The sequence below is a fragment of the Streptomyces sp. NBC_01546 genome (assembly GCF_045208355.1).
In the GTDB taxonomy this organism is placed as follows: domain Bacteria; phylum Actinomycetota; class Actinomycetes; order Streptomycetales; family Streptomycetaceae; genus Streptomyces.
The window spans coordinates 1581117-1637203 of the sequence record NZ_CP109379.1; the positions used below are offsets into that span (position 1 = coordinate 1581117).

Sequence of the window (56087 nt, forward strand, 5' to 3'; positions counted from 1 at the left end):
CATGCCGCCTCCTGCAGAGGGTGTTCGCGGGGGCGGCCGAGGGCGGCGAGTGCGGCGTGCGCCGCGCTCAGTCCGCTCCGGACGGCGCTCTCCATGGTCGCGGGCCAACCGGTGGCAGTCCACGCACCGGCCAGATACAGCCCCGGCGTGTCGGTCCGCGCCCCGGGGCGCAGCCGGCCGACGCCGGGTGTGGGGGCGAAGGTGGCCGTCCGCTCCCGGGTGACGAAGAAGTCCCGTACCTTGGCGCCGCGCGCGGCGGGCAGCAACCGCTCCAGCTCGGGCAGGTACTTGGCGCGCAGGACGGACACGGGCTCGTCGATGTCGTCCTGGGCGACGGACTGGGACAGGGCCAGGTACTGGCCGCCGTCGGGGAGCCCGGAGGAGTCGGTGCGGTCGAAAACCCACTGCACCGGGGAGCCGAGCGCCGCGAAGAAGGGCCGCTTGAGCACCTGCCGGTCGTACACGACGTGGACGTTGAGGATCGGCGCGGTGCCGATGTCGAGCAGCTTGTCGGGGTCGGCGAGAGCTCCGGCCGGGAGCAGTCCGTGCGCCTCGCGCTGCGGGACGGCCAGGACGACGGTGGCGGCGTCCAGGGACTCGTTCTCGGTGTCGACCCGCCAGTTCCCTTCGGCGGTACGGGAGATGTCGGTGACCCGGGTGCGCAGTTCGGTCCGTACGCCGGCCGCGTCGAGCGCCTTGCGGGCGAGCGTGTCGTGCAGGTCACCGAGCGGTACGCGGGCCCAGCCGATGTCGGCGGCGCCGTTCTCGGAGAGCAGGCCGGTCTTGAAGACCATGGCGGCCAGGCCGAGGGAGGAGTGCTCGGCGGTGGCGTTGAGGGTCGCGATGCCGACGAGGTCCCACAGGGCCTCGATGGTCCGGGGGGACTGGCCGTAGCGGCCGAGCCAGGTGGCGAAGTCCAGGCCGTCCAGCGCCGGGTCGGCGGGGTCGAGGCGGCGCAGCGCGAGGGCAGCGCGGCCGACGCTCGCGCGTTCGGCGAGGGACAGGTGCGGGTAGCGGGCCAGCGATCCGGCCAGGTGCAGGGGCACGGGCAGGGCGCTGCGGCGCAGCCGGCCGAGGCGCGGTCCCTTGGGGTGGGCGACGTCGAGTACGGGTACGTCGAGCCGGTCCTGGAGGGGCGCGAGGGCGGCGCCGTCGACGCGGTCGAGGAACCACCGGTAGGCGGTGCAGCAGCGCAGGTAGACGTGCTGGCCGTTGTCCACGGTGAGCTCGCCGCGCTTGAACGAGAACGCGAGCCCGCCGAGCCGCGGGCGGCCTTCGAGGAGGGTGACCCGCAGTCCCGCGTCGGCGAGTTCGAGGGCGGTCGTGACGCCGGCGAGGCCGCCGCCGACGACGACGGCGTGCTGGTCGCTGCCGGTCATGAGCCCTCCCCGGTGTTGGCGTGCCCGGCCGGGCACGCGGCTGCCGAGCCCTCCGGGAGAGACGCGGCCGCCCACTCGGGGGTTGCCTGCCCCGGAGCCGCGGCGGTCGTCGTCATCGTCGTCGTCCTCGAGGGCATCAGGTACGCCTCCGGGTGCTCTGCCGGGAGATGGTCCGCGCGTCGAGGCCGGAGAGGCCGCGCACGGCGACGTACGCCTTCTCGTGCGGCGGCAGCGAGACGCGGCCGCGCAGGACCGCCTCCGGCTCCCGCTCGATGCGGTCGAGGAGGCGCCGGTAGATGCCGGCCATGGCGGCCACGCAGGCGCCGCTGCGCCGGTCGAGCATCGGCAGCAGCCGGTAGCCCTCGGCGAACAGCGCCCGGGCGCGCCGCACTTCGTGGTGCACGAGCCCGGCGAAGTCGGCGCCCTCGGGGGCCCGGTCGCCTTGGAAGCCCTCGGAGCAGCCGAACTTGGCGAGGTCCTCGGCGGGCAGGTAGGTGCGCCCGTTGGCGGCGTCCTCGCGAACGTCCCGGAGGATGTTGGTGAGTTGCAGGGCCAGACCGAGCGTGTCGGCGTACTCGGCGGCGCGCCCGGAGTCGGGGACTCCCGGTGCGGTGCCGAACACGCCGAGCGAGAGCCGCCCGATGGCCCCGGCCACGCAGCGGCAGTAGGCCTTGAGGTCGTCCCAGGTCTCGTACGTCTCGCCGCGCACGTCCATCAGGACGCCGTCGATGAGTTCGTCGAGGCCGCCGAGCGGGATCGGGAACCGGCGCGCTGCGTGCGCGAGGGCGACGGCGACCGGGTCGGTGTCGTCCTCGTCGATCTCCTCGGCGCGGATCCGCCCGAGCAGGGCGCGGGTCTCCTCCAGCCGGGCCAGCTTCGCCTCGGGCGCCAGCGTGCCGTCGCCGATGTCGTCGACCCGCCGGGAGAAGGCATACAGCGCGGACATCGCCTGCCGCTTGTCGGTGGGCAGCAGCCGGATGCCGTACGCGAAGTTGCGCGCCTGCGATCCGGTGACGGCCTCGCAGTAGCCGTACGCAGCCTGGACCGGCGCGGACACGTGTGTGGGGCCCTCCACGGTCGGGCTCACCCCTTTCTCGGCGCAGTGCGCAGGACGGCGGCCACCTCGCGGATCAAGCCGCTCTTGGTGGGCTTGGGCGGGCCGGGAAGTACGTCGAAGCCGGCGGCGGTGACGGCTCTCAGGGCGGCCCGCCCCCCTCCCACGAAGCCCGCGAGCAGCAGCCGGAGTCTGCCGTGCACGCTACCCACGAGGGGGGTGCCTTCATTCAGCAGCTCCCGCGTGCGTTCGGTTTCGTATGCGATCAGGGCGCGTACGGACGCGCCGGCGGACGGGGCCTTGAGGTCGGTCTCCGCCACGTGGAAGCGCCGCATGTCCTCGGCGGGCAGGTAGATCCGGTCCCGGCCGAGGTCCTCGGTGACGTCCTGGAGGTGTTCGGCGATCTGCAGGGCCGTGCAGACCGCGTCGGAGCGGCGGATCCGCTCGGGGGTGGCGGTGCCGGTGAGGGCGAGCACGAGGCGGCCCACGGGGTTGGCGGAGAGCTCGCAGTAGCCGAGGAGGTCCCCGTACGTCTCGTAGCGCGCGACCCGCTGGTCCTGGCGGTTGGCCTCGATGAGCCCGAGGAACGGCTCGGGGGTGAGCTGGTGGGCGCGCACGACGGGCTGGAGGGCCTGCATCAGCGGGTGGCGCGGCGGACCGTCGGTACCGCCGAAAACGCGCCACAGATCGGCCTCGAAGGCGTCGAGCATGGCGAGCGGGTCGTCCACCGCGGCGGGTTCGAGGCCGAGGAGCACGGCGTCGCGTCCGCCGGGGGCCAGGTCGCCGTCGCCGATGTCGTCGACGAGGCGGGCGTACCCGTAGACCGCCATCAGTCCGTCCCGCCAGGCGCGGGGCAGGAACGCGGGGGCGACGGGGAAGTTCTCCGTCGCGGCCTTGCCGAGGGTGGCGCGCGCGTGGACCGTGTCGGACAGGGGCCGGATGCCGTCCCCCGCGGTCACCGCCCGCCGCCTGGGGCGGGGACGGCCGTCAAGCCTGGGGGCCGGAGAATTCCCATAGCCATTGCCGTCACGTCTCCCGTTCTACACTGCTGACCTAATACATCCTATTTCGGACACGCCGCCCGGGTTTCCCCGGGGTGCGCCAGGCCGTTCACCTGCGGGGAATCGTCCCCTCTTGCCGCGATTCAGGACTGCTTCAGCTTACGCTGTACAACGCCTTGAAGACCTCTGGGGTATTCACCGCGCCACCGAATGTCGCCGCCGAATGTCACCACCCGATAGCGCCGGGAATTGCCGCGACACGCCGAGGCCCCCGCCGCGCTGAGCGGCGGGGGCCTCGCGGGGTCCGGCCGGGGGCGGCCGGCTCCCGTGGTCAGCCGTTGGACGCCTTCTCGTAGGCCGAGACGACTTCCTCCGTGGGCCCGTCCATCAGGAGCTCGCCCTTTTCCAGCCACAGCACCCGGTCACAGGTGTCGCGGATGGACTTGTTGTTGTGGCTCACCAGGAACACGGTGCCGGCCTTCTCCCGCAGTTCGCGGATGCGGTTCTCGGAACGCACCTGGAAACTGCGGTCACCGGTGGCCAGGGCCTCGTCGATCATCAGGACGTCGTGGTCCTTGGCCGCAGCGATGGAGAAGCGCAGGCGCGCCGCCATGCCGGAGGAGTAGGTGCGCATCGGCAGGGAGATGAAGTCGCCCTTCTCGTTGATTCCCGAGAAGTCGACGATGCCCTGGTAGCGCTCCTTGATCTGCTCGCGGCTCATGCCCATCGCGAGACCGCCGAGGACGATGTTGCGCTCGCCGGTCAGGTCGTTCATCAGCGCCGCGTTCACGCCGAGCAGCGAGGGCTGGCCGTCGGTGTAGACCTTGCCCTCCTCGCAGGGCAGGAGGCCGGCGATGGCGCGCAGCAGGGTCGACTTGCCGGAGCCGTTGGAGCCGATGAGGCCGATGGCCTCGCCCCGGTACGCGGTGAAGGAGACCCCGCGGACGGCGTGGACCCGGCGGACGCCCGGCGCGTCGCCCTTCTTCCGGCGGACCATCTTGCTGAGCGCGGCGGTGGCCGCTCCCTTGCCGGCGCTGCCGGTATTGACGCGGTAGACGATGTGGACGCCGTCCGCGATCACTGTGGGGACACGCCCCTGGGTACTGTCAGCCACGGCCGTAACGCTCCTCAGCCTTCCAGAAGTAAACGAATCCGCCGAGGCCGATCACTGCGGCCCAGCCCACGGCGAACAGCCAGACGTGCGGAGGCAGGTTGCTGCTGCCGTAGTCGTCGACCAGCGCGAACCGCATGAGGTCCATGTAGATCGCCACCGGGTTCCACAGCAGCAAGTCACTGATCCACTCCGGCTGGTCGTCGAGGTAGATCCCGATCGGGAACATGACACCGGAGGCGTACATCCAGGTGCGCATCACGAACGGCATCAGCTGCGCCAGGTCGGGGGTCTTGGAACCCATCCGCGCGAAGATCATGGCGAGGCCGGTGTTGAAGACGAACTGGAGCGCCAGCGTCGGGATCACGAGCAGCCAGGCGAGCCGCGGGTAGTTGCCGAAGCAGATGGCGATCACGAAGACGACGATCATCGAGTACAGCAGCTGCTGGAGCTGTTGCAGCGAGAAGGACACCGGCAGGGCGGCGCGCGGGAAGTGCAGCGCCCGCACCAGGCCGAGGTTTCCGGAGATCGCCCGGACACCCGCCATCACCGAGCTCTGGGTGAAGGTGAAGACGAAGATGCCGATCACCAGGAACGGGATGTAGACGTCCTTGGGCATCTCCCGGCCCGCGCCGAGGATCACGCCGAAGATCAGCCAGTAGACGGCCGCGTTGAGCAGGGGGGTCGCCACCTGCCAGACCTGGCCGAGCTTCGCCTGGCTGTACTGGGCGACCAGCTTGGCCCGGGAGAAGGCCATGACGAAGTGACGCCGGCCCCAGAGCTGCCGCACGTACTCGCCCAGGCCGGGCCGTGCGCCGCTCACGGAGAGGCCGTACTTCCTGGCGAGCTCCGCGGAACTCAGCCCCGCGTCTTCGGACGGCGGCCTGCTCGTGGCGAGGGCGCCGTCGTGGGTTGTGTCACTCACAAGTTGAAACTTTCGTCTTCAAGATGCGGCAGGGGGGCATCAGGCTGGTGGCGCGAAGCCCGTGATCGCGCCATGTTCCCAGACGCGGGCTCGTCAGATGACAGGAGGTCGGCCCAGTCGGGTCAACCGCCAGACCGTACGCCATCTCATGGGACGACGGGGACCGCAGGGAGTGGTCCACCCCTCCCTGAAACCGCCGAACCAGGCCTTCAGCGCGGGTACCGACGGCCTGCGCAGGAGCGTCAGCAGGAGCCAGACGCCCAGGTAGACCGGGACCAGCGGAGCGGGCAGGTTGCGGCGGGCGAGCCACACCCGGTTACGGGCCACCATACGGTGGTAGACCGCGTGCCGGGAGGGGGCAGTGGTCGGGTGCAGCAGCACCATGTCCGCTCGGTAGTCGATCAGCCACCCGGCGTCGAGCGCCCGCCAGGCCAGGTCGGTCTCCTCGTGCGCGTAGAAGAAGTCCCCCGGCAGCGGCCCGACCTGCTCGAACACCCGCGTGCGGACGGCGTTCGCGCCGCCCAGGAAGGTGGTCACGCGGGAGGAGCGCATCGGGTCGGAGGCGCGCAGCCGCGGCACGTGCCGGCGCTGGGTCTCACCGGTCTCCGGATCGGCGATCCGGAAGCTGACGATCCCGAGCCCCGGGTCCTCCGCGAAGGCCTGCCGGCACAGCTCGGCGGTGTCGGTGCGCTCCAGCAGGCCGTCGTCGTCCAGGAACAGCAGGGCGTCGACCTCGCTGCCACCGGGCCCGAAGGCCTCGATGCCGACGTTGCGCCCGCCGGGGATGCCCAGGTTCTCGGGCAGCTCGACGGTACGGACGCCTTCGGGGAGGCCGCTGAGCCGCACGCCCTGACCCACCACGACCACCTCGACGGGGTCGCCGTCCTGGCGGGCGACCGAGTCGAGGAGCGCCTTGAGCTCGTCGGGCCGGTTGCCCATGGTGATGATCACGGCGCCCAGCCGCATCGGGGCGGTAGCGCTGTCCGCCGTCATCGCAGCCTGCTGGAGGCGAGGACCGAGACCAGGTGCAGCACCGTCTGCAGCAGCGCGATGCCGGCGAGCACGGCGACACCCAGCCGCGAGAAGAACAGGTCGCCGTGGATCTGGTCCAGGACGGCCAGCACCAGGATGAGCAGCGAGGCCTCGATGCCGAGGACCAGGCGGTGGAACTTCAGCGCGGCGGCGGCCCGGCGGGCCAGCGCCATGCCGGACGAGCGCGGCTCGGCCGCCTCTTCCTTGACCGGCTCCTTGCCGACCTGGTGCCGGGCGACGCCGACCAGGTCGGTCTCCGCCTTGATCAGGATCGCGCCGAGCGCCGCGAGGGTGCCCAGGAAGGCCCACAGCCAGTCGATCTGCCCGCCGCCCCACAGGTCCGCGGCGCGCAGGCCGAAGCCGACCAGGACCGCCGCGTCGCACAGGTACGCGCCGACGCGGTCCAGGTAGACGCCGGAGAGCGAGAACTGCTTCTTCCAGCGGGCGACCTCGCCGTCGACGCAGTCGAGCAGCAGGTACAGCTGGACCGCCAGCACGCCGAGGACGGCGCCCCAGATGCCCGGCACCAGCAGCGCCGGGGCGGCCAGGACACCGGCGAGGGTCATCACGTAGGTCAGCTGGTTCGGCGTGACCCTGGTGGTGACCAGGTAGCGGGTGATGCGCAGGGAGATCTCGCGCATGTACAGGCGCCCGCCCCAGTGCTCGCCGCTGCGCCGGTCCTTCACGCCCGCCGGGTGAACGACGGGCCGGAGTTCAGCTACGGATGGTCTTGGCATAGTCGGCGTAAGCGTCCCTGATCTCGGCGGCGGACAGGTTGAGGTGCTCCAGGATCGTGAAGCGTCCCGGGCGGGTCTGCGGGGCGTACTCGACGGCCGTGACGAACTCGTCGATGCTGAAGCCGATCTCCTCCGGGGTCACCGGCAGGCCGTGCCGGCGCAGTACCTCGATGAAGAGGCCGGACTTCTCGTCGGCCCCGCGCAGGTGCATCGCGAAGGCGGCGCCGATGCCGACCTGCTCGCCGTGGAGCGCGGAGCGCCCCGGGTAGAGCAGGTCGAAGGCGTGGCTGATCTCGTGGCAGGCGCCGGACGACGGGCGGGAGTCCCCGCTGATCGACATGGCGATGCCGGAGAGGACCAGCGCCTCGGAGAGCACGGTGAGGAACTCGTCGTCACCGCATCCGCCGGGGTGGCGCAGCACGGACTCGCCGGCGGTACGGGCCATGGCGGCGGCCAGGCCGTCGACGGGCTCGCCGGTGACCTTGTGCGAGAGCTCCCAGTCGGCGATCGCCGAGATGTTGGAGATCGCGTCGCCGATGCCGGCGCGGATGAACCGCACCGGGGCTTCCTTGATCACATCGAGGTCGATCACCATGGCGATCGGCGTGGGCACGCCGTAGGAACCGCGGCCGTTGTCGTTGTCCAGGATGGACACCGGCGAGCAGATGCCGTCGTGCGAGAGGTTGGTGGCGACGGCCACCATGGGCAGCCCGACCCGCGCCGCGGCGTACTTCGCCACGTCGATGATCTTGCCACCGCCCAGACCCACGACGGCGTCGTAGCGGCGGCCCTTTATGTCGTCGGCCAGCTTGACCGCGGAGTCGATGGTGCCGTCGACGACGGCGTACCAGTCGGCGTGCGGCAGCACGGGCTCGAGCTTTGCGCGCAGCGCGACGCCGGAGCCCCCGCTGATCGCGATCGCCAGCTTTCCGGACGCGGAGATCCGCTGGTCGGCCAGCAGGCCGGCCAGGTCGTCCATCGCTCCGCTGGCGATGTCGACGACGACGGGCGAGGGGATGAGCCTCGTCAGTACTGGCATGCGATCGTCCGGCCCTTGGCGAGGTCGTCGTGGTTGTCGATCTCGACCCACTTGACGTCGCCGATGGGGGCCACGTCGATGGTGAAGCCGTCGTTGACGAGCTGCTGGTAGCCGTCCTCGTAGTAGAGGTCGGGGTCGCGCTCGAAAGTGGTCTTCAGCGCGTCGGCCAGCTGCTCGGCGGCCTCGGCCTCGATGAGGGTGACGCCGATGTACTCGCCCGTCGCGTCGGCCGGGTCCATCAGCTTGGTGATCTTCCGGACGCCCTGACCGTCGGCGGTGACGACCTTCATCTCCTCGTCGGCCAGGCTCTTGACCGTGTCGAGGGCGAGGATGATCTTCTGCCCGTTGCCGCGGGCGGCGAGCAGGGTCTTCTCGACGGAGACCGGGTGGACGGTGTCGCCGTTGGCGAGGATCACGCCCTGCTTGAGGACGTCACGCGCGCACCACAGGGAGTAGGCGTTGTTCCACTCCTCGGCCTTGTCGTTGTCGATCAGCGTGATCTTGACGCCGTACTTGGCCTCGAGGGCCTCGCGGCGCTCGTAGACGGCCTCCTTGCGGTAGCCGACGACGATGGCGACCTCGGTGAGGCCGACCTCGGCGAAGTTGCCCAGGGTCAGGTCGAGAACCGTGATGCTCTCCTCGTCGCCCGCGGGACCGACGGGCACGAGGGCCTTGGGCAGGGTGTCGGTGTAGGGACGCAGACGGCGTCCGGCACCGGCAGCGAGTACAAGGCCGATCATGCTGGTTCTCCTTCGTCATGTACGGCGGGTGCTCCGGAGGAGACCCAGAAGCGGATGCTCTCCACGAGCACCACGAGTGCCACGAACACGGCCATGGCCGTGAGCGCGACGGGGAAGTCCGTTGCGCGCGTCGCGAGGACGGCGGCCAGCACCGTGGTCAGCAGGACCCGGCCCTCGTGGCCGCCGATCGTCCGCACCAGCCAGTGCGGGGGCGCGCCGGTGCCGCCACGAATGCGGTACACCGTGTCGTAGTGATGGTAGGCGACCGCCGCGATCAGGCCGAATGCCGCCGGAAGGGCCCCGGGGACGTCCGCCTTGGCGGCGAGCACCAGGACCGTGACGTACTCGGCGGCCCGGAACAGCGGCGGGATCAGCCAGTCCAGGGCGCCCTTGAGGGGGCGCGAGACGGCCTCGCCTGCGGCCACGGCGTAGAGCACGGCGACGGCGATCAGCGCCGGGTCGCCGTACGGGCGGCTCAGGGCGAAGCCGATGAGGGCGACGGCGCCGAAGGCGGCGATCCACACGGAGCTCGCGGCCGGCCCCCGGGCCCCCAGCAGGCGGCGCGGGAACTCGGCGAGCGGGCCGGAGTCGGTGAGGTCGTACAGGGCCTGCGCGGCCCGGTCGGTGCGGGTCGCCTTGCGGGTCAGGGAGCGCAGGACCCGACCGGCCGTGGTGTAGAGCGCGCCGAAGGCGCAGCCGATGAGCAGGGCGTAGAAGACGATCCGGGGGGTGGTGAAGGCGGTCAGCACCGCGATCATCGCCCAGCGCTCACCGATCGGCAGGATGATCATGCGGCGGACCCAGACCGTCCAGCCGACGCTGTCGAGCCTGTCGGAAAGGGCGGCCGTGGGGCTCGTGTTTGCCGTCGCGTCGTGGTTGGCCTCGTTGAAGGAGAAGTCCACGACGTGCCGGCAGGTCATGAGGATCATCGCGCCGAGCGCGAGCGCCCACACGTCGTCGCCGTTGCGGGCGGCGCCGAGCGCGAGGCCCGCGTAGAAGGCGTACTCCTTGGCACGGTCGAAGGTCGCGTCGAGCCAGGCGCCCATCGTCGAGTACTGGAGCGAGTAGCGGGCCAGCTGCCCGTCGGTGCAGTCCAGGACGAAGGAGAAGAGGAGCAGCACCCCGGCCGCGACGTAGCCCCAGCGCTCGCCGGTGGCGGCGCAGCCGGCCGCGATCAGCGCGGTGATCAGCGAGGCGGTGGTGACCTGGTTCGGGGTCAGGCCGCGGCGCGCGCACCAGCGGGCGATGTAGCGCGAGTACGGGCTGATGCAGAAGGTGGTGAAGAAGCCGTCGCGGGACTTCACGGCGGTCCGCAGGCGTACCGCCTCGTCGTCGACGGCGGCGACCGCGGCGACGGCCGCGTCCCGGTCCGCCGAGGTGGCGGGGACGGCGGCGACGAGGGTGCCGAGCTCGGGGCGCTGGACGGCGGTCCCGGCGGCCTCGACCGCGGCTGCGAGCCGGTCGGCGTAGGGGTCCGGGCCGTCGCCCGGGGCGGCGGCGGCCTTGTCGAGCGCCTCGCGGGCGCCGGGCTGGACGGCGAGGGCTCCGGTGACCGCGCAGGCGTCGAAGCGCGGGTCGGTCAGCGCGAGGCGCAGCGCGTGCACGTGCCCGACGAAGGCGCTGTCCACGACGGCCACCCGCTGGTCGGCGGGTACGGCGGCCAGTGCGGCGGCGGCGTCCTGGGGACCGGCGGCGGGACGGACCTCGAAGCCGAGTGAGCGCAGCTCGTCAGCGAGCGGTGATCCGGGGACCGGCAGGCCGGTGAGGATGACGGTCGGCAGACGAACTCACTCCTTGTAACGAAGTCCGGACTGGCTCCGGACGGGCGCCTCATTGGGGCGGCGGCACGTCGGCAGAGGCTATCGGATGAATGGAAGCAGGGGTTCACCACCCGTTTACGCCCTGATAAGCCGAATATCCCCGGCCCCGGGCCGGGGCGTGATCATCATTGACGATCACGGTGCGGTACCACAAACGGCGCCGATGTTACGGTGGACACGCCCCTGATCGTGTCGAGTGGAAAGAGGTGGGTTGATGACCGTCGTAGTGGTCGCGGCCATGCGCAGCGAACTCCGGTGCATCCCCCATTTCTTCCGGGCATCCGGCCGGGCCTGATCATCCACTGACGGTCCCCGTCGGCCGGAGCCCCCGTTCAAGGGTTCACGTTGACCGACACCACTGACACCACCGGCACCACCGACACCGCCTTCATTGAGGCCTTCTTCACTCTGCACCGCGGCCTGCCCCGGCAGGCTCCCGGTTCCGACGCGAGCACCCGGCACCTGCTGTCCCTGTGCGGACCGCTGCCCGAGCGGCCGCGCGTCCTCGACCTGGGCTGCGGTCCGGGCCGCAGTGCCCTGCTGCTCGCCGCGGAGGCGGGCGGGCACGGCGCCGAGGTGACCGCCGTCGACCTCTACGCACCGTTCCTCGAGGAGCTCCGTACGACCGCCGGGGCCCGCGGGCTCGGCGACCGGGTCCGCACCGTCAGGGCGGACATGGGCGCACTGCCCGGCGGGGAGGGCGAGGAGTTCGCCGACGGCTCCTTCGATCTCGTCTGGGCGGAGGGTTCCGCCTATGTCATCGGCTTCGACACCGCGCTCGCGCGGTGGAGGCGGCTGCTCGCCCCCGGCGGCACCCTCGTGCTGACCGAGTGCCAGTGGACGGTCGCGGAGCCGTCCGCCGGCGCCCGCGCCTTCTGGGACAAGGAGTGCCCGCTGCGCTCCACCGCCGGCAACCTCGCGGCCGCCCAGGCCGCCGGGTACCGGGTGCTCGGCGTGCACCACCTGCCCGACTCGGACTGGGCCGAGTACTACGGCCCGCTCGCCGAGCGGGTCAGGACCCACCCCGGCGCCGGGGATCCGGCGACGGCGGCCGCGCTGGCCGCCACCCGCGAGGAGCTCCGCGTACGGGCCCGGCACGGACACGAGTACGGGTATACCGGCTACGTCCTGCGCCCGGTGACCGCCGGGGACGGCGGCGCCTGACCCTCCCGGCCGGAGACCCCGGCCGACGAGGCCGCCGTACGGGCCGTCAACCTGGCGGCGTCCGGGACCCCGCTGGATATCCGGCCCCGTTCGGGGTCTGACGCCGCGGGCGGAGTACGCGAAGTGATCTGCCCCTCGTCGCTTATCACGCGACGGGGGGCAGACATGCGCGGATCTCCGAAGTGCGGACAAGCCTCTTTTGTACGGCAGACTGAAGGCCGGAGTCCGAAGCGAAGGATGGGTATGCCGACCACACCAGCCACCGCCGCGAACAGCGCGACCAACGGCACCGGCGCTCAAGAGCCGATCATGCTCGAACTGGTCGACGAGTCCGGCAATACCATCGGCACGGCGGAGAAACTCTCCGCTCATCAGGCACCCGGGCAGTTGCACCGGGCGTTCTCCGTGTTCCTCTTCGACGAGCAGGGCCGTCTGCTGCTCCAGCAGCGGGCCCTCGGGAAGTACCACTCCCCCGGCGTCTGGTCGAACACCTGCTGCGGTCACCCCTACCCCGGGGAGTCGCCGTTCGCGGCCGCGGCCCGGCGGACCCACGAGGAGCTGGGGCTGTCCCCCTCACTGCTCGCGGAGGCGGGGACGGTCCGCTACAACCACCCGGACCCCGCGTCGGGTCTGGTGGAGCAGGAGTTCAACCACCTTTTCGTGGGACTCGCGCAGGCGACCGTGCGGCCGGATCCGGAGGAGGTCGGGGACACCGCCTTCGTCACCGCCGAGGAGCTGGCGAAGCGGCACGCCGCAGTGCCGTTCTCTGCCTGGTTCATGACCGTTCTGGACGCGGCGCGGCCCGCGATCCGCGAGCTGACCGGTGACGCCGCGGGCTGGTAGCCCTTCCCCGGCCAGCGCCGGGAGGGGTCCCCGCAATGGTCAGGCGACCGGAGCCGCGGGTGCGGTCGGCGCGGTGAGCGGCAGGGCCGCCCAGATGACCTTGCCGCCCGTCGAGGTGTGCTCGACGTCGCAGACCCCGCCGGCCTCCAGCGTGACCTCCCGCACCAGGAGCAGCCCCCGGCCGCCGGTCTGGCCGAAATCGGCCTCCAGTGCCTTGGGGCGGTACGGGTGGTTGTCCTCGACGGCCACCCGTACCCACTCGCGGCCGATCGCGACCTCGACGGCGACCTCCGGGGAGAGCAGGGCGGCGTGCCGGACCGAGTTCGTCACCAGTTCGGAGACGATCAGCAGCAGGGAGTACACGAGGTCCTGCTGGGCGGGCACCCCCTGGCGCCCGAGCAGGTCCCGGACGGCGCGGCGCGCCTGCGGAACGGATTCTTCTACGGCGGGAGCGGTGAACCTCCACACTCCCTCGTACGCGAGGGGGTCGGCGGGAGCCTCGGGCTCCGCCTCCCGGGCTGGCGGGACGTTCCCGCTGACATCCATCTTCCGTCCCCCGTCTTCGCGCTCGATCGTCTCCACACGCCTAGAGTGCGGAACAGCCTGGTCCGGGCCGCGCCGCTGACCATAAGTCAGCGTCATTCGGACACATTCTGACCAATGGCGTATGACAGAGTCAGTTGTTGGACTGTTCCTGATCTTCTGGGGTGGCCGCGCCGGTGTGGACCGGACCGGCCGGACCGGCCGGACCGGCCGGACCGACCGGTGACGCCCCGGGATAGCATCCGGCGCATGGACGCAGCCCGGGACGCAGCCCTCCTCCACACCGTCGCAGACGGGGTCGCCACCGTCGTCATCGCGCACCCCGCCAAGCGGAACGCCATGACGGCCGCGATGTGGCGGGCCCTGCCGGAGCTGCTGCCGGGGCTGGCCGCCGACCCGGCCGTGCGGGTGCTCGTCCTGACCGGGGCGGGCGCGACCTTCTGCGCGGGCGCGGACATCTCCTCGCTCACCGGGGACGAGGACCCGCAGGCACTCGCCGTGGCGGCCGAGGAGGCGCTGGCCGCCTTCCCCAAGCCGACGCTGGCGGCGATCCGCGGGTACTGCGTGGGCGGCGGGAGCCAGCTGGCGGCCGCCTGCGATCTGCGGTTCGCGGAGGAGGGGGCCTCGTTCGGGGTGACCCCGGCGAAGCTGGGCATCGTCTACCCGGCCTCCTCGACTCGGCGGCTGGCCCGGCTGGTCGGCCCGGCCGCCGCCAAGTACCTCCTGTTCTCCGCGGAGTTGATCGACGCGGACCGGGCACTGCGGACCGGCTTCCTGGACGAGCTGCTGCCGGCGGGCCAACTGGACAAGCGGGTGGGCGAGTTCGCGCGCGTGCTGGCCTCGCGGTCGCAGCTGACGCAGGCGGCGGCCAAGGAGTTCGCGGACGGGCGGACGGACCGGGACGGGCACTGGGCGGCGCAGGCGGCCGGAAGCGGCGACACCGCGGAGGGTGTCGCCGCGTTCCTGGAGCGCCGGGCGCCCGTCTTCCGCTGGCCTACAGCGGACTGACTGCCCGCAGTCGCGCGACGAGCTCGGCGGGGGCCTTGGCCGGGGAACCGGCGTCGTAGGGCGGCTGGGGGTCGTACTCGGTCATCAGCTGCACGGTCTGGGCGTACTCGTCACCGGCGATCCTGCCGAGCAGGGTGAGGCCCATGTCGATCCCGGCGGACACTCCGGCGGCGGTGACGTACTTCCCGTCGAACACCACCCGCTCCCCGGTCGGCTCGGCCCCGAAGCGCGGCAGCTGGTCCAGGAACAGCCAGTGACTGGTGGCCCGCCGTCCGTCGAGCAGCCCGGCGGCGGCGAGCAGCAGGGAGCCGGTGCAGACGGAGGTCGTCCAGGTGGTGGTGGCGTCGACGTCCCGCAGCCACTGAAGGACGACAGGGTTCTTCATCTCCAGCTCGGTGTGCGGTCCGCCGGGCACGATGACGATGTCCGGCCGGGTCACCTCGTGGAGCGCCTTGTCGGCGACGAGGGCGAGCGACCCGTTGTCGGTCCGCACGGGCCCGGGTCGCTCGGACACGAACACCGTCTCGGAGCCCTGGAGCCGGCCGAGCGTGTCGAAGGGCCCGATGGCGTCGAGGGCGGTGAAGCGGTCGTAGAGCAGTACGGCGATCTGCATGGCTCCTCCGGAGCGGTCGCGTGGTGCCGGTCCCCGGTCGGGGGCGGCAGGTCTGTACGGGGGTCTTTCGGCGGCGGTCAGGGTCCGAAGCGCCGGCGGTACTCGGCCGGGGGCTGGCCCAGGGTCCTGACGAAGGCACGGCGCAGGGCCTCCGGTGTGCCGTAGCCGCAGGCGCGGGATATCTGGGCGATGCCCTCCCGGCTGTCCTCCAGCAGCCGCCGCGCGTGCTCCACCCGCACGCGTTCGACGTACCGGCCGGGGGTGACCCCCGTCTCCGCCTGGAAGGCACGGGCGAAGTGGCGCGGCGAGAGGCGGGCCCGCGCGGCGAGGGCCTCGACGCTGAGGTCCCGGTCCGGGTGCTCCGAAATCCACTGCTGGACGTCCCGCAGCGGCTCCCGCCGCGCCGTCTGCGCCGCCAGCTGCGCGCTGAACTGCGCCTGGTTGCCGGGCCTGCGCAGGAACACCACCAGGTGCCGGGCGATCGTCAGCGCCACGTCCCGCCCGTGGTCCTCCTCCACCAGCGCGAGCGCGAGGTCGATCCCCGCCGTGACCCCGGCCGAGGTGGCGACCGGCCCGTCCCTTATGTAGATGGGGTCCGGCTCCACCGCCACGTCCGGGTAGTCCCTCGCCATCTGCTCGCACACGTACCAGTGCGTCGTCGCGCGCCGCCCGTCCAGCAGTCCCGCCTCGGCGAGCAGCAGCCCTCCCGTGCACACGGACACCAGCCGCTCCGCGCCTCCCCCGTGGGCGCGCAGCCAGTCGGTGAGCCGCGGCTCGAAGTCGGCCGTGTAGTGGCCGCCGGGCACGAGGAGCGTGGTCCCCCGCCCCGGCCGGGCGCCCTCCAGGTCCCCGTCCGGCATCAGCGTCAGTCCGCTGCTCGTACGGACCGGCGTACCGCCCGGGGACACGGTCCGGATCTCGTACGCCTTCCGCCCCGGGAACCGGGCCGCGGCGGCGAACACCTCCACCGGCCCGGTCACGTCAAGGCTCTGGACCCCGTCGTAGAGGACGACCAGCACGTTTCGCAACGACATGACCTCATGGTGTGATGCCGCACCCCATGGCCGCAATGACGCTCCTCCCACCTATCCGGCCATCGCCGGTGGCCCGCACCTGCCCGGATAGGATCGGCACATCATGACTGCAACCCTCGTCGCCAAGAAGCTCACCGCCGCCCACGGTGAGCGCACGCTGTTCGCCGATCTCGACCTCGTCGTCGCGCCCGGCGACGTCATCGGCCTCGTCGGCGTCAACGGCGCCGGGAAGTCCACCCTGCTGCGCCTGCTCGCCGGGCTGGACACCCCCGAGACCGGTGAGCTGCGGCTCTCCCCGCCCAGCGCCGCCGTCGGCCACCTCCCGCAGGAGCCGGAGCGCAGGCCCGCGGAGTCGGTACGGGAGTTCCTGGCCCGGCGTACGGGGGTGGCCACCGCGCAGGCGGAGCTGGACGAGGCGACGCAGGGCCTGGTGGACGGGACGCCGGGCGCGGACGACGCGTACGCGACCGCGCTGGACCAGTGGCTGAACCTCGGCGGCGCGGATCTCGACGAGCGGGCCGAGGAGGTCGCCGCCGAGCTCGGTCTCACGGTGGGTCTGGACCTGCCCATGACGGCGCTCTCCGGCGGCCAGGCGGCCCGCGCGGGCCTCGCCTCGCTGCTCCTCTCCCGTTACGACGTCTTCCTGCTGGACGAGCCCACCAACGACCTCGACCTGGACGGTCTGGAGCGGCTGGAACAGTTCGTCAAGGGGCTGCGCGCGGGCACGGTCGTGATCAGCCACGACCGCGAGTTCCTGACGCGGACCGTCACCAAGGTCCTCGAACTCGACCTGGCACAGCAGCAGATCAACCTCTACGGCGGCGGCTACGACGCCTACCTGGAGGAGCGCGAACGCGCCCGCGACCACGCCCGCGAGGAGTTCGAGGAGTACGCGGGCAAGAAGTCGGCCCTCGAGGGCCGGGCCCAGATGCAGCGCAACTGGATGGACAAGGGCGTACGCAACGCGCGCCGCAAGGCGAGCGACAACGACAAGATCGGCAAGAACCTGCGCGGCGAGTCCAGCGAGAAGCAGGCCGCCAAGGCCCGCCAGACGCAGCGGGCGATCGAGCGGCTGGACGTCGTCGACGAGCCCCGCAAGGAGTGGGAGCTGCGCATGGAGATCGCGGCGGCCCCGCGCTCCGGCTCGGTGGTGGCCACCCTGCGCGAAGCGGCCGTCAAGCGGGGCGACTTCACCTTCGGCCCGGCCAGCCTGCAGATCGACTGGGCGGACCGGGTGGCGATCACCGGGGCCAACGGCGCGGGCAAGTCCACGCTCTTGGCCGTCCTGCTCGGCCGGCTGGCGCCCGACTCCGGTTCCGCCACCCTCGGTTCCGGCGTCCTGATCGGCGAGGTGGACCAGGCCCGCGGCCTGTTCCTCGGCGACGAACCGCTGCTGGAGGCCTTCTGCGCGGCCGTCCCGGACACCGAGCCGGCCGAAGTCCGCACCCTGCTGGCCAAGTTCGGCCTCAAGGCGGCCCACGTCCTGCGCCCGGCGGCCACCCTCTCCCCGGGCGAGCGCACCCGCGCCGCCCTGGCCCTGCTCCAGGGCCGCGGGGTGAACCTGCTGGTCCTGGACGAGCCCACCAACCACCTCGATCTCCCGGCGATCGAGCAACTGGAGTCCGCGCTGGAGGCGTACGAGGGCACCCTCCTGCTGGTCACCCACGACCGCCGCATGCTGGACGCGGTCGCGGTGACCCGCCGCCTCCGGGTCGATGACGGCAAGGTCACCGAGCTCTAGGCCCTGTCGCCTTGACGACTCAAGGTCCTTGACGACTCAAGGTGCCGAGCGGCTCGTGCGCGAGTAGCCTTTATTGCTGAGAGCCGCAACCGCGGAGCACGCCCCCATGGCTGGAGTGCCGCGTCGGCGGGGGTTGAACCTCTGACGCGTGCTTGCTTTTGGGACACATGTGACCCATGTGGCGCCTGAGCCTTTTGTGGCCGGAACCGTGCTTCCGCATATCCCGCGGCCCTGTATCCGATCCGTGCTGCGCATTGTTCTTCTGCAGCCGCGGTTCCACCCCTTCACCCCTCGATGAGGTGCGAGGAGGTGGGAGGAAAGGGAAATTTCTCATGTTTGCACAGAGAGCGAAGCGCCTCTTCGTGGTCTCCGCTGCCGGTCTTCTGATGGCCGGCGGGGCCGCGCTCGGTACGGCGGGCACCGCCTCGGCGGCAGCCCCGGCCCAACACGTCAGCTACGTCGCCGGTGGCTGGGACGACGATGACGACTACGGCCACCACGGTGGTTGGGGCCACCACGGTGGTTGGGACGACGACGATGACGACTACGGCTACGGCGGTTACGGCCACGGCGACGACTGCTGATTCGCCCCCTTCGCAACAGGCCCTGCGCGGACCCGTCACCGGTCCGCGCATCGGGCTGCCGCGACAGCGTCAGCGCTCGTCCGGCCGGTCCGCCGGAGCGCGCCGGGTGCGGGCCATCCTGCGGGCCACGAAGGTGCGCGGGAGGTGGCGGGCGGCCAGGGCGTACGCCTGGTAGCGGCGGCCCGTGATGCTGAGCGGGCGGCGCAGGGCGAGGTCGCGCAGGGCCTGGTCGACCACGGCCCGCGGCTCGAGCCAGACCGCTTCGCGCAGGGCGCTGACGTCCATCCCGGCACGTTCCTGGAACTCGGTGCGGGTGAAGCCCGGGACCACCGCCAGGACCCGCACTCCGTAGGGCGCCATGTCCACCCGGAGGGACTCGCTGAACGCGGTGATCCAGGCCTTTGCCGCCCCGTAGGTGCCGGTCGGCAGCAGTCCGGCCACCGAGGAGACGTTGACCACCGCGCCCCGGCGGCGCTCGCGCAGGCCCGGCAGTACGGCGTGGGTGAGCCGCAGCGGGACCTTGACCAGCAGGTCGAGCATCCGCTCCTCGTCCTCGGCCGAGTTGTACGGGAACGGCGCGGGCAGCCCGAAGCCCGCGTTGTTGACCAGGATGTCCACGGGCCGGGTCCGGTCGGAGAGCCGCTCGGCGACCGCCGCGCAGTCCCCCGGGTCCAGCAGGTCGGCGGGCAGCACCTCGGCCACCGTGCCGAACTCCCGGCCGAGTTCCCGCGCGACCGTCTCCAGCCGGTCCTTGTCGCGGGCCACGAGGACCAGGTCGGCGCCCTTGGCCGCGAAGCCCCGGGCGAAGGCCGCGCCCAGTCCGGCGCTGGCCCCGGTGATCAGTACGGTGGTCAAGACGGCTTCACTTCCCGGGTGTACGCGTGGGCGACGTCGACGAGGAACCGGGCCTCTTCGGCCAGGTCCCCGCCCTCGGCCGAGGTCTGGATGGCGGCGGGCAGCTCCAGCCCGGCCGCCTCGCCCGGCCGCCCCGGCACTCCGGCGAGCTTCGCCTGCCGCGCCTCCTTCAGTACGGAGGCCAGCGCGGCCGCGGTGCGGCGCTGCTCGGGGACCCCGCTCCCGGCGACCCGGCCGCGGGCGTCCTCCAGGGCGCCCGGGGCGACGTACTCCCCCAGGATCAGGATCGCGTCGCGGGTCTCGATCACCTTGCGGTACACGAGCAGGTTGCGCGGGACCGGCGGCCACAGCAGCTCCACCATCCGCCCGGCCCGCGGTTTGTTCAGGGCCACGTGCGGGACGGCCTGGACCAGGTCGCGCCACAGCGGCCAGAGCCGCCAGGCGGTGGAGATGTCGGCGGCGGTCCGGCGGAAGGTGAACAGGGTCGGCACGAGGATGGCCGCCGCCCGCAGCAGGCCGTGCACGTTCATCAGCAGCGGCAGGGCGGGCATCGCCCACGTGCTGCCGAACAGGGCCTTGAGCAGGTACGCGAACCAGAACAGGCCGGCGAACGCGGTACCGAGGCCGAAGAGCCGCAGCCCGGCGGCCAGCCCCCGGCTCTCGGTGCGGCGGCTGTAGCGCCAGCACAGCGCCACGCAGACGGTGTTGGCTGCCACGTGTGCGGAGATCAGCACCAGCCAGTACGCGAGGGAGGGCACCGGGTCGCCGACCGGCGGCATGGTGTGCGTGCCGTGCCCGGGCGCCGCGACGTCCAGCGCGACGAGTGCGGTGAGCCACCCGATCGTGGCGGTCCAGGAGACGAACCGGAGCCGGCGGCCGCCCGCGGCGGCGGCCACGAAGTAGAGGACGGCGCCGGCGGAGAAGACGCCGATCAGATTGCGGACGAGGCCGATGGTGTGCGCGTAGCCGGCGCCGCGGCTCATCGCGTACGTGACGACGTCGGGGAGGTTCAGGGTCATCGCGCCGGCGGCGGTGGCCACGGCCAGCCACAGGCCGCGCTGCTGCGGGGAGCGCAGGGCCCCCGGGGCGCGGAGCAGGATCGCGATCCACAGGCACACCACGCTGGGAACGGCGAGCCAGTTCCCGAAGGCGGTCAGGTCAGCTGCCATCGTTCCCCCGCTCGTAACCCATGGCGGACTCGAGCCGGGCCAGGGTGCCACGGGCGCGGGCCGCCGACGGCGGTCCGGCGTTCGCCGTGCGGATGCGGATCATGCTGGCGAGCATCTCCGCCTCCTGCTCCTGCCGGGTGGTGTAGTTGGTGCGCCCGAGCACGACCGGGGCGCCGCCGTCGGCCTCCTCGCCCTCCAGCGAGTGGTGGCCGAAGAGGATGTGGCCGAGCTCGTGGAGCACGATGTGTTCCCGGTGGAGCGGGGTGGTCTGCGCCTCGTAGAAGACGTAGTCGACGCTGGCCGTGCCCACCCACAGTCCGCAAACGCCCGACTCCGCCGCCTCCTTGGGCAGCGGATGGAGTTTGATGGGGCGGCCCCGCTGCTCGGCTATGTGTCTGCACAGCGCGTCGAGGGAGAACGGATGGGTCAGATCCAGATGGCCGAGAATGTTCTCGCACCGTTTACGCAGGCTGAGTTGCCGGTGGGACATGTGATCCCTCTTCGGACCCTTTCTCGGGCAGCGTCGGTAGGCGTGTGCGGGCATGGGCATGGTGTCCTGTGCCTTCGAGGGCGGCCTCGGGGAATGCGGTCCTGAGGGGAAAAGCGGAAGCCCGTCCGCCAAGGTGACGAACGGGCGTTCCACCATGCCTACAGATCTTGTACGGGAGTTGGCAAGGCAGGTCCCCCGGAGGGGAACCTATTCGGCCATCGCGCACAAGACCTTCACGCGCCGGGTGGCTGCAAGCCTTCGGTCACCGCTTGCGGCGCGCCTCGGGTCCGGTGAGGCCGGCGCGGCGCAGGGCGTCGGCCATGGCGCTGTTGGCGGGCGCGGCGGCGGACGCGGACCCGCCGCCGCCCTGCCGCTGACCCTGACCGCCCTGCCGCCGGCCCTGGCCGCCCTGGCCCTGACCGCTCTGGCCCTGACCGCTCTGGCCTTGACCGCTCTGACCCTGACCGCTCTGACCCTGGCCCTGGCCGCCCCCGCCGCGCTGCTGCGGCGGACGGCCGCCGCCCCGCCGCTCCTGGCCGGCGGCGCCCGTGCCGCGCTCCGCCCCGGCCTCGTCCTCCAGCCGCAGCGTCAGCGAGATCCGCTTGCGCGGGATGTCCACGTCCATGACCTTCACGCGGACGATGTCGCCCGGCTTGACCACGTCCCGGGGGTCCTTGACGAAGGTCTTCGACAGCGCCGAGACGTGCGCCAGCCCGTCCTGGTGCACGCCGATGTCGATGAAGGCGCCGAAGGCGGCCACATTGGTGACCACGCCCTCCAGGATCATCCCGGGGGCCAGGTCGCCGATCTTCTCCACGCCCTCCTTGAAGGTCGCGGTCTTGAAGGCGGGGCGCGGGTCGCGGCCCGGCTTCTCCAGCTCGCGCAGGATGTCGGTGACCGTGGGCAGGCCGAAGGCCTCGGTGACGAACTGCTCCGGACGCAGGGAGCGCAGTACGCCGGTGTTGCCGATCAGGGCCGCCACCTCGCCGCCGGCCGTCTTGCCCATCGCCCGGACCACCGGATACGCCTCGGGGTGCACCGCGGAGGCGTCCAGCGGGTCGTCCCCGCCGCGGATCCGCAGGAAGCCCGCGCACTGCTCGTACGCCTTCGGGCCGAGGCGGGCCACGTCCTTGAGCCCCTTGCGGCTGCGGAAGGGGCCGTTGGCGTCACGGTGCGAGACGATGTTCTCGGCGAGTCCGCCGCTGATGCCCGACACCCGCGAGAGCAGCGGCGCGGAGGCGGTGTTGACGTCCACGCCGACGCCGTTCACACAGTCCTCGACCACCGCGTCGAGCGAGCGGGAGAGCTTCATCTCGGACAGGTCGTGCTGGTACTGGCCGACGCCGATCGACTTCGGGTCGATCTTGACCAGCTCGGCGAGCGGGTCCTGGAGGCGGCGGGCGATGGAGACCGCGCCGCGCAACGACACGTCCATGCCGGGGAGTTCCTGCGAGGCGAAGGCCGAGGCCGAGTACACGGAGGCGCCCGCCTCCGAGACCATCACCTTGGTGAGCTTCAGCTCGGGGTGGCGGGTGATGAGGTCCCCGGCGAGCTTGTCGGTCTCGCGGGAGGCCGTGCCGTTGCCGATGGCGACCAGGTCGACCGCGTGCTCCTTCGCCAGGCGGGCGAGCTTGGCGAGGGACTCGTCCCACTTGTTGGCGGGCACGTGCGGGTAGATGACGTCGGTGGCCACCACCTTGCCGGTGGCGTCCACGACGGCGACCTTCACGCCGGTACGGAAACCGGGGTCCAGGCCGAGCGTCGCCCGCGTGCCCGCCGGGGCGGCGAGCAGCAGGTCGCGCAGGTTCGCGGCGAAGACCCGTACGGCCTCGTCCTCGGCGGCGGCGCGCAGCCGGGTCCGCAGGTCGATGCCGAGGTGCACCTGGATCTTCGTACGCCAGGCCCAGCGGACGGTGTCGGCCAGCCACTTGTCGCCGGGACGGCCGCGGTCGTTGATGCCGAAGCGGCGGGCGACCATGCCCTCGTACGTGGACGGGCCGGGCGTCGCTGCGTCTTCGCGGTCCTCCGGCTCCAGGGTGAGGTCGAGGACGTCCTCCTTCTCGCCGCGCAGCATGGCGAGGACGCGGTGCGAGGGCAGCGCGGTGAAGGGCTCGGCGAAGTCGAAGTAGTCGGCGAACTTGGCGCCCGCCTCCTCCTTGCCCTCGCGGACCTTCGCGGCGAGCCGGCCGCGGCCCCACATCCGCTCGCGCAGTTCGCCGATCAGGTCGGCGTCCTCGGCGAACCGCTCGGTGAGGATGGCGCGGGCGCCCTCCAGGGCCGCGGCCGGGTCGGCGACGCCCTTGTCGGCGTCGACGAACGCGGCGGCCGCGGCGGCCGGTTCCACGGAGGGGTCGGCGAGCAGCCCCTCGGCGAGCGGCTCCAGACCGGCCTCGCGGGCGATCTGCGCCTTGGTGCGCCGCTTGGGCTTGAAGGGCAGGTAGATGTCCTCCAGCCGGGCCTTGGTGTCGGCCGCGTTGATCCGCGCCTCCAGCTCGGCGTCGAGCTTGCCCTGCTCCCGCACGGAGTCCAGGATCGCGGCGCGCCGGTCCTCCAGCTCGCGCAGATACCGCAGCCGCTCCTCGAGGGTGCGCAGCTGCGCGTCGTCGAGCATCTCGGTCGCTTCCTTGCGGTAGCGCGCGATGAACGGCACGGTGGAGCCGCCGTCGAGCAGCTCGACGGCGGCCTTGACCTGCCGCTCCCGTACGCCGAGCTCCTCGGCGATCCTGCCTTCGATGGACGTCGTCACGATCGGGTCCCGCCTGCCTTCGTTTGCACTGGAAGGCTGCCAATTGTGGCAGGTGGCCGTGACAAGGCGCGGTAAGGGCGCCCGCGGGCCCGGGGGCGGGGTCCGTCAGGCCTTGCCGCGCAGGTCCGCCGGGAAGGCTCCGGCGGCGAACGCCTTCATCACGAGGCCGCCGCCGAGTTCCGCCAGGCGGGCCAGGCCGGCCGCCCCGAGGTGCTCGTACGGGGCCGCGTCCAGCCGGTCGGTGTCGGCCTCGAGGCTTTCGCGTACGGCCTTGCCCTGCTCGGTGAGCTCGCCGTCCGCGTCGAGGATCCCGCGCGCGCGGAGCCGGTCGGCCGCGGCGTCCAGGTCGGACTGCTCCCAGCCGCGGATGGCCTTGAGCCACTTCGGGGTCATGCCCTTGCCGGTGGCGGTGTGGCTGACCAGGGCCTCGAGCGGGTCCAGGCCCGCGATGAGCAGGGCGGCGAGGTGGCCGTCGCCGCGGTGTTCGCGCAGCAGGGTGGTCGCGTGCCACAGGCGCAGGTGCGGTTCCCCGGGCACGGGGAGGTCGGCGTGGGCCGCGTAGAGGGTACGGGCGTGCCGGGTGCAGCCCTCGGTGGCGCGCATCGCCAGGTCGGCGGCCTCGGCGACCTCGGGGGACTTTATGGTCTCGTCGCCGAGGAGCCTGCGCAGCGTGGCGTCGGCGGAGCGCAGCCGGGCGGCGAGCACCTGCTCGGGCGTGGCGGTGTCCCAGACGGCCGGGAGGTGCCGGGCGATGAGGTCGTGGCGGTAGTTGTAGAAGGTGGCGGTCACCGTGCCCGCTCCGACGGCGCCCATGGCGGCGGAGCGGTGGGCGAGGTTGACGGCGACGGGGTCGGTGATCCCGAGGCCCGCGAACTCCTTGGTGGTGTCCGGCGAGAAGTAGACCGTGGAGTGCAGCGGGTTGATCGCGGCGTGCCAAGCGTGCCGGGCGGCGAGCGGAGGAAGGGTCATGAACGGCAGGTTACCGACTGTTCGGTATGCCGGGAAGGCCGAGGTCTCTTACCGGACACCTCCTGGCCTGCGCATGCGGTCCAGGCCCGGGACAGGCGGTCCACCAGGTCCGCCAGCCCGGACTCCGGCAGCGTGAACGGGAGCCGGACGCGGTCGTCGTGGGCGCCCGAGGGGTCGGTCATGGCGCCGGGGACCAGCTCGACCCCGTACCGCAGCGCGACCTGCGCGAACACGGCCGCGTCCGCTCCCATCGGGAGCCTTGTCCACAAGGCCGCGCCCCCGTCCGGGCGTTGCCAGGTCCAGCCGGGCAACTGCCGTGCCAGGTGCTCCTCCAGGCCGGCCAGTCCGGCCCGCAGCGTCACCGCCCGGGCCGCGCGCATGTCCTCCACGCGTGGCAGCAGGCGGACGGCGAGGGCCTGGTCCAGCAGCGGACTGCCCAGATCGGCCCGGGCCTTGAGGCGGGCCAGGCGCTCCACGACCGGTGCGGGCCCGCGCAGCCAGCCGATGCGCAGGCCGCCCCACACGGCCTTGGCGAGGGAGCCGATGCTCAGCACCTCCGCGTCCGGCGGGGCGTGGGCGGCCACCGGCCCCGGCTCCGGGGCGTCCCACAGCCGGGTGTCGTAGGCGAGGTCCTCCACGACCGGGACCCGCGCCCGCGCCGCCAGCACTGCGATCCGCTCCCGCCGGGCGGCGGACATCAGCACCCCGGTGGGGTTGTGGAAGGTGGGCGTGACGTGCGCCAGCACGGCCCCGGGCAGGGCCGCCCGGAAGCCGGGCAGCGCGATGCCCTCGGCGTCCAGCGGCACCCGCCGCGGCCGGGCCCCGGCGGCCAGCAGGGCGTCCAGGCACCCCGGCCAGCTCGGCGTCTCCACGACCACCGCCGAGCCGCGCCGCAGGTACAGCTGCGCGACCAGGGCCAGCGCCTGGGTGGCGCCGGTGGTGACGAGGATCTGCTCGGGCGCCGTCCGAAGCCCGGCGGCGGTGTAGCGGTCGGCCACCGCGGCCCGCAGCGCCGGGAGGCCGCCCGGGTGGTAGCCGCTCTCCGCCAGCAGCGGATCGAGCCCGTCCGCCAGGAGGGCGCCGAGCGCCTCGCGTACCTCGGGGGCCGCGCCACGCGCGGCGACCGACAGGGAGATCACCTCGGCCGGGCCGTCGTCCACCAGCCGCTGGACCAGGGCCGTAGCGGTGCCGCCGGGGACCCGCCCGTCGGCCGGCCGGAGCGAGGAGCCCGGCAGCCGGGCGATCCGGGTGCCGCTCCCCGCCGGCTGTCCACCGCGCCGGCGCCGCGCAGTTCGTCGTAGGCGCAGACCACGGTGGCCCGGCTCAGGCCCAGGGCCGCGGCCAGGGTCCGCTCGGCGGGCAGCCGGTCGCCGGGCGCGAGCTCGCCCGTGCGGACGGCGTGGTGCAGGGCGGCGGCGAGGCGCCGGTACAGCGGACCCGGACCGGCGGTCCAGCCGCCCAGTACGCAATCCAGTTCGGCCGGCGACCATGCGCGCGGCGCGGAACGGTCCACTTGTCCCTCCCTTGGCCCGGGTGACCCAAGCCCCGCGCCACCAGGCTAAACCCATGACCACCAGCACCTTTGCAGCCTTCCTCGCCGCCTCCGCCGCGCTCGTCCTCGTCCCCGGACCGAACCTGATCCTGATCGTCACCCGCGCCGCCGCGCAGGGGCTGCGGACCGGTCTGGCCACCGCGGCCGGGGTGGAGAGCGCCGCCGTGGTGCACCTCGCGGTCGCCTCCTCCGGGGTGGCGGAGCTGGTGGCCCGCTCCCCCGCCGCCTTCCTGGTCCTCAAGTACGCGGGCGCGGCGTACCTCCTCTTCCTGGGTGTACGGGCGCTGCGGGCCGGGCCGTTCCTCCTCGCCACGGGGGACGGACGGACCGTCGGGCCGGGCCGCGCCTACCTCGACGGCGTCCTCACCAACCTCCTCAACCCCAAGGTGACCCTGTTCTTTCTGGCCTTTCTTCCGCAGTTCATCAGGCCGGACGCGGGCGATCCGAGCACGCAGATCCGGCTCCTCGGAGCGGTCTTCCTCGTCCTCGGCGCCCTCCTCGACCTCGGTTACGCGTGCGCCGGCGGGGCGGTGAGCCGCTGGCTGCGCCGCAGTCCGCGGGCTCTGGCCCGCCAACACCTGGCGGTGGCCGGGGTGTACCTGGTACTCGGCGCGGTCGCCGCCCTGCCGCCAGGGCTGTGACGGCCGAATGGCGATCGTGTGACAGTGGGGGCCATGGACATGACGTGGGGCGTCAGGGGTGAATACGGTCGAGCGACATGAGCTCGAACCGATCCGTCTCCTCTACCACTTGGAGCCCTTCGTGCACCGCAAAGTCATCGCCCCGAGCGTGCTCGCCGCTTCCCTGCTGCTGGTGATCCCGGCATCGGCGGCGAGTTCCGGTCCGGGCGCTCCGGGTATCGGCGATCCCTACTACCCGGCCAGCGGCAACGGCGGATACGACGTGTCGCACTACGACCTGCGCCTGAAGTACCAGCCGCAGACGGACCTGCTCGAAGGCACCGCCACCCTCCTCGCCACCGCCAAGCAGGACCTGTCCCGCTTCAACCTGGACTTCGGTCTCCAGGTCAGCGAGGTGCGGGTCAACGGGGCCAAGGCGAAGTTCGCCACCTCCGGCACCCAGGAGCTGGAGGTCACCCCGGCGAAGCCGCTGGCGCGCAACACCCCGCTGACCGTCGTCGTCAAGTACGCCGGGAAGCCCTCGGAGCTGAAGGTGGACGGCTGGACGGCCTGGCAGCGCACGCCCGACGGCGGTGTGGCGGCGCAGGAGCCCGACTCGGCGGTCTGGTGGTTCCCGAGCAACGACCACCCGCTCGACAAGGCCACCTTCGACGTCTCGGTCAGCGTCCCGGACGGCACCCAGGCCATCAGCAACGGCGTGCTCCAGTCGCAGACCTCGCGGCTGGGCTGGACCCGGTACAACTGGCGTTCCAACAAGCCGCAGGCCACCTACCTGGCCACCCTCGCGGTCGGCAAGTTCGACATCACCACCGACAAGACGGCGAGCGGGCTGCCGATCGTCAACGCCTACAGCAAGGACCTCGGCGACAACGCGGGTGCGGCGCGCGCGAGCGTGGAGCGGACCGGCGAGGTCACCGAGTGGCTGGAGGGGGTCTTCGGGCCGTACCCCTTCAACGCGCTGGGCGGCTACGTGCCGAACGTGAACGCCGGCTACGCCCTGGAGACCCAGACGCGGCCGTTCTACGGTCCGCGCCAGTTCCAGAACGGCGCCAACGTCTCGGTGGTCGTGCACGAGCTGGCCCACCAGTGGTACGGCGACAGCGTGTCCGTCGAGGGCTGGAAGGACATCTGGATCAACGAGGGCTTCGCCCGCTACAGTCAGTGGCTGTGGTCGGAGAAGGAGGGCGAGGGCACCGCGCAGGAGCTCGCCGACTGGGCCTACTCCACTCGCCCGGCAGAGGACCCGTTCTGGCAGGTCAAGCCGGGTGACCCGGGTCCGGAGAACCAGTTCCACGGGGCCGTCTACGACCGTGGCGCCATCGCCCTGCAGGCGCTGCGCAACGAGATCGGCGACGAGAAGTTCTTCGAGATCCTGAAGGGCTGGCCGACCGAGCGGGCCTACGGCAACGCCAAGGTCGGCGACTTCGTCCGCTACGCGGAGAAGGTGTCGGGCAAGCCGCTGGCCCAGCTGTTCGAGACCTGGCTGTACACCCCGGGCAAGCCGGAAGCCTCGGCCCTGGGCCCCGTGGCCGCCGGCGCCGCGGCCCGGTCCTTCTCCACCGCGGTGGAGAAGGGCGAGCCGAAGTCCTGGAAGAAGATCGCGGAGACGAACACGATCCACCGGCACGACGAGCACGACAAGCACTGACGTCCGTCAGCGGGCGGCGGCGTGCCATCGGGCGCGCGCCGCCCGCGCGATGGGCAGGTACCGCAGCCGTTCCGGCAGCAGCGGTACGAGGAGCCGCACGGCCGTGCTGAACCGCCGGAGCCTGCGCTCCTGGGCCGGGCTCCACTCCAGCCCGATGGCCGCGCGCGCCTCGGGCGGCATGTACCCCACGGTGGCGAAGGCCCGGAACCGCAGGAATGCCACCCTCAGCGCCGGCCAGGTGAGCCGCAGCAGCAGCCGGACCACGGGCCCGCCGACCTCGGGGCGGGGCAGCGGGACATCGGTGGCGACCAGCTCGCGGGCGACCTCGGTGGGCTCGATCTCCTCGGCCAGCATCCTGGCCCAGTACGCCCAGTACTCCTCGATGGTCTGCGGCATGTCCCGGTCGTGGAGGCCGAGGATCCGGCCGACCTGGAGCCACTCGCGGTAGAGCTGCCGCTCCTGGGCGGGGGTGAAGCGGCGCAGCAGGTAGCGCCCGGCATACAGGTAGACGGGGAATCCGGTCGCGTGCACCCAGGCGTAGCAGGCCGGGTCCAGGGAGTGGTAGCGCCGGCCGCGGGTGTCGACGCCCTGGATCTCCTTGTGCAGGCGGCGCACCCGGCGGCCCTCCTCGGCGGCGCCCTCCCCGCCGTACACCCAGAGCTGGACCGAGCGCAGCGAGCGCTCGCCGCGGCCCCAGGGGTCGGTGCGGAAGACGGAGTACTGGTCGACTCCGGCCGCGATGGCGGGGTGTGCGACCTGCATCGTGAAGGCGGCGGGCAGCATCAGCAGGGCCCGGACGTCGCCGGCGATGGTCCACAGCACCCCGCCGGGCGGAGGCGGCCCGGGGTCGCCGCGGCGCCCGGTCAGGGGCTTCGAGGCGGGCTCGGCCGGCTGCTCCTTCGTGCTCATTCATCCAGTATGACGGCCTCCGGTCAGCGGTCTCCCCCGCGATGTCCCGGGCCGGACAGAAAGTCTTGTCACGGGTGTTACCCAGAGGTAACCGCGGCTGCTTGGATGGCGAAGCCGATCCGATCTTCCCCCGCAGGACGATGGAGTTCCCCCATGCCGCACACCTCGCACCGCCGTCACCGGGCCGCTGCCACTGCCGTCGCGGCGGTCGCCGCGGGCGCACTGGCCGCCACCACCGCGCCGGCCGCCACGGCGGCCCCCTCCGCCGGGAGTGCCGTCGCCGCCGCCCCGCGGCTCAGCGTCCTCTCGTACAACGTGTTCCTGATGAGCAAGAACCTGTACCCGAACTGGGGCCAGGACCACCGGGCCGCGGAGATCCCCAAGGCCTCCTTCTACCAGGGCCACGACGTGGTCGTGCTCCAGGAAGCCTTCGACAACGGCGCCTCCGACGCGCTGAAGGCCAACTCGGCCGCCCAGTACCCGTACCAGACCCCGGTCGTCGGCCGCAGCAAGACCGGCTGGGACGCCACCGGCGGCGCGTACTCCTCCACCACCCCGGAGGACGGCGGGGTCACGATCCTGAGCAAGTGGCCCATCGTCCGCAAGGAGCAGGTCGTCTTCAAGGACGCCTGCGGCGCCGACTGGTGGTCCAACAAGGGCTTCGCCTATGCCGTGCTGAACGTGAACGGCGCCAAGGTGCACGTGGTCGGCACCCACGCGCAGTCCACCGACCCGGGCTGCGGTGCGGGCGAGGCGGCGGACATGCGCGCCCGTCAGTTCCGGGCGATCGACGCCTTCCTGGACGGGAAGAACATCCCGGCGGGCGAGCAGGTGATCGTGGCGGGCGACCTGAACGTCGACTCGCGCACGCCGGAGTACGCGGCGCTGCTCGCCAACGCCGACCTGGCGGGCTCCGACACCCGCACGGGCCACCCGTACTCCTTCGACACCGCGCTGAACTCGATAGCGAACTACCGCTACCCGACCGACCCGCGCGAGGACCTGGACTACGTCCTGTACCGCAAGGGCAACGCCCGTCCGGCGGGCTGGGAGAACAACGTGGTGAAGGAGCAGTCGGCGCCCTGGACGGTCTCCAGCTGGGGCACCTCCTACACGTACACCAACCTCTCCGACCACTACCCGCTGATCGGGCGCTAGGCCGCCTAGACCACAGCCCCGGTCCGGTGGGCGGCGCGCCGCCCACCGGACCGGGCTCGTTCGCCTCAGGGCGCCTCGTAGAGGCCGTCGATCAGCGCGCCGTACTTCTCCCGGACCACCCGCCGACGGAGCTTCAGCGAGGGTGTGAGCTCTCCCGATTCGGGTCCCCACTCCTCGGTGAGCACCCGGTACCTCTTGATCTGCTCGGTCCGGTTGAGCCGCGCGTTGGCCGCCTCGACGGCCCGGGCGATCTCCGCCGTGACGGCGGGGTCCTCGGCGAGCGCGCCGAGGGAGGCGGCCTCGATGCCCCGGGCCGCGGCCCAGGCCGGGGCCAGCTCCGGGTCCAGGACCAGCAGGGCGACGAGGTAGGACCGGCCGTCGCCGTGGACCAGGGCCTGGCCGATCAGCGGGTGCTCCTTGACGGTGTTCTCCACCAGCGCCGGAGAGACGTTCTTGCCCGTGGAGGTGATGATCAGCTCCTTCTTGCGGTCGGTCAGCCAGAGGAAGCCGTCCTCGTCGAGCCGGCCGATGTCACCGGTCGGGAACCAGCCCTCGCCGTCCGCCGCGCTCTCCACCGAGCCGTCCGGCCGCAGGTAGCCGCCGAAGACGGTCGCGCCGCGGGTCAGGATCTCCCCGTCCTCGGCGAGCCGCAGCTCCAGCCCCTCGATCGGGCGGCCCACCGAGCCGAGCCGGAAGCCGTCCGGGCTGTTGACCGTGCACACACCCGAGGTCTCGGTGAGGCCCCAGGCGTCCATGATGGTGATCCCCCAGCCGGCCCAGAAGCGGACCACGTCGATCGGCATCGGGGCGGTGGCGCTGGCCGTCCAGACGAGGCGGTCCAGGCCGGCCAGGCCCAGCAGCGGATCGAGCACCCGCTCCTTCGCCGTGGCGTACGAGGCTTCGAGCGCGGCCGGTATCACCTCCCCGCGCTCCCGGTGGCCTGCCCGGGCACGGGCGAGGTCGTTGGCCGCCTCGATCGCACCGCGCTGCTCCTCGGGCAGCTGCGCGAGGACGGCCCGTACGGAGGCGGCGAGCTTCTCCCACACCCGGGGCACGCCGAAGAACTGCACCGGACGCAGCTCGCGGACGGCGGCCGATACGGCGGTCGGGTCGGCGCACAGCCGTACGTGCGCGGCGCGCAGCAGCGGCAGGTAGATGCCCAGGACCCGCTCCGCGATGTGCGCGAAGGGCAGGTAGCAGATGTGCTCGGCGTGCTCGGGCAGCTCCACGTGCCGGTCGAGGCGGACCGCCTGGAGCATGAGGTTGCGGTGGGTGAGGCGGACGCCCTTGGGGTCGCCGGTGGTGCCGGAGGTGTAGACGACGGTCAGCGGGTCCTCGGGGCGGGCCTCCTGCCAGGCCTTCTCGAAGGCGTCGGCCCGGTGCAGCCGGGCGCCGCTCGCGTACAGGGAGCCGTAGGTGCGGTGCGTGCCGGCCTGGGCGGCCTCGGCCACGACCAGCCGTTCCAGGGGTACCCCGGGGTCGGCCAGCAGCGGCTCCCACCGGACGAGCTCGCGGGCGCCCTCGACGACGGCGACCCTGGCCCGGCTGTGGCGGGCGATGTGGGCGATCTGCTCGGGCGCGGAGGTCCCGTACACGGTGACGGGGACGGCGCCGAGGTGGACGAGCGCGAGGTCGCTGAGCCAGTGCTCGGGGCGGTTGCCCATCATCAGCAGCACGTGGTCGCCGCGCTCGACGCCGAGCGCGGCGTAACCGGAGGCGAGGACGGCGACCTGGCGGCGCACCTCGCTCCAGGTGAGGGTCGTCCACGGGGCCGCTTCGGGCCCCGCGCGCCACGACAGGGCGGGCAGCTCGCCGTATTCGGCGGCGTTGCGGGCCAGCAGGGCGGGGAGGGTGAGCTCCTCGGGTCGTCCGGGCAGTCGCAGGTTCGTGGTCATGGGCAGCTCCTGGCCGTTTCACATCGTTGGTGCGACAGCAATACTGTTGAACCCAAGCTGTGGAGCAGAGAGCGAGGCGCAGACGATGGCCGACCAGGCACCCGAGCCGATGCTCACCGTGGACGAGCTGGCGGCCAGGGCGGGCGTCACCGTCCGTACCGTACGGTTCTACAGCACGCGCGGGATTTTGCCCCCTCCCGTGATCGGCCCCCGTCGTGTGGGGCACTACGGCCCGGAGCACCTCTCGCGGCTGGCCCTGATCGAGGAGTTGCAGCACCAGGGCATGACGCTGTCCGCGATCGAGCGCTATCTGGACGCGCTGCCCGACGACCTGAGCGCGCACGATCTGGCGATCCACCGGGCTCTGGTGGCCAGTTGGGCCCCGGATTCGGCCCAGGAGGTCTCGCGGGCGGAGCTGGAGAAGCGGGCGGGGCGCAGCCTGTCGGACAGCGATGTCCGGCGGCTGACGGCGATGAACGTGTGCGCAGTTTCGGGGGACGGTTTCCGGGTGGACGTGGGGCTGTTGCGGCTGGGGGTCGCGCTGCTCGACGTACCGATCGCGCACGAGACGATCCTGGCGGCGCGCCGGGTCCTGATGGAGCACACCAGGTCGGCGGCGCACGAGTTGACGGCGCTGTTCCGGGACGAGGTGTGGGGGCCGTTCACGGAGGGCGAGAGCGACCCGGAGCGGGTGGAGTCGATGAAGGCGCTGTCGGCACACATGCAGCCGATGGTGGTTCAGGCACTGGTGACGGCCTTCCAGCGGTCGCTACGGGAGGAACTGCGGGCGGCGTTCGTGTCCGGCGAGGCGCCCGGCGGGCCGTAGCCGCAGACCGAAGCCCTGCTTTGGCGGGGCGGGCCCGTTCTCAGTACGCTGGAAAGGAGTCTTTGCGCCCGCCGGCCCCTGCTCTGAGCGGGTCGGCCCCAGCGGCCCCAGCGGATTCTGCCGCTCAAGGTGGCGGCCACCCCTGCACGTAACGGGCAGGTGTTTTCATGGACCTCAACACCATCAGCGAAGTCGTCCGGCGACCGTCCGACCGGCCGGGCGCCGACTGGCGCGAGGGCGATGCCTGGCTCGCCGGCGGGACGTGGCTGTTCTCCGCCGAACAGCCGGGCCTGCGCCGCCTGCTCGACCTGACGACCCTGGGCTGGGATCCTCTCGTGCCGAGCGGCGCGGGCCTGGAGATCGGCGCCACGTGCACCATCCGGGACCTGTACGCCTTCACTCCTCCGGCCGACTGGACCGCGGGCCCCCTCTTCGCGCAGAGCTGCGAAGCGTTCCTGTCCTCGTTCAAGGTCTGGAACTCGGCGACCGTCGGCGGAAACATCTGCATGTCCCTGCCGGCCGGCCCCATGATCACGCTCACGGTCGCACTCGAGGCCGAGTACGAGCTGTGGGCTCCCGACGGGTCCGTGCGCACCGTCGACGCCCTCGACTTCGTGACCGGGAACAACCGGAACATCCTCTCCCCCGGGGAGATCCTGCGGCGCATCCGCGTTCCGGCGCGCGCCCTGCGGGGGCGCACCGCCCACCGACTGTTCACACTGACCCACTTGGGCCGTTCGACGGTCTTCCTCGTCGGTACGCAGACGCCGGGAACGAGCGACCTGCTGCTCACCGTCACCGCCGGCACCACACGCCCGGTGCGCATCGCCTTCGACACCGTGCCCGATGCGCGCACCCTGCAGCAGAGCATCAACGCCATCCCCGCAAAGGTCTGGTTCGCCGACCCCAACGGAACCCCGGACCACCGCCACCACCTCACCCTGCACTTCGCCGAAGAGATCCGCCACGAACTCACGGCTGGGGGCCCGGCATGACGTACTCCGTGAACGGCAGGAGCTTCTCCGAGGAACCGGACCCCGGCCAGTGTCTGCGTACGTTCCTGCGGGCGCTCGGCCACTTCGGCGTCAAGAAGGGCTGCGACGCCGGCGACTGCGGCGCGTGCACCGTGTGGCTGGACGGCACTCCGGTCCACAGCTGCATCACCCCCGCCTTCCGCGCGGAAGGCCACGAGGTGACCACGATCGAGGGTCTCGGGTCACCCGGCGGCCTGCATCCCGCGCAGCGCCGCTTCCGGGACGCCCCGGGATTCCAGTGCGGGTTCTGCACCGCAGGGATGATCATGACCTCGGCGACGTTCACCGAGGACCAGAAGGCGGACCTGCCCCGGGCGTTGAAGGGAAATCTCTGCCGTTGCACTGGCTACCGGGCGATCGAGGACGCGGTGAAGGGTGTCGTCGGCGTGCAGAGCGCCGCGCCGGGACGGGCCGTCGGAACGAGCGTCGGTGCGCCGGCCGCCGACGACGTGGTGACCGGTCGCGCCGAATTCACGATGGACACCCACATGGAAGGGATGCTGCACCTCAAAGTGCTGCGCTCGCCCCACGCGCACGCCCGCATCGTCTCGATCGACAAGACCGCCGCACTGGCGGTCCCCGGTGTGCATCGCGTCTACACCTGGGAGGATGTGCCGCGCAGGCGCTTCACCACGGCGATCCACACCGACCACCTCGTCGATCCGGACGACACCTACATCCTCGACCACACGGTCCGCTTCGTCGGTCAGCGCGTCGTCGCCGTGCTCGCCGACACGGTCGGGGCGGCCGAGGAGGGCTGCCGGAAGGTGGCCGTGGAGTACGAGGTGCTGTCGGCGGTCTTCGACCCCGAGCAGGCCATGGCCGACGGGGCACCGCAACTGCACGGCTCGGAGGACCCGTTCGCCCGCGACTACGTCCACAACCTCCTACTGGAGATCCACTCGCACATCGGCGACGTCGACACGGGCTTCGCAGCGGCCGACGTGATCCACGAAGGCACGTACTTCTCACCACGCGTACAGCACGCGCATCTGGAGACCCACGGTTCGATCGCCTGGATGGAGGACGGGCGGCTGAACGTCCGCACCAGTTCGCAGTCTCCGTCGATCGCGAAGGTCAAACTGGCCTACCTGTTCGCGCTGCGCCCGGACCAGCTCCGCGTGTTCTGCAAGCGCGTCGGCGGCGGTTTCGGCGGCAAGCAGGAGGTCATTTCGGAGGACCTGGCCGCGCTCGCAGCCCTGGACACCGGGCGGCCCGTCTGTTTCGAGTACACGCGCGAGGAGGAGTTCACCACGGCTTCGCCCCGGCATCCTATGAAGCTGACGGTCAAGCTCGGCGCGAAGGCCGACGGCACGCTCACCGCCTTCCAGGTCCGCAACGTGTCCAACACGGGCGCCTACGGCAACCACGGCGGCGAGACCCTGTACGCGGGCGGCTCCGCCGTCATGATCTACCGCTGCCCCAACAAGAAGTACGACGCCTTCTCCGTCTACACGAACACCGTCCCGAGCGGCGCCCTGCGCGGTTACGGAATGACCCAGCCGGCCTTCGCCGTGGAATCGGCGATGGACGAACTGGCCCTGGCCCTGCACATGGATCCGCTCGAACTGCGACGCCGCAACATCGTGCGCCCGGGCGAGCCGCTCGTCGCCCTGCACGACGGACCCGACGACGTGGTGTTCCACGAGGACGGCCTCGGCAACTGCATCGACCTCGTGGCCGGCGAGCTGGCCCGTACGGCCGACCAGCCCTCCCCCGGCCCCGGATGGCTCGTCGGGGTCGGCGTCGCCAGTTCCATGCACGAGACCGCGCCCCCGACCGAGCACGTCTCCGAGGCCTGGCTCACGCTCGGCGACGACCTCGTGTACGAACTGGCCGTCGGCACCGTCGAATTCGGCGAGGGCACGTCGACCGCGCACGTCCAGATCGCGGCCAGCCAGCTCGGTACGACACCGTCGCGGATCCGCCTGGTGCAGTCCGACACCGACCGCACGGGATTCGACACCGGCGCCTTCGCGAGTGCCGGACTCTTCGTGGCGGGCAACGCGGTCCTCCGGGCGGCGGGCGCCGTGCGCGACCGCATCCTGGACTTCGCCGCCACGCACACGGACGTCCACGTCGTGATGTGCTCGATGGACGACACCGACGTCGTCTGCGGGGACGAGCGCGTCTCGCTGGCCACGCTCGTCGCCGAAGCCCGGGCGCGCGGCATCCGGTTCACGGCCGCCCGCAAGGCGTACGGCTCGCCCCGCAGCGTCACCTCCAATACGCAGGGCTTCCGCATCGCCGTCCACCCGGTGACGGGTGAGATCCGTGTCCTGTACAGCGTCCAGGCGACCGACGCCGGTGTGCTCATCAACCCGCAACAGGTGCGGGGACAGGTGGAGGGCGGTGTCGCCCAGGGCATCGGATTCGCGCTGACCGAGAACTTCCAGATCGACGCGGACGGCGTCATGGCCAACCCGAACCTCCGCAACTACCGCATCCCCACCTACGCCGACGTGCCGCGCACCGACGTGCTCCTGGTGGGCTCGTCGGACTCCGTCGGGGCCATGCGGTCGAAGGGGATGGCGGAGTGCTGCATCAACCCGGTGGCCCCCGCGCTGGCAAACGCGCTCCGCGACGCCACGGGCGTCCGCTACCGCGAGCTGCCCCTCACTCCGGAACGGATCTACGGCCGGCTCGTCGAGAGCCAGTCGGCGCGAACGGGCACGCGACGATGACGCCCGAACGGCAGCCGGACGCCGCGGCGACGGTCATCCTCGGCCGGCGGGTCCGCCCCGGCATGGACCGGGAGTACGAGAAGTGGCAGGACGAAGTCAACGCCGCTGCCGCCCGGTACGCCGGACACCTCGGCGTCCAGGTGTCCCCGCCGACCGCCGTGCAACCCGACTGGGTGATCGTCTACCGGTTCGACTCGGTGGCCCACCTGCAGGCCTGGATGAACGGCGCTACCCGGCAACGACTCCTCGACGCCGGCGAGCCGTACTTCGACGGTCCCGCGACCCAGCAGGTGATCAGCGGTGGCACGCAGCCGACGGACCCGCTCGTGACCGTGGTGGTGACCCACCGCGTCCACCCTGACCACGTAGGCGACTTCCTCGCATGGCAGCGCCACATGAGCCAGGAGGAGAGCAAGTTCGAAGGGTTTCGCGGCACCGAGATCTTCCGCCCCATCGAAGGCATTCAGGACGAGTGGACCACCCTGTACCGCTATGACAACGCCGAACACCTCGACGCGTGGCTGACGTCGGCGAAGCGGCGGGAGATGCTCGCCGAGGGGGAGAAGTTCAACGACTTCAAACTGCGCACGATCGACAACTCGTTCGGCAGTTGGTTCGCCTTTGAGGAGAACGGCAAGGAAGCGCCGCCGCCCTCGGACACGAAGACCGCCATCGCCGTCTGGGTCGGGCTCTACCCGACCGTCGTGATACTGAGCCTGGCCCTGCATCCGCTGGGCATGCCGCTCTGGTTCGGGCTGCTCGTGGGCAACCTGCTGTCGAGCTTCATCATGAGCTTCTTCACGATGCCCCACTACGTGAACCGGCTGCTCAGGCGGTGGCTGTGGCCCCCACCGGACGAACCCCCCGCCAGGACCAATCTCGTCGGCGGCGCCGTCGTCACCGCGCTGCTCGTGTTCTGGGTCATCGTCTTCTACCTCGTGACGGAGGTGTTCTGGACGCTGCCCTGACGCGCGGCCGTGGCGGGGGAAGGCGGGCCGGGAGCAACCCGGCCCGCCTTCCCGGTCACCGCACTAGTCGCTGTACGTCTCGCCCCGCTCGGCCTTCTCCACGAGGGAGGCGGGCGGGGTGAAGCGCTCGCCGTACGTGGTGGCGAGCTCGCGCGCGCGGGCCACGAAGCCCGGCAGGCCGCCCTCGTAGCCGTTGATGTACTGGATCACTCCACCGGTCCAGGCCGGGAAGCCGATGCCCATGATGGAACCGATGTTGGCGTCGGCGATGGAGGTGAGCACGCCCTCGTCGAGGCAGCGGACGGTGTCCAGGGCCTCGGAGAAGAGCATCCGCTCCTTCATGTCCTCGAACGGGATCTCGTACCCCGGCTTGGTGAAGTGCTCGCGCAGCCCGGGCCAGATGCCGGCGCGCTTGCCCGCCTCGTCGTACGCGTAGAAGCCGGCCCCGCCACTGCGGCCAGGGCGGCCGAACTCGTCGACCATCCGGTCGATGACCCCGTCGGCGGGGTGCTCGGCCCATGTGCGGCCCTCGGCCTCGAAGGCCTTGCGGGTCTCGTTGCGGATCTTGCGCGGGAGGGTGAGGGTGAGCTCGTCCATCAGCGAGAGCACCTTGGCCGGGTAGCCGGCCTGGGCCGCGGCCTGCTCGATCGAGGCGGGCTCGACGCCCTCGCCGACCATGGCCACGCCCTCGTTGATGAACTGGCCGATGACGCGCGAGGTGAAGAACCCGCGCGAGTCGTTGACCACGATCGGGGTCTTGTTGATCTGGCGGACCAGGTCGAAGGCGCGGGCGATGGCCTCGTCACCGGTCCGCTCCCCCTTGATGATCTCGACCAGCGGCATCTTGTCGACGGGCGAGAAGAAGTGCAGGCCGATGAAGTCGGCGGGGCGCTTGACGCCTTCCGCGAGCCCGGAGATCGGCAGCGTGGAGGTGTTGGAGCAGAGCAGCGCGTCCGGCTCGATGACGTCCTGGATCTCCTGGAACACCTTGTGCTTGAGGCCGGTGTCCTCGAAGACCGCCTCGATGACGGCGTCACAGCCCGCCAGGTCGGCCGCGTCGGCGGTCGGGGTGATCCGGGCGAGCAGCTCGGCGCGCTGGGCCTCGGTCGTACGGCCGCGGGAGAGCGCCTTGTCGAGCAGCTTCTCGGAGTACGCCTTGCCCTTGGCGGCGGCCTCGGCGCTGACGTCCTTGAGCACCACCTCGATGCCCGCGCGGGCGCAGGAGTACGCGATGCCCGCGCCCATCATGCCCGCGCCGAGGACCGCGACCTTGCGGACCGTGCGCGGCTGGACGCCCTGGGGGCGGCTGCGGCCCGCGTTGACGGCCTGGAGGTCGAAGAAGAACGCCTGGATCATGTTCTTGGCGGTCTGCCCGGTGACCAGCTCGGTGAAGTAGCGGGCCTCGATGGTCAGCGCGGTCTCGAAGTCCACCTGGGTGCCCTCGACGGCGCAGGCCAGGATGTTGCGCGGGGCCGGGTACGGGGCCCCGTTCAGCTGCTTCTTCAGGTTGGCCGGGAAGGCCGGGAGGTTCGCGGCGAACCGCGGGTTGGACGGGGTGCCGCCCGGGATCTTGTAACCGGGTACGTCCCAGGGCTGCTTCGACTCGGGGTTCGCGTCGATGAAGGCGCGGGCCTTGGCGAGCATCTCCTCGGGGGTGGCGGCCAGTTCGTGGACCAGGCCGTTCTCGAGCGCGCGCTGCGGGTTGTACTGGGTCCCCTGGAGCAGCACCTTGAGCAGCGCGTCGGCGATGCCCATCAGGCGCACGGTACGGGTGACGCCGCCGCCGGCCGGGAGCAGGCCGAGGGTGACCTCGGGCAGGCCGATCTTGGAGCCGGGGGCGTCGAGCGCGACGCGGTGGTGGGAGGCGAGGCAGATCTCGTAACCGCCGCCCAGCGCGGCACCGTTGATGGCGGCGACCACCGGCTTGCCGAGGGTCTCGATGCGGCGCAGCGAGCGCTTGATCTCGGTGCCGGTATCGAAGGCCAGCTGCGCGTGCTCGGGGCGCAGTCGGATCATGTCCTTGAGGTCGCCGCCCGCGAAGAAGGTCTTCTTGGCGGAGGTGAAGATGATGCCCCGGATGGAGTCCTTCTCGGCCTCGGCGCGGTCGGCGACGGCCGCGATGGAGTCCTTGAAGGCCTGGTTCATCGTGTTGGCGGACTGGTCGGGGTCGTCGAGGACCAGGGTGACGACGCCGGTCTCGTCCTGTTCCCAGCGGATCGTGGTGGACTCGCTCATGTTCGCTACTTCCGTGTCAGAGGTGGGATCAGGGATCAGGACGGATCAGATGCGTTCGACGATGGTGGCGACGCCCATGCCGCCGCCGACGCAGAGGGTGACGAGCCCGTAGCGCTTGTCCTGGCGCTCCAGTTCGTCGATGACGGTGCCGAGCAGCATCGCGCCGGTGGCGCCGAGCGGGTGGCCGAGCGCGATGGCGCCGCCGTTCACGTTGACCTTGTCGAGGGAGACGCCCATGTCCTTGACGAACCGGAGCACGACGCCGGCGAAGGCCTCGTTCATCTCGATGAGGTCGATGTCGTCGATGGTCAGACCGGCCTTGGCCAGCGCCTTGCGGGTGGCCGGGGCGGGGCCCGTGAGCATGATGGTGGGCTCGGAGCCGGAGACGGCGGCCGAGACGATCCGGGCGCGCGGGCGCAGGCCGTTCCGCGCCCCCGCCTCGCGGGTGCCGATGGCGACGAGCGAGGCACCGTCGACGATGCCGGAGGAGTTGCCCGCGTGGTGCACGTGGTCGATCTTCTCGACCCAGTGGTACTTCTGCAGCGCGACGGCGTCGAAGCCGCCGAGCTCGCCGATGTCGGCGAAGGAGGGCTTGAGCTTGGCGAGGGTGTCGGCCGTGGTCCCCGGGCGGACGAACTCCTCCTGGTCCAGGACGACCAGGCCGTTGCGGTCGGTGACCGGGACCACGGACCCCGCGAAACGGCCGTCCTTGATGGCCTCGGCGGCGCGCTCCTGCGAGAGCGCGGCATACTCGTCCACCTCGCGCCGGGAGAATCCCTCGATGGTGGCGATGAGGTCGGCGCCGATGCCCTGCGGGACGAACCCGGTGTCCCAGTTCGTCATCGGGTCGGCGAACCAGGCACCGCCGTCGGAGGCCATCGGGACGCGGGACATGGACTCCACGCCGCCCGCCAGGACCAGGTCCTCCCAGCCGGAGCGGACCTTGGCGGCGGCCATGTTGACGGCTTCCAGGCCGGAGGCACAGAAGCGGTTCTCCTGTACGCCTGCCACGGTGTCCGGGAGTCCGGCGGCGATGGCCGCGATCCGGGCGATGTCGGAGCCCTGGTCGCCGACCGGGCCGACGACGCCGAGCACGATGTCGTCGATGGTGGCGGGGTCCAGGCCCGGGTTGCGCTCGCGCAGGGCGTGGATGAGGCCGACGACCAGGTCGATCGGCTTGGTGCCGTGCAGGGCGCCGTTGGCCTTGCCGCGGCCGCGCGGGGTGCGGATCGCGTCGTATACGTAAGCTTCGGTGCTCACTGGTCAAGCCTTTCGGGAGGTCTGGGTCTTAGCCGAGGAGGGAGCGGCCGATGATCTCTTTCATGATCTCGGTCGTGCCGCCGTAGATGGTCTGGATGCGGCCGTCGGTGAAGGCCCGCGCGACCCGGTATTCGGTCATGTATCCGTATCCGCCGTGCAGTTGCAGACAGCGGTCGGCGACGCGCTTCTGCAGTTCGGTGGCCCACCACTTGGCCATCGAGGCGTGCACGTGGTCCAGTTCGCCGTTCGTGTGGTCGGTGATGCAGCGGTCGAGGAAGGTACGGGTGACCGCGCACTCGGTGGCCATCTCCGCGATCTCGAAGCGGATGTGCTGGAGCTTCGACAGCGGCCGGCCGAAGGCCTCGCGCTCCTTGACGTACTGGGTGGTGATCTCCAGCAGGTACTCGGCGGCCGCGATGCCGGCCATCGCGATGCCCATCCGCTCCTGCGCGAGGTTGGTCATCAGGTGGACGAAGGCGCCGTTGAGCTCGCCGAGCAGGTTCTCCTTGGGGACGCGCACGTCGTGGAAGAACAGCTCTGCGGTGTCCTGGGCCTTCTGGCCGATCTTGTCGAGGTTGCGGCCGCGCTCGAAGCCCTCCGCGCCGCGCTCGACGACCAGCAGCGACAGACCGTGCGCCCCGCCCTCGGGCGTGGTCTTCGCGACCACTATCACCAGGTCGGCCAGGATGCCGTTGGAGATGAAGGTCTTGGAGCCGTTCAGCACCCAGTGGTCGCCCCGGTCCTCGGCGGTGGTCCGGATCCCCTGGAGGTCGGAGCCCGCGCCCGGCTCGGTCATGGCGATGGCGGTGATGGTCTCCCCGGAGCAGAACCCCGGCAGCCAGCGGCGCTTCTGCTCCTCGGTGGCCAGCGAGGTCAGGTAGGGCCCGATGATGTCGTTGTGCAGGCCGATGGCCAGTCCGGGGGCGCCCGCCCGGGTGAACTCCTCGGCGATCACGGCCGCGTAGCGGAAGTCGGTGTTCCCGCCGCCCCCGTACTCCTCCGGGACGGCGAGGCCCAGCAGCCCCTGGCGGCCCGCGGCCCGCCAGGCCTCGCGGCTGACGATGCCGTCCTTCTCCCACTGCTCGTAGTGCGGCAGCACCTCCTTCGTGAGGAAGGTGCGGACGGTCTCGCGGAACGCCTCGTGGTCGGCGTCGAAGATCCGGCGTTGCATCGGGGGCTCCTTAAAGCCAGTTCTTGACGGTTTCGATCAGCCGGGCCGGCTCGGGGCCGACCGGTGTGACGTTGAGCATCGTGACGCCCGCCTCGCGGAAGGCCTCGACACGCTCGCGTACGTAGCCAGCCGGCCCGCACAGCGTCATCAGCTCGCAGAACTCGTCCGGGACGGCGGCCGCCGCGTCGCGCTTGCGGCCGGAGAGGTAGAGCTCCTGGATCTTCCGGGCCTCCTCCTCGTAGCCGTAGGCCACGGCGAGGTCGTTGTAGAAGTTCTTGCCGACCGCGCCCATGCCGCCGACGTACAGGGCGATCTGCGGGCGCGCCAGGTCCCGTACGGCGGCCGCGTCCTCGCCGATGGCGAGCAGGCCGCCCGCCACGGTCTGGAGCGGGCCGAGCTCCGGCGACCTCTTGGCCGCGCCCTCCGCGAGCGGGGCTCCCCACACCGCGCGGGCCTTCTCGGGGATGAAGAGCGTGGGCAGCCAGCCGTCGGCGATCTCGGCCGTCAGCCGTACGTTGGCCGGGCCGAGCGAGGCGATGTACACGGGGATGGCGTCACGGACCGGCCGGGTGAGGATCTTCAGCGGCTTGCCGTGCCGGCCGCCCTTCTCGGGCGGCAGCGGCATGTCGGTGATGCCATGGTGGTCGATGGTCTCGCGGCGCCAGATGCGGCGGCACAGCTCGACCGTCTCGCGGGTCCGGCCGAGCGGCTTGTCGTACGGCTTCCCGTGCCAGCCCTCCACCACCTGCGGGCCCGAGGCGCCGAGGCCGAGCAGCGCCCGGCCGCCGGAGACCGCGTCCAGGCCGGCGGCCGTCTGGGCGATGAGGCCGGGAGTGCGCGAGTAGACGTTGAGGATGGCCGAGCCGATCTTCAGCCGCTCGGTGCGGGCGGCGAGGTAGCCCATGATCGTCGGGGAGTCGAAGCCCCACGCCTCGGCGACCCATACGGCGTCGAGCCCGGCCGACTCCAGCGCCGCCGCCTCGTCCGCCGCCCGGCGAGGATCCCCCGCGTAGTCGAGCATCATCGACAGTTCCATCAGGCGCCCTTCCCGGTCAGGCCCGGTACGTCCCAGTCACGGGCCACGGATTCGGTGTCCGCGCCCGGCTGCGCGGGGCCGCTCGTGACCGCGGCAGGCGTCGCCGAGAAGCGCGGCGCCGGGGCGGGCTGGGTGATCCCGCCGAAGTCGGTGAAGGTCCCTCGGGCCACGAGGTGCGGGTGGTGCGGGGCCTCCCGCAGCGACAGGACCGGCGCCACGCAGGCGTCGGTGCCTTCGAAGACCGCCGTCCACTCCTCGCGGGTACGGGACTTGAAGCGGGCGGCGACGGCGCCCCGCAGCTCGCCCCAGCGGGCGAGGTCCTTGCGCGCCGGGGCCTGCTCCGCGATGCCGAGCAGCTCCACGAAGGTGTCGTAGAACTGCTGCTCCAGGGCGCCGACCGCCATGTACTGGCCGTCGGAGGTCTCGTAGGTCCCGTAGAAGGGGCAGCCGCCGTCGAGCAGGTTGGCCCCGCGCCGGTCCTGCCAGCCGCCCGCCGCCACCATCCCGTGGATCATGGCGGTGAGGTGCGCGGTCCCGTCGACGATGGCCGCGTCCACGACCTGGCCCGCGCCGCCGGGGGTCCGGGCGTGCTGGAGCGCGGCGAGGACGCCGATGACGAGGTAGAGCGAGCCGCCCGCGTAGTCGCCCACCAGGTTGGCGGGGACGGCCGGCGGCTCGTCCGGGTTGCCGATCATGCCCAGGGCGCCGGTGACCGCGATGTACGCGATGTCGTGCCCGGCGGTGTGGGCGAGGGGGCCTTCCTGGCCCCAGCCCGTCATCCGGCCGTAGACCAGCTTCGGGTTGCGGGCGTGGCAGTCGGCCGGTCCGACGCCGAGCCGCTCGGCGACCCCGGGGCGGAAGCCCTCGATCAGGACGTCGGCGCGCTCGACGAGGTCCAGGACGCGGGCGGGGCCCTCGGCGGACTTGAGGTCGACCAGGACGGAGCGCTTGTTGCGGTTGGTCAGGTCGTAGACGGGGTTGACCGCGAGCCCGCCGCCGCCCGGCCGGTCCACGCGCACGACGTCCGCGCCCAGGTCGGCGAGGAGCATGGCGGCGAACGGGCCGGGGCCGATGCCCGCCAGTTCGACGACGCGCACCCCGGCGAGCGGGCCGGTCCCTGTCACTGCCATCGAGCCCCCAGCATTCATAGCCGCACGGTGTGACACAACTGATGTAACACCAGCGATGCTAGGAACGCGTTCCACTCAGCACAAGAGCAAGCGCTTAGCCATTTGCCTCGATCCGGGCGTCCAGCTCCTTGACGTGCCGCTTGAGGGCCACGGTGCGGTAGCTCTCCTCCACCCACTCGCACAGCACCAGCGCGGAGGGCGCCCCCTTCTCCCCCAGCGGCACGGAGACCCAGCCGGAGCGGCCCAGGCCGTAGCCGGAGGGCTCGGCGCCGGGCGCGGCCATCGCGTGCCCGTGCAGCGCCTCGTCCTTGAGCTTGACGGACAGGCCGGGCGGCTGCGGACCGTCGGCGTTTCCCAGGAAGACGAAGATCTTCTTGTTGACCTTCACCACGCAGTCCTCGGGACCCCACGGATACTCCTCCACGGCCTCCGGAAGCCCCCGGGCGAACTCCCGCACCGCCTCCCACTTGCGCACCGCAGCCTTCATCAACGCCTCCCACATCGAGCCGGCCTTCACGCTAGCCCCCACCCGCTGATCAAAGTCCTCGCGGCGCGGCTGGCGGCTATGTACTCTGAGCACGCTTCAAACCTGAGCTTGTTCAAAAACAAAAATGGGGGGGCCGGTGCGCAATCGCCGACTCGTAATTTCCGCTGCCGTCGTGGCCGCGAGCATGGGTCTCATACCGGGGGCGGCCCAGGCGGATCCGGTCACGCCGGGCAAGAAGGGCATATCCGCTCCCGACGTGGACCTGAAGAAGGCCGCGGCGGAGAACTTCAAGACCTTCAAGAGCTCCGCCGAGCGCTCGGTCCGCGCGTCCGCCGGCGACAAGGCCACCGCGCAGTCGGCGGTCGCCAACCCGAACCTCGCGGTCGGCCTGGCGGCCTACAACGTGTCCGCCCACTCGCTGGAGCTGGACACCACCATCACCAGCGATCCGAACCGGTACGTCGACGCCGTCATCAACTGGGGCGACAACACGACGAGCAACGAGACCGCCTACGGCAGCACGACGATGACCACCGCGCACAACTACGCGGAACTGGGCACCTACACCATCACGGTCACCGCGACGGACCGCGCCGACGGCACCTCCGTCACCAACTCGGTCGAGATCCTCACCGCGGGCTCGGACTTCACCCCGTACGGCCCCACCCGTCTGCTGGACACCCGCAGCGGCATCGGCGGCGCCAAGGCCAAGGTCGCCCCGTACACCACGGCCCGCGTGCAGATCGCCGGCAACGGCTCGATCCCGGCGGGCGTCACGGCCGTGGTCCTGAACCTCACGGTCACCAACGCCACCAGCGGCGGCCACGTCACGGCGTTCCCCTCGGGCGCGGAGCGTCCGATCACCTCGAACGTCAACTTCGCCCCCGGCCAGACCGTGCCGAACCTGTCGGTCGTGCCGGTCGGCGCGGACGGCTACGTGGAGCTGTACAACGGCGGCTGGGAGTCGATCGACCTGATCGCCGACGTCACCGGCTACTACACCAAGGCCGCCTCCAGCGGCTACACCCCGATCGCCCCGGTCCGCTTCGCCGACACCCGCGACGGCACCGGCACCGCCCGGGGCCAGCTCGCCGGGCAGTCGTCCTTCGGCCTGCAGATCGGCAACAGCCGCGGCGTGCCCGCCGGCGTCACCGCCGTGGCGCTCAACGTGACCGTCACCAACCCGCGCGAGGCCGGTCACCTGACCGCCTACCCGAGCGGCCAGTCGGCGCCGAGCGCCTCCAACGTGAACTTCACCGCCGGACAGACCGTCGCCAACTCCGTGATCGTCCCGGTCGGCGCCGACGGCAAGATCAACATCCGCAACGGCGCCTGGGCCGGTACCGACGTGATCGTCGACGTCGTCGGCTACTACAGCCTGGCGAGCGAGGGCGCGTACCTGCGCCTCAAGCCGACCCGCGTGTTCGACACCCGGGACCCCAACGACCCCATCCAGAACACGCCCCTGTGGGCCCGCGACTTCATCCCGATCGACTTCGCCTCCAAGGCGCCCAACCGCACCGGCTACGTGCTGAACACCACCGCCACCAACACGGCGGGACCCGGCTTCGTCTCGGTCGCACCCGACCCGAACTACCGCTGGCAGTACGACAACGGCTCGTGGACCTGGCCTGCCGCGCCCAACTCGTCCACCCTCAACTTCACCGCGGGCAAGACCGTCCCGAACCTGGTGCAGGCGAGCACGGGCTACACCGGCATCATCGACTTCTTCAACCAGTCGGACGAGGACATCGACCTGGTCGTCGACATGTTCGGCTACTACGACAAGGACTGATCCACCGGCAGCGGCGGATCCAGCGCCCCGGGAACGGCCGTCCAGGCCGTCCCCGGGGCGCTGCCCGTTCCACCCGCACGCTAGCCTCGCCCCCGACACCAGCTGGGAGGAGCGGTCATGAACGCACAGGTTCCGCAGGACCAACCGGAGGAGCGGGCCCACGACCTCGTGCTCTTCGGCGCCACCGGGTTCGTGGGGGCGCTGACCGCCGAGTACCTCGCCGCGCACGCCCCCGCCGGCTGCCGCTGGGCCCTCGCGGGCCGCGACCTGGCGAAGCTGGAACGGCTGCGCGAGCGGCTGGCCGCGATCGACCCGGCCTGCGCCGGGCTCCCGCTGCTGCGGGCCGACGCCTCGGACCCCGGCGCGGTGCGCGAACTGGCCGCGTCCACCCGGGTGCTGGCCACCACCGTGGGCCCGTACGTCTGGTACGGCGCGGAGCTGGTCGCCGCCTGCGCCGAGGCGGGCACGGACTATCTGGACCTCACCGGCGAGCCGGAGTTCGTGGACCGGATGTACGTCGAGCACGACGCGCGGGCCCGCGAGACCGGGGCGCGGATCGTGCACGCCTGCGGCTTCGACTCGATCCCGGCCGACCTCGGGGCGTACTTCACGGTCGGCCGGCTGCCGGAGGGGGTCCCGCTGCGGGTCGACGGGTTCATGCGCTCCAACGCCCTGTTCTCCGGCGGCACCCTGGCCTCGGCGCTGACCGCGCTGGGCCGCGGCCCGCAGACCCTGGCCGCGGCGCGCGACCGCCGGCTGCACGAGCCCCGTCTGCTGGGCCGGCGGGCCCGCGGGCCGGTCGGGGCACCGTACTTCAGCCGGGAGACCGGCGCCTGGGCCCTGCCGCTGCCCACGCTGGACCCGCGGATCGTGGCCCGGTCGGCGGCCGCGCTGGAGCGCTACGGCCCGGACTTCCGCTACCGGCACTACGCCTCGGTCAAGCACCTCCCCGTCGCGGTGGGCGGTACGGCGGCGCTGGGCGCGACGGCGGCGCTGGCCCAGGTCCCGGCGGCCCGGCGGTGGCTGATGAACCGCTGGGAGCCGGGCCGGGGACCGGACGCGGAGCGGCGGGCGCGCAGCTGGTTCACGGTGCGGTTCGTGGGCGAGGGCGGCGGCCGGCGCGTGCTCACCGAGGTGTCGGGCGGCGACCCGGGGTACGGGGAGACGGCGAAGATGCTGGCGGAGTCCGCGCTCTGCCTGGCCTACGACGCCCTGCCGCAGGCCGCCGGACAGCTGACGACGGCCGTCGCGATGGGCGACGCGCTGACCGCCCGCCTGCAGAAGGCCGGGATCATCTTCCGGGTGGCGGACGAGCGCTGAGCGGGAGTCACCCCGACCCCACAGCCTCGCGCAGGGCGCGGCGGCACAGGGAGTCCGCGTGCCGGGTGGTCTCGGGGATGCGGAAGCGGGGGCTGAGGGCGAGGACGTGGGCGCAGGCGTTGTCCAGCGAGACGCGGTGCCCGACGGAGACGAACACCGGCTTGATGCCGTCCTGGGTCCGCAGCGCCCGGCCGACCTCGGCGCCGTCGGCGGCGACCAGCGGGGCGAAGTCGCCGCGCCCCGCGCCCGGTTCCCCGTACGTGAAGGTGAACGGGTTCTTCGCGACCCCGATGGCCGGGAGCCCGGTGACCACACCGAGGTGGCAGGCGAGGCCGAAGCCGCGGGGGTGGGCGAGCCCGTAGCCGTCGCAGACGACGAGGCCGGGCGCGGCGGTCAGCGAGTCGAGGGCGGACAGTACGGTCGGCAGCTCGCGGAAGGCGAGCAGCCCGGGCACGTAGGGGAAGCTGACGTGCCCGACGGCGGTGGCTTCCTCGACGACCTCGAGGGTGGCGGCGTCGAGCACCACGGCCGCGGCGGCGACCAGGTCGCGCTCGTCGTCGTAGGCGACGTCCACTCCCGCGACCAGTCCGCGGCCGGGCGGCGGCCCGGGCTCGGTGAGCACCACCTGATGGCGTAGTTCATCCTGTATCGCCCGGGCCTCGGCCTCGTCGGCGGGGGTCTTCGTACTCGTCATGATGGAGCGAGAGTAGCCTGGCGATCATGTTCGTCATGGAGCTCACCTACATCGCGCCCGTCGAAGCCGTCGAAGACCACATGGACGCGCACATCGCCTGGCTGGACGGCCACTACGCCGCCGGAGTGTTCCTCGCGTCGGGCCGCAAGGTCCCGCGCGACGGTGGTGTGATCCTGGCCGGCGGGGTGTCCCGCGCGGAGGTCGAGAAGATCGCGGCCGAGGACCCCTTCACGGTGGCGGGCGTCTGCGCCTACCGCATCACGGAGTTCATCGCCACGAAGACCTCGGCCGACCTGGCGACGGTCCGCGAGAACCCGGTGGCATAGCAGTCGGCCGGCGGGCCGCCTCGACGGCGCCGTGACCGGCGAGGCAGCCCGTGGATCACCGTTGCGCCGTGGTCAGCGGCGTTCCAGCCGGGCCACGCGGCCCTTCTCCCCCGATGCCCAGCAGCCGGTGTCCGGGGCGCAGTCGACGGTGTCGAAGGACCCGGAGTCCAGCGGCCGCCAGCTGCGGCCGCCGTCCACCGTCACGTCGGTGCCGGTCGGACCCACCGCCAGTGCCGTGCCCCGGCTGTACGGGTACCAGGCCGCGCCGGAGCGGTAGGCCGGCGGCGGGGCGGCCGCCTGGCGCCAGCTGCGCCCGCCGTCGGAGGAGACGGCCCCGGCCTGCGGGGACGCCTGCCCGGTGCGGTAGTCGCCGCCGACCGCGAGGCCCCTCGTACGGTCCCGGAAGGCGAGGGCGAAGACGCCTCGCGCCGGGTCGCCCGCCGGGACGGTGGATTCGGCGGCCCGCCAGGTCAGGCCGCGGTCCGCGGAGTGCAGCACCCGCGCGGTCGCGCCGCCGCCCGTGGCCAGCCAGACATCGCGCGGGCCGGCGCTGACCAGGCACTGGCCGCTCGCCGCGAAGCCCGCCTCGCCGGGCAGCGCCTGCGGCATTCCGGTGTCCGGCAGGACCCGCCAGCTCCGCCCGCCGTCGTCCGTGGACAGGATCCGGAACCTGCCGTCCACCGGGTCGCTCATCGCCAGCCCGTGCCGGGAGTCGAAGAAGGTGAGGCAGTCGTAGAAGGCGCGCGGGTCGGGGTTGTGGAAGGTCTCGGTCCAGGTGGCCCCGCCGTCCTCGGTGCGCAGTACCCGGGAGGCCTCGCCCTCGCCGATCGACAGGGCCACCGCGCGCCGCGCGTCGAAGGCCTCGACATCGCGCAGCTCCAGCCCTTCCGCGACCGCGCCCGGCGGCGAGACGTCCTGCCAGCTGCGGCCGCCGTCAACCGTGCGCAGGACGGTGCCCTTGGAACCGGCGGCCCAGGCCGTGGTCCGGCTGACCGCCGCCAGCCCGCGGAAGCGGACCTCCTTGCCGGTGTCCTTCAGCGCCCAGGCCGCGCCGCGCAGTTCCGCCTGCTCTCCGGCGGCGGAGGCCTGAGCGGGCGCGGCCAGTAAGCCCACCGTCAGGGCCGCCGCGCACATGCCAACTCCCAGAAGTCTCATGGCGCCGGAAGCTAACGCACGCCCGATTCCCCGTCCAGGGTGCGTCGGCGCCCGCGCGTTCCTAGGGTGGGCCCATGCCATCCAAGGAACCCAGGGAACCCAAGGCCTACGAGGGCAAGCTCGTCACCGTCACCTACGAGGCCGGGCGGTGCCTGCACGCCGCCGAGTGCGTGCGCGGGCTGCCCGAGGTGTTCGACTCGGGGCAGCGCCCCTGGGTGCGGCCGGACGGCGCCGGTCCCGAGCGGGTCGCCGAGGTGATCCGGCGCTGCCCGTCGGGGGCGCTCCAGTACCGGCTCGCCGACGGCCCGGCCGAGGAGCCGGACCGGCCGACCACCGTCGTACGCGATCCGGCCGGACGGCTCGTGCTGCGTGGTGAACTCAGCGTGACGACCCCGGACGGGACGGTCCGCAGGGAGACCCGGGCCATGCTTTGCGCCTGTGGAGTGAGCGGTAACCAGCCCTTCTGTGACCTCTCCGGAGCCTGCGCCTCCGACTGATCTTCCTGTGCCGCATCTCCTCGACGGTCACTCTGTGCGATCACACAGGCAGGTTCCGGCCAATCGGTGACACAGCTCACGTCAGCTTCCATGCACGGATTTGCCGATTCCGGCGTCTATCGGGTTGCCGGGTTCCACCCCACAGCCCGGCAGCAGATCCGCCGCAAGGGAGTGAGCCGTGATCACTGTCATCGAGCAGGCCGTACAGGCCCGTCTGGTCGCCACCGCGCCGAAGGTCGAGACCGTTCCCGTCACACTCTGCTACGACCGTGCGGATCCGTTCGCCGTGCGCATGGCCTTCCCCGCCCCGGCCACCCTGGAGGGCATCGAGGTCTCCTGGAGCTTCTCGCGCGAGCTGCTGGAGTCCGGACTGGACCGCCCGACCGGCTGTGGCGACGTGCGCGTGCGCCCGTACGACGTGGACCGCACCACCGTCGAGTTCCACGCGCCCGAGGGCGTGGCGATCATCCTGATGCTGACGGCCGAGCTGCACCGGTTCCTGGAGCGGGCCTCGACCGTGGTGCCGCCCGGCCTGGAGCACCTCTACCTCGACATGGACCACAGCCTGGCCGAGCTGATGCGCGACACCTGCTGAGGCACCGATCACTTAATTCGTTTGCGGGCGGCTTCGGCCGCCCGTAGCTTCGTAGAGCCCCATCGCCGTCGAAACGGAGCAGGACATTGCTCGTCTGAGGTTCGAGACACCGACACAGCACCGCACCTGACCGTCGGCTGTCTCCCCGCGTTGCACGCACCACTCACGCAACCTGGAGGCCTCCATGAGCCATGCCCCTTCTTTCGTCACCTGCTCCGCACTGTCCTTCGACTGGCCCGACGGCACGCCCGTGTTCGACGGGTTCCAGCTCGCCGTCGGCCCCGGCCGCACCGGCCTGATCGGGCTCAACGGCTGCGGGAAGTCCACCCTGCTGAAGCTCATCGCAGGTGAACTGACGCCGTCCGACGGCCAGTTGTCGGTCGCCGGCCGCGTCGGCCACCTCCCTCAGAACATCACCCTCGACACCGCCCTGCGCGTGGACGAGGCCCTCGGCATCCGGACCGCCCGGGCCGCCCTGCACGCCATCGAGGCGGGCGAGGCGACCGAGGCGAACTTCACCGCCGTGGGCGACGACTGGGACGTGGAGGAGCGGGCCCTGGCCACGCTCGACCAGCTCGGGCTCGCCCGGATCGGCCTTGACCGGACCGTCGGCGAACTCTCCGGCGGCGAGTGCGTACTGCTGCGGCTGGCCGCCCTGCTGCTGGCACGTCCCGACGTCCTGCTGCTGGACGAGCCCACCAACAACCTGGACCTGCGGGCCCGCGGCCGCCTGTACGAGGCGGTCGAGTCCTGGACCGGCGTGATGATGCTGGTCAGCCACGACCGGGAGCTGCTGGAGCGGGTCGACCAGATCGCCGATCTGCGCGACGGCGAAGTCCGCTGGTACGGCGGGAACTTCACGGACTACGAGGAGATGCTCGCCGCCGAGCAGGAGGCGGCCGAGCGGATGGTCCGCGTCGCGGAGGCCGACGTACAGCGGCAGAAGCGCGAACTGGCCGACGCCCAGGTCAAACTGGCCCGGCGCAAGCGGTACGGCCAGAAGATGAACGACACCAAGCGCGAGCCGAAGATCGTGATGGGTGCACGCAAGCGGGCCGCGCAGGAGTCGGCCGGCAAGCACCGCATCATGCACACCGAGAAGCTGGCCCAGGCGAAGGAACGGCTGGACCACGCGGTGGAGGCGGTCCGCGACGACGACGCGATCCGCATCGAACTGCCCGCCACCCAGGTCCCGCCGGGCCGGCGCGTCCTGACCCTGAGCGATCTGCGACTGGCCCACGGGGCGTCCGTACGGGGCGAGTGGGAGCTGCGCGGTCCGGAACGGATCGCGCTGGTGGGCCGCAACGGCTCGGGCAAGACCACGCTGCTGCGCACGATCGCGGGACTGCTCGCGCCGGAGTCCGGTGCGGCGGTCACCCATGTGACCACCCGGTTCCTGCCCCAGCGGCTGGACGTGCTCGACGACGGCCGGTCGGTGGTGGAGAACGTGGCGCGGTTCGCCCCGCAGGCCACGAACAACCTGATCCGGGCGCGGCTGGCGCACTTCCTGTTCCGGGGCGCCCGGGCGGACCGGCCGGCGGGCACCCTGTCCGGCGGCGAGCGCTTCCGCGCGGCGCTGGCGGCGCTGCTGCTGGCCGAGCCGGCTCCGCAGCTGCTGATGCTGGACGAGCCGACGAACAATCTGGACCTGGCGAGCGTGCGGCAGTTGACGGAGGCGCTGGAGTCGTACGAGGGGGCGCTCGTGGTGGCAAGCCATGACGTGCCGTTCCTGGAGTCGATCGGCATCACGCGGTGGCTGCTGCTGGACGGCGAGCTGCGGCCGACCACGGCGGAGGAGGTCCGGGAGACCCTGTGGCACGACTGACCGGGCGGCGCGTTCTGCGCTAACGGGGAAGTAAGGCCCAGGACTTGGTGCCTCCCATGGAGGTGAGGACGGGGGTCAGCCCCCAGTCCCCGCCGCAGGCCTCGACGGCAGAGGCCAGCAGCCACATCCCGCGGCTGCGCCTTCGCCGGCACTCCTCGCTCGCCTCGGGCGAGGAGTGCGCGGGGTGCTGGTCGTAGACGACGATCCGCAGCGCGTCGAACTGCCAGCGGAGCCCCAGCAGCAACTGCTTGTCGGGCGTGAACCGGTGTGCGCACGCGACGAGTTCGGAGGCGGCGAGCGCCGACGTGTCACACAGGTCGGCCAGGCCGTGCCGGGCGAGCAGGGACCGGACCAGGGAGCGGGCGCTCCCCGCGCAGTAGGCGCCACCCGGCAGGCCTATCGAGTAGTCCAGCCTCTCCGCCTCGGCCGGTATTCGCCCGGGTTCGCGGACCGGCCGCAGGCCACGCAGGGTGCCCGTCATCGTGCTGCTCCAAATATGGGTGGGGTCGACAGCCGTGTGATCAAAGACCGGGGTGGTCCTGGAGTGGTCAAACGGGGACACGAGGTCGCCCCGTGTGAGACTTGCACTACCGACCGTAGCCCAACCCGGTGCACAGTGCTACCACTTGTACGAACACATGATGATTTCTCATGGCATTTCAGGATGGGTACGGGCACGTGCGCCCCGGTGCACGACAGCGAGGGGGCGAACTGCTTCCGCTTCGGTCTCGACGCCGACGGGAAGGCCTACATCGGCACGACGGAGTCGGCGGCGTACGTCAGCGACTCGATCCAAGCCCTCCGGGCACTGATCTCGGCCGTCAAGGCGGGAGCGGCGGACCACCTTGTGGCGTGACTTTGGCTCGCAGCTTCCCTCTCAGGACCCCCTCAAACTGCATAGATAACCGGATGTAACCGGTCATAGCCTCCCCTGGGGCTTGGCTGGGTCTTGATGTCGCGCTTAACCTACGACTCCGTAGGCTACGGAACCGTAGGTAATTCGCTTTGCACCCAGGAGTACCCGTGACGATCACCTCTCCCCACCTCGGCAGCTCGGAGGCGTGGACCGACGCCAAGTTGCTGTTCGCGCTGGAAGAGGTGGTCGAAAAGGAGCTCAACCGCCATCTGAAGGTCACCAAGGACTGGATGCCCCACGAGTACGTCCCGTGGAGCGACGGCCGGAACTTCCCGGGCTTCTTCGAGGACGGCGAGGCCTGGGACCCGGAGCAGTCCAAGGTCACTGATATCGGCAAGATCGCGCTGGTCGTGAACCTGCTGACCGAGGACAACCTCCCCAGCTACCACCACGAGATCGCCTCGCTCTTCGGCCGCAACGGCGCCTGGGGCACCTGGGTGCACCGCTGGACGGCCGAGGAGGGCCGCCACGGCATCGTGATGCGCGACTACCTGCTGGCCTCGCGCGCCGTGGACCCGGACAAGCTGGAAGCGTTCCGGATGCAGCACATGTCGGAGGGGTTCGAGTCCGACAACCGCCACTCCATGCTGCACTCGGTGGCGTACGTCGCCTTCCAGGAGCTCGCCACCCGCATCTCGCACCGCAACACCGGCCACCAGTCCGGTGACCCCGTGTGCGACCGGATGCTGGCGCGCATCGCGCAGGACGAGAACCTGCACATGGTCTTCTACCGCAACCTGCTGGGCGCGGCCTTCGAGCTCGCCCCGGACCTGACGATGCAGGCCGTACGGGACGTCGTGGTCAACTTCCGGATGCCCGGACACGGCATGCCCGGCTTCGAGCGGATGGCCGCGCAGATGGCGATCGGCGGGGTCTACAACCTGCGGATCCACCACGACGACGTACTGAGCCCCGTGATCCGCTTCCTGAAGATCATGGACATCGACGGCCTGGGCCCCGACGGCCAGAAGGCCCAGGAGGAGCTCGGCCTCTTCATGAACGGCCTGGACGCTGAGGCCCGCAAGTTCGACGAGCGCCTGGCCGCCCGCGCGGCCCGCATCGCGGCCCGCAAGGCCTGACCGCTTTCCCCCCACTCGCCCGAGTGCGGCCGATTGCCCTGGCAGAGCAGCGCTCTGCCAGGGTTTTCGCGTCCCCGGACCCTGATCAGGGGCGGCGGGAGCGCAGGGCGAGGCGCTCGGATTCCGAGAGGCCGCCCCAGACGCCGAAGCGCTCGTCATTGGCCAGGGCGTACTCCAGGCACGCCGCCCGCCCCTCGCACGCCCCGCACAGCCGCTTCGCGTCGCGCAGCGACGAGCCCGGCTCCGGGAAGAAGAAGCCCGGGCCCGTCTGGGCGCACAGGGCGAGGTCGTACCAAGCGGTGGCGGTGCTGGCGGTGGTGGTGTTCATCGACATGCCGGTGATACTGGCCGCCCTCGATGGACGTCCTATCAACGCGCGATCAACACCACGTCACGCAGCTCCGCCCGGCGGGGGCGCCGGCACGCTGGCTATGACCGCGAACCGCGCACCGAAGGGATCCGCCAGCTTGGCCAGGCGGCCGACTCCCTCCAGGGTGATCGGTGTCAGCCGGACCTTGCCGCCCGTCTCCTCCGCTTTCGCCGCTGTCGCGTCGCAGTCGGCGACCTCGAAGTACGGGGTCCAGTAGGGCCGCTCTGCGTCCTCCACGGGGTCCGTGGAGAGGGGGACCAGCCCGCCCGCGGCCGCCTCGTCCG

Annotated in this window: 52 protein-coding genes and 1 pseudogene (2 of these 53 cut by a window edge); 20 read left to right on the top strand and 33 right to left on the bottom strand. The window is 71.8% G+C overall.

Translation table 11 applies throughout. The features are described 5' to 3' along the window. The 10 genes from hpnE to OHA89_RS07650 form a co-directional block, all read right to left on the bottom strand. Window positions 1-1379: the 5' portion of a hydroxysqualene dehydroxylase HpnE gene (gene hpnE / locus OHA89_RS07605; RefSeq protein ID WP_266613735.1), read on the bottom strand. Its footprint begins 1 nt before the window's first position; 1379 of the gene's 1380 nt are visible here — the first part of the coding sequence; its start codon is at window positions 1377-1379; only part of the stop codon is in view: it crosses the left edge, with 2 bases visible at window positions 1-2. Window positions 1380-1515: 136 nt separating this feature from the next. Continuing rightward, on the bottom strand, window positions 1516-2466 hold the full coding sequence (hpnD, locus tag OHA89_RS07610; protein WP_266613737.1) for a presqualene diphosphate synthase HpnD: 951 nt from the start codon (window positions 2464-2466) through the stop codon (window positions 1516-1518). After that, a complete protein-coding gene (gene hpnC, locus OHA89_RS07615) occupies window positions 2463-3392 on the bottom strand; it encodes a squalene synthase HpnC (RefSeq protein ID WP_266613739.1) in 930 nt (309 codons plus the stop codon). Before hpnC ends, hpnD begins: the two co-directional genes overlap by 4 nt. A gap of 373 nt (window positions 3393-3765) precedes the next feature. Beyond that, entirely contained in the window at window positions 3766-4548 is a 783-nt protein-coding gene (locus tag OHA89_RS07620) for an ABC transporter ATP-binding protein (RefSeq protein WP_257553360.1), read from the bottom strand. Continuing rightward, window positions 4541-5470 (bottom strand): ABC transporter permease, encoded by a 930-nt coding sequence (locus OHA89_RS07625; RefSeq protein WP_257553361.1) that lies wholly within the window; start codon window positions 5468-5470, stop codon window positions 4541-4543. The genes OHA89_RS07620 and OHA89_RS07625 overlap by 8 nt, the downstream gene beginning before the upstream one ends. A 93-nt stretch (window positions 5471-5563) precedes the next feature. After that, the gene (locus tag OHA89_RS07630; protein WP_257559271.1) at window positions 5564-6436 is read right to left on the bottom strand and encodes a glycosyltransferase family 2 protein; all 873 of its coding nucleotides are present in this window, start codon (window positions 6434-6436) and stop codon (window positions 5564-5566) included. A 23-nt stretch (window positions 6437-6459) separates the two neighbouring features. Continuing rightward, window positions 6460-7239, bottom strand: a complete 780-nt coding sequence (locus tag OHA89_RS07635) for a CDP-alcohol phosphatidyltransferase family protein (RefSeq protein WP_215144438.1) — start codon at window positions 7237-7239, stop codon at window positions 6460-6462. Then, a complete protein-coding gene (locus OHA89_RS07640; RefSeq protein ID WP_215144436.1) occupies window positions 7217-8278 on the bottom strand; it encodes an iron-containing alcohol dehydrogenase family protein in 1062 nt (353 codons plus the stop codon). Before OHA89_RS07640 ends, OHA89_RS07635 begins: the two co-directional genes overlap by 23 nt. Next, window positions 8266-9018 carry a sugar phosphate nucleotidyltransferase gene (locus OHA89_RS07645; protein WP_215144434.1) on the bottom strand — a complete coding sequence of 251 codons (753 nt, stop codon included), beginning with the start codon at window positions 9016-9018 and terminating at the stop codon, window positions 8266-8268. Before OHA89_RS07645 ends, OHA89_RS07640 begins: the two co-directional genes overlap by 13 nt. After that, the gene (locus OHA89_RS07650; RefSeq protein ID WP_406368440.1) at window positions 9015-10799 is read right to left on the bottom strand and encodes a DUF5941 domain-containing protein; all 1785 of its coding nucleotides are present in this window, start codon (window positions 10797-10799) and stop codon (window positions 9015-9017) included. Before OHA89_RS07650 ends, OHA89_RS07645 begins: the two co-directional genes overlap by 4 nt. Before the next feature lie 384 nt (window positions 10800-11183). Between OHA89_RS07650 and OHA89_RS07655 the strand changes: the two are divergent. Continuing rightward, window positions 11184-12071 (top strand): annotated as a pseudogene (locus tag OHA89_RS07655) (SAM-dependent methyltransferase); the annotation flags it as partial. A 174-nt stretch (window positions 12072-12245) separates the two neighbouring features. Further along, window positions 12246-12845 carry an isopentenyl-diphosphate Delta-isomerase gene (gene idi, locus OHA89_RS07660; protein WP_215144461.1) on the top strand — a complete coding sequence of 200 codons (600 nt, stop codon included), beginning with the start codon at window positions 12246-12248 and terminating at the stop codon, window positions 12843-12845. A gap of 39 nt (window positions 12846-12884) precedes the next feature. On the opposite strand, the gene OHA89_RS07665 is transcribed toward idi, so the two are convergent. Beyond that, window positions 12885-13427, bottom strand: coding sequence for an ATP-binding protein (locus OHA89_RS07665; RefSeq protein ID WP_215144433.1), 543 nt, complete (start codon window positions 13425-13427; stop codon window positions 12885-12887). Between the two features lie 210 nt (window positions 13428-13637). Here OHA89_RS07665 and OHA89_RS07670 point away from each other — a divergent pair, with 210 nt between their 5' ends. Further along, window positions 13638-14396 (top strand): enoyl-CoA hydratase/isomerase family protein, encoded by a 759-nt coding sequence (locus tag OHA89_RS07670; protein WP_406365741.1) that lies wholly within the window; start codon window positions 13638-13640, stop codon window positions 14394-14396. Here the strand turns inward: OHA89_RS07670 and OHA89_RS07675 are convergent. Both OHA89_RS07675 and OHA89_RS07680 read right to left on the bottom strand, forming a co-directional pair. Further along, the gene (locus OHA89_RS07675) at window positions 14383-15009 is read right to left on the bottom strand and encodes a DJ-1/PfpI family protein (protein ID WP_215144428.1); all 627 of its coding nucleotides are present in this window, start codon (window positions 15007-15009) and stop codon (window positions 14383-14385) included. The two genes, OHA89_RS07670 and OHA89_RS07675, sit on opposite strands and share 14 nt — an antisense overlap. Window positions 15010-15086: 77 nt before the next feature. Next, a complete protein-coding gene (locus OHA89_RS07680; protein ID WP_266613747.1) occupies window positions 15087-16043 on the bottom strand; it encodes a GlxA family transcriptional regulator in 957 nt (318 codons plus the stop codon). 103 nt (window positions 16044-16146) lie between these two features. Between OHA89_RS07680 and OHA89_RS07685 the strand changes: the two genes are divergently transcribed. Further along, window positions 16147-17784 carry an ABC-F family ATP-binding cassette domain-containing protein gene (locus OHA89_RS07685; RefSeq protein WP_215144424.1) on the top strand — a complete coding sequence of 546 codons (1638 nt, stop codon included), beginning with the start codon at window positions 16147-16149 and terminating at the stop codon, window positions 17782-17784. Between the two features lie 332 nt (window positions 17785-18116). After that, on the top strand, window positions 18117-18368 hold the full coding sequence (locus OHA89_RS07690) for a hypothetical protein (protein ID WP_406365743.1): 252 nt from the start codon (window positions 18117-18119) through the stop codon (window positions 18366-18368). Between the two features lie 69 nt (window positions 18369-18437). Here OHA89_RS07690 and OHA89_RS07695 read toward each other — a convergent pair whose 3' ends face one another. From OHA89_RS07695 to OHA89_RS07725, 7 genes are all read right to left on the bottom strand, one after another. Further along, complete coding sequence (locus OHA89_RS07695) at window positions 18438-19223, bottom strand: SDR family NAD(P)-dependent oxidoreductase (protein WP_406365744.1); 786 nt, start codon at window positions 19221-19223, stop codon at window positions 18438-18440. Continuing rightward, window positions 19220-20392 (bottom strand): MAB_1171c family putative transporter, encoded by a 1173-nt coding sequence (locus OHA89_RS07700; protein ID WP_266613752.1) that lies wholly within the window; start codon window positions 20390-20392, stop codon window positions 19220-19222. Before OHA89_RS07700 ends, OHA89_RS07695 begins: the two co-directional genes overlap by 4 nt. Beyond that, the gene (locus tag OHA89_RS07705; protein WP_215144416.1) at window positions 20382-20882 is read right to left on the bottom strand and encodes a hypothetical protein; all 501 of its coding nucleotides are present in this window, start codon (window positions 20880-20882) and stop codon (window positions 20382-20384) included. The genes OHA89_RS07700 and OHA89_RS07705 overlap by 11 nt, the downstream gene beginning before the upstream one ends. Window positions 20883-21144: 262 nt before the next feature. After that, window positions 21145-23628, bottom strand: coding sequence for a Tex family protein (locus tag OHA89_RS07710; RefSeq protein WP_406365745.1), 2484 nt, complete (start codon window positions 23626-23628; stop codon window positions 21145-21147). A 105-nt stretch (window positions 23629-23733) separates the two neighbouring features. After that, entirely contained in the window at window positions 23734-24597 is an 864-nt protein-coding gene (locus OHA89_RS07715; RefSeq protein WP_215144412.1) for an SCO6745 family protein, read from the bottom strand. Beyond that, entirely contained in the window at window positions 24594-25757 is a 1164-nt protein-coding gene (locus OHA89_RS07720; RefSeq protein ID WP_406365746.1) for a PLP-dependent aminotransferase family protein, read from the bottom strand. The genes OHA89_RS07715 and OHA89_RS07720 overlap by 4 nt, the downstream gene beginning before the upstream one ends. Then, window positions 25733-26110: a GntR family transcriptional regulator gene (locus tag OHA89_RS07725; protein WP_406365747.1), complete on the bottom strand. Its 378-nt coding sequence runs from the start codon at window positions 26108-26110 to the stop codon at window positions 25733-25735. Before OHA89_RS07725 ends, OHA89_RS07720 begins: the two co-directional genes overlap by 25 nt. A 53-nt stretch (window positions 26111-26163) precedes the next feature. Between OHA89_RS07725 and OHA89_RS07730 the strand changes: the two genes are divergently transcribed. Then, window positions 26164-26790, top strand: a complete 627-nt coding sequence (locus OHA89_RS07730; RefSeq protein WP_406365748.1) for a LysE family translocator — start codon at window positions 26164-26166, stop codon at window positions 26788-26790. A 121-nt stretch (window positions 26791-26911) separates the two neighbouring features. Continuing rightward, window positions 26912-28438 carry a M1 family metallopeptidase gene (locus OHA89_RS07735; protein WP_215144406.1) on the top strand — a complete coding sequence of 509 codons (1527 nt, stop codon included), beginning with the start codon at window positions 26912-26914 and terminating at the stop codon, window positions 28436-28438. Between the two features lie 6 nt (window positions 28439-28444). On the opposite strand, the gene OHA89_RS07740 is transcribed toward OHA89_RS07735, so the two are convergent. Beyond that, window positions 28445-29347 (bottom strand): oxygenase MpaB family protein, encoded by a 903-nt coding sequence (locus OHA89_RS07740; RefSeq protein ID WP_406365750.1) that lies wholly within the window; start codon window positions 29345-29347, stop codon window positions 28445-28447. A gap of 153 nt (window positions 29348-29500) precedes the next feature. Here OHA89_RS07740 and sph point away from each other — a divergent pair, with 153 nt between their 5' ends. Further along, the gene (sph, locus tag OHA89_RS07745) at window positions 29501-30505 is read left to right on the top strand and encodes a sphingomyelin phosphodiesterase (protein ID WP_266613774.1); all 1005 of its coding nucleotides are present in this window, start codon (window positions 29501-29503) and stop codon (window positions 30503-30505) included. 65 nt (window positions 30506-30570) lie between these two features. Here the strand turns inward: sph and OHA89_RS07750 are convergent, their stop codons facing one another. Continuing rightward, a complete protein-coding gene (locus tag OHA89_RS07750) occupies window positions 30571-32400 on the bottom strand; it encodes a long-chain fatty acid--CoA ligase (protein WP_266613776.1) in 1830 nt (609 codons plus the stop codon). Window positions 32401-32485: 85 nt separating this feature from the next. On the opposite strand from OHA89_RS07750, the gene OHA89_RS07755 reads away from it, so the two are divergent. The 4 genes from OHA89_RS07755 (at window position 32486) to OHA89_RS07770 (ending at window position 37912) form a co-directional block, all read left to right on the top strand. Next, complete coding sequence (locus OHA89_RS07755; RefSeq protein ID WP_266613778.1) at window positions 32486-33226, top strand: MerR family transcriptional regulator; 741 nt, start codon at window positions 32486-32488, stop codon at window positions 33224-33226. Window positions 33227-33393: 167 nt separating this feature from the next. Then, the gene (locus OHA89_RS07760) at window positions 33394-34221 is read left to right on the top strand and encodes an FAD binding domain-containing protein (RefSeq protein WP_266613780.1); all 828 of its coding nucleotides are present in this window, start codon (window positions 33394-33396) and stop codon (window positions 34219-34221) included. Then, window positions 34218-36944, top strand: a complete 2727-nt coding sequence (locus OHA89_RS07765) for a molybdopterin-dependent oxidoreductase (RefSeq protein WP_406365751.1) — start codon at window positions 34218-34220, stop codon at window positions 36942-36944. Before OHA89_RS07760 ends, OHA89_RS07765 begins: the two co-directional genes overlap by 4 nt. Further along, window positions 36941-37912 (top strand): antibiotic biosynthesis monooxygenase, encoded by a 972-nt coding sequence (locus OHA89_RS07770; protein ID WP_266613783.1) that lies wholly within the window; start codon window positions 36941-36943, stop codon window positions 37910-37912. Before OHA89_RS07765 ends, OHA89_RS07770 begins: the two co-directional genes overlap by 4 nt. A 63-nt stretch (window positions 37913-37975) precedes the next feature. Here OHA89_RS07770 and OHA89_RS07775 read toward each other — a convergent pair whose 3' ends face one another. The 6 genes from OHA89_RS07775 to OHA89_RS07800 form a co-directional block, all read right to left on the bottom strand. Continuing rightward, a complete protein-coding gene (locus OHA89_RS07775; protein ID WP_406365752.1) occupies window positions 37976-40147 on the bottom strand; it encodes a 3-hydroxyacyl-CoA dehydrogenase NAD-binding domain-containing protein in 2172 nt (723 codons plus the stop codon). 45 nt (window positions 40148-40192) lie between these two features. Then, window positions 40193-41407, bottom strand: coding sequence for an acetyl-CoA C-acetyltransferase (locus OHA89_RS07780; protein WP_266613787.1), 1215 nt, complete (start codon window positions 41405-41407; stop codon window positions 40193-40195). Window positions 41408-41435: 28 nt separating this feature from the next. Then, entirely contained in the window at window positions 41436-42578 is a 1143-nt protein-coding gene (locus OHA89_RS07785; RefSeq protein WP_215142139.1) for an acyl-CoA dehydrogenase family protein, read from the bottom strand. 10 nt (window positions 42579-42588) lie between these two features. Continuing rightward, window positions 42589-43614, bottom strand: a complete 1026-nt coding sequence (locus tag OHA89_RS07790) for an LLM class F420-dependent oxidoreductase (RefSeq protein ID WP_215142137.1) — start codon at window positions 43612-43614, stop codon at window positions 42589-42591. Continuing rightward, window positions 43614-44744 (bottom strand): CaiB/BaiF CoA-transferase family protein, encoded by a 1131-nt coding sequence (locus OHA89_RS07795; protein WP_323186077.1) that lies wholly within the window; start codon window positions 44742-44744, stop codon window positions 43614-43616. The genes OHA89_RS07790 and OHA89_RS07795 overlap by 1 nt, the downstream gene beginning before the upstream one ends. Window positions 44745-44838: 94 nt before the next feature. Beyond that, on the bottom strand, window positions 44839-45246 hold the full coding sequence (locus tag OHA89_RS07800; protein ID WP_215142149.1) for an MmcQ/YjbR family DNA-binding protein: 408 nt from the start codon (window positions 45244-45246) through the stop codon (window positions 44839-44841). A gap of 157 nt (window positions 45247-45403) precedes the next feature. Between OHA89_RS07800 and OHA89_RS07805 the strand changes: the two genes are divergently transcribed. Then, window positions 45404-47026: a hypothetical protein gene (locus OHA89_RS07805; RefSeq protein ID WP_266613792.1), complete on the top strand. Its 1623-nt coding sequence runs from the start codon at window positions 45404-45406 to the stop codon at window positions 47024-47026. A gap of 117 nt (window positions 47027-47143) precedes the next feature. After that, window positions 47144-48346 (top strand): trans-acting enoyl reductase family protein, encoded by a 1203-nt coding sequence (locus OHA89_RS07810; protein ID WP_266613794.1) that lies wholly within the window; start codon window positions 47144-47146, stop codon window positions 48344-48346. 7 nt (window positions 48347-48353) lie between these two features. Here OHA89_RS07810 and OHA89_RS07815 read toward each other — a convergent pair whose 3' ends face one another. Then, complete coding sequence (locus OHA89_RS07815) at window positions 48354-49040, bottom strand: endonuclease V (RefSeq protein WP_406365754.1); 687 nt, start codon at window positions 49038-49040, stop codon at window positions 48354-48356. Between the two features lie 26 nt (window positions 49041-49066). Here OHA89_RS07815 and OHA89_RS07820 point away from each other — a divergent pair, with 26 nt between their 5' ends. After that, window positions 49067-49366: a YciI family protein gene (locus tag OHA89_RS07820; RefSeq protein ID WP_215142126.1), complete on the top strand. Its 300-nt coding sequence runs from the start codon at window positions 49067-49069 to the stop codon at window positions 49364-49366. Between the two features lie 72 nt (window positions 49367-49438). On the opposite strand, the gene OHA89_RS07825 is transcribed toward OHA89_RS07820, so the two are convergent. Next, window positions 49439-50521, bottom strand: coding sequence for a WD40/YVTN/BNR-like repeat-containing protein (locus OHA89_RS07825; protein WP_406365755.1), 1083 nt, complete (start codon window positions 50519-50521; stop codon window positions 49439-49441). A 74-nt stretch (window positions 50522-50595) separates the two neighbouring features. On the opposite strand from OHA89_RS07825, the gene OHA89_RS07830 reads away from it, so the two are divergent. The 3 genes from OHA89_RS07830 to OHA89_RS07840 all read left to right on the top strand — a co-directional run bounded on the left by OHA89_RS07830 (window position 50596) and on the right by OHA89_RS07840 (window position 53438). Further along, complete coding sequence (locus OHA89_RS07830; RefSeq protein WP_406365756.1) at window positions 50596-51018, top strand: (4Fe-4S)-binding protein; 423 nt, start codon at window positions 50596-50598, stop codon at window positions 51016-51018. Between the two features lie 178 nt (window positions 51019-51196). After that, window positions 51197-51613 carry an SsgA family sporulation/cell division regulator gene (locus tag OHA89_RS07835; RefSeq protein ID WP_406365757.1) on the top strand — a complete coding sequence of 139 codons (417 nt, stop codon included), beginning with the start codon at window positions 51197-51199 and terminating at the stop codon, window positions 51611-51613. Window positions 51614-51797: 184 nt separating this feature from the next. Next, on the top strand, window positions 51798-53438 hold the full coding sequence (locus OHA89_RS07840; protein ID WP_266613802.1) for an ABC-F family ATP-binding cassette domain-containing protein: 1641 nt from the start codon (window positions 51798-51800) through the stop codon (window positions 53436-53438). Window positions 53439-53457: 19 nt separating this feature from the next. On the opposite strand, the gene OHA89_RS07845 is transcribed toward OHA89_RS07840, so the two are convergent. Further along, entirely contained in the window at window positions 53458-53919 is a 462-nt protein-coding gene (locus OHA89_RS07845; protein ID WP_266613803.1) for an ATP-binding protein, read from the bottom strand. A 183-nt stretch (window positions 53920-54102) separates the two neighbouring features. Here OHA89_RS07845 and OHA89_RS07850 point away from each other — a divergent pair, with 183 nt between their 5' ends. Together OHA89_RS07850 and OHA89_RS07855 are read left to right on the top strand one after the other, a co-directional pair. Further along, the gene (locus OHA89_RS07850) at window positions 54103-54294 is read left to right on the top strand and encodes a hypothetical protein (protein WP_406365758.1); all 192 of its coding nucleotides are present in this window, start codon (window positions 54103-54105) and stop codon (window positions 54292-54294) included. A gap of 167 nt (window positions 54295-54461) precedes the next feature. Beyond that, window positions 54462-55433, top strand: a complete 972-nt coding sequence (locus OHA89_RS07855) for an acyl-ACP desaturase (RefSeq protein ID WP_215142113.1) — start codon at window positions 54462-54464, stop codon at window positions 55431-55433. An 85-nt stretch (window positions 55434-55518) separates the two neighbouring features. On the opposite strand, the gene OHA89_RS07860 is transcribed toward OHA89_RS07855, so the two are convergent. Beyond that, a complete protein-coding gene (locus tag OHA89_RS07860; protein ID WP_266613807.1) occupies window positions 55519-55767 on the bottom strand; it encodes a WhiB family transcriptional regulator in 249 nt (82 codons plus the stop codon). Window positions 55768-55824: 57 nt separating this feature from the next. Further along, on the bottom strand, window positions 55825-56087 hold the 3' portion of the coding sequence (locus OHA89_RS07865) for a VOC family protein (protein ID WP_215142109.1). It continues 544 nt past the right edge of the window; 263 of the gene's 807 nt are visible here — the last part of the coding sequence; its start codon lies off the right edge, out of view; its stop codon occupies window positions 55825-55827.

What these genes read in the sequence shown, in the direction of transcription:
- OHA89_RS07630 (WP_257559271.1), bottom strand. Translation starts at nt 6,436, where the DNA reads ATGCGGCTGGGCGCCGTGATCATCACCATGGGCAACCGGCCCGACGAG.
- OHA89_RS07635 (WP_215144438.1), bottom strand. Translation starts at nt 7,239, where the DNA reads ATGCCAAGACCATCCGTAGCTGAACTCCGGCCCGTCGTTCACCCGGCG.
- OHA89_RS07640 (WP_215144436.1), bottom strand. Translation starts at nt 8,278, where the DNA reads ATGCCAGTACTGACGAGGCTCATCCCCTCGCCCGTCGTCGTCGACATC.
- OHA89_RS07645 (WP_215144434.1), bottom strand. Translation starts at nt 9,018, where the DNA reads ATGATCGGCCTTGTACTCGCTGCCGGTGCCGGACGCCGTCTGCGTCCC.
- idi (WP_215144461.1), top strand. Translation starts at nt 12,246, where the DNA reads ATGCCGACCACACCAGCCACCGCCGCGAACAGCGCGACCAACGGCACC.
- OHA89_RS07670 (WP_406365741.1), top strand. Translation starts at nt 13,638, where the DNA reads ATGGACGCAGCCCGGGACGCAGCCCTCCTCCACACCGTCGCAGACGGG.
- OHA89_RS07675 (WP_215144428.1), bottom strand. Translation starts at nt 15,009, where the DNA reads ATGCAGATCGCCGTACTGCTCTACGACCGCTTCACCGCCCTCGACGCC.
- OHA89_RS07680 (WP_266613747.1), bottom strand. Translation starts at nt 16,043, where the DNA reads ATGTCGTTGCGAAACGTGCTGGTCGTCCTCTACGACGGGGTCCAGAGC.
- OHA89_RS07685 (WP_215144424.1), top strand. Translation starts at nt 16,147, where the DNA reads ATGACTGCAACCCTCGTCGCCAAGAAGCTCACCGCCGCCCACGGTGAG.
- OHA89_RS07690 (WP_406365743.1), top strand. Translation starts at nt 18,117, where the DNA reads ATGTTTGCACAGAGAGCGAAGCGCCTCTTCGTGGTCTCCGCTGCCGGT.
- OHA89_RS07700 (WP_266613752.1), bottom strand. Translation starts at nt 20,392, where the DNA reads ATGGCAGCTGACCTGACCGCCTTCGGGAACTGGCTCGCCGTTCCCAGC.
- OHA89_RS07705 (WP_215144416.1), bottom strand. Translation starts at nt 20,882, where the DNA reads ATGTCCCACCGGCAACTCAGCCTGCGTAAACGGTGCGAGAACATTCTC.
- OHA89_RS07715 (WP_215144412.1), bottom strand. Translation starts at nt 24,597, where the DNA reads ATGACCCTTCCTCCGCTCGCCGCCCGGCACGCTTGGCACGCCGCGATC.
- OHA89_RS07730 (WP_406365748.1), top strand. Translation starts at nt 26,164, where the DNA reads ATGACCACCAGCACCTTTGCAGCCTTCCTCGCCGCCTCCGCCGCGCTC.
- OHA89_RS07740 (WP_406365750.1), bottom strand. Translation starts at nt 29,347, where the DNA reads ATGAGCACGAAGGAGCAGCCGGCCGAGCCCGCCTCGAAGCCCCTGACC.
- sph (WP_266613774.1), top strand. Translation starts at nt 29,501, where the DNA reads ATGCCGCACACCTCGCACCGCCGTCACCGGGCCGCTGCCACTGCCGTC.
- OHA89_RS07750 (WP_266613776.1), bottom strand. Translation starts at nt 32,400, where the DNA reads ATGACCACGAACCTGCGACTGCCCGGACGACCCGAGGAGCTCACCCTC.
- OHA89_RS07755 (WP_266613778.1), top strand. Translation starts at nt 32,486, where the DNA reads ATGGCCGACCAGGCACCCGAGCCGATGCTCACCGTGGACGAGCTGGCG.
- OHA89_RS07760 (WP_266613780.1), top strand. Translation starts at nt 33,394, where the DNA reads ATGGACCTCAACACCATCAGCGAAGTCGTCCGGCGACCGTCCGACCGG.
- OHA89_RS07765 (WP_406365751.1), top strand. Translation starts at nt 34,218, where the DNA reads ATGACGTACTCCGTGAACGGCAGGAGCTTCTCCGAGGAACCGGACCCC.
- OHA89_RS07770 (WP_266613783.1), top strand. Translation starts at nt 36,941, where the DNA reads ATGACGCCCGAACGGCAGCCGGACGCCGCGGCGACGGTCATCCTCGGC.
- OHA89_RS07775 (WP_406365752.1), bottom strand. Translation starts at nt 40,147, where the DNA reads ATGAGCGAGTCCACCACGATCCGCTGGGAACAGGACGAGACCGGCGTC.
- OHA89_RS07785 (WP_215142139.1), bottom strand. Translation starts at nt 42,578, where the DNA reads ATGCAACGCCGGATCTTCGACGCCGACCACGAGGCGTTCCGCGAGACC.
- OHA89_RS07790 (WP_215142137.1), bottom strand. Translation starts at nt 43,614, where the DNA reads ATGGAACTGTCGATGATGCTCGACTACGCGGGGGATCCTCGCCGGGCG.
- OHA89_RS07795 (WP_323186077.1), bottom strand. Translation starts at nt 44,744, where the DNA reads ATGGCAGTGACAGGGACCGGCCCGCTCGCCGGGGTGCGCGTCGTCGAA.
- OHA89_RS07800 (WP_215142149.1), bottom strand. Translation starts at nt 45,246, where the DNA reads ATGTGGGAGGCGTTGATGAAGGCTGCGGTGCGCAAGTGGGAGGCGGTG.
- OHA89_RS07810 (WP_266613794.1), top strand. Translation starts at nt 47,144, where the DNA reads ATGAACGCACAGGTTCCGCAGGACCAACCGGAGGAGCGGGCCCACGAC.
- OHA89_RS07815 (WP_406365754.1), bottom strand. Translation starts at nt 49,040, where the DNA reads ATGACGAGTACGAAGACCCCCGCCGACGAGGCCGAGGCCCGGGCGATA.
- OHA89_RS07820 (WP_215142126.1), top strand. Translation starts at nt 49,067, where the DNA reads ATGTTCGTCATGGAGCTCACCTACATCGCGCCCGTCGAAGCCGTCGAA.
- OHA89_RS07825 (WP_406365755.1), bottom strand. Translation starts at nt 50,521, where the DNA reads ATGAGACTTCTGGGAGTTGGCATGTGCGCGGCGGCCCTGACGGTGGGC.
- OHA89_RS07830 (WP_406365756.1), top strand. Translation starts at nt 50,596, where the DNA reads ATGCCATCCAAGGAACCCAGGGAACCCAAGGCCTACGAGGGCAAGCTC.
- OHA89_RS07840 (WP_266613802.1), top strand. Translation starts at nt 51,798, where the DNA reads ATGAGCCATGCCCCTTCTTTCGTCACCTGCTCCGCACTGTCCTTCGAC.
- OHA89_RS07845 (WP_266613803.1), bottom strand. Translation starts at nt 53,919, where the DNA reads ATGACGGGCACCCTGCGTGGCCTGCGGCCGGTCCGCGAACCCGGGCGA.
- OHA89_RS07850 (WP_406365758.1), top strand. Translation starts at nt 54,103, where the DNA reads ATGGGTACGGGCACGTGCGCCCCGGTGCACGACAGCGAGGGGGCGAAC.
- OHA89_RS07860 (WP_266613807.1), bottom strand. Translation starts at nt 55,767, where the DNA reads ATGTCGATGAACACCACCACCGCCAGCACCGCCACCGCTTGGTACGAC.